The following is a 41,822-nucleotide window of genomic DNA, read 5'->3' as shown; positions in this document are numbered from 1 at the left end:
CACCGTCGTCGCCCGCGACAGCGCCGACCAGACCGGCCCCGCCAGCCCCGCCACCTCCGTACGCACCACCGGCGGCGGAGGCGAGGACGCTCCCCCGTCGGCCCCCGGCAAACCGACGGCAAGCGGCATCACCGACACCTCGGTCCGCCTCGCCTGGACCGCCGCCACCGACGACAAGGGCGTCAAGAACTACGACATCCTGCGCGACGGCACCAAGGTCGCCACGGTCGAAAAGCTCGCCTACACCGACTCCGGCCTCACCGCGGGGACGACCTACTCCTACACCGTCGTCGCCCGCGACAGCGCCGACCAGACCGGCCCCGCCAGCCCCGCCACCTCCGTACGCACCACCGGCGGCGACCCGGGCCCCGGCCCCGGCAGTCACGTGAAGCTGGGCTACTTCACCAACTGGGGTATCTACCAGCGCAATTACCACGTCAAGAACATCGTGACCTCCGGCTCGGCGTCGAAGATCACCCACATCAACTACGCCTTCGGCAACGTCCAGGGCGGCAGGTGCACCATCGGTGACGCCTACGCCGACTACGACAAGGCGGTCCCCGCCGACCAGTCCGTGGACGGCGTCGCCGACACCTGGGACCAGCCGCTGCGCGGCAACTTCAACCAGCTGCGCAAGCTCAAGAAGCAGTTCCCGCACATCAAGGTGCTGTGGTCCTTCGGCGGCTGGACCTGGTCCGGCGGCTTCACCGAGGCCATGAAGAACCCCACCGCCTTCGCCGAGTCCTGCTACAGCCTGGTCGAGGACCCGCGCTGGGCCGATGTCTTCGACGGCATCGACCTGGACTGGGAGTACCCCAACGCCTGCGGTCTGAGCTGCGACACCTCGGGCCCGGCCGTCTTCAAGAACATGATGCAGGCCTTCCGCGCCAAGTTCGGCACGAACAACCTCGTCACCGCCGCGATCACCGCCGACGCCTCCAGCGGCGGCAAGATCGACCTCGCGGACTACGGCGGCGGCGCCCAGTACGCCGACTGGTACAACGTGATGACGTACGACTTCTTCGGCGCCTGGGACGCCCAGGGGCCCACCGCCCCGCACTCCCCTCTCAACGCCTACAACGGCATCCCGCGCGAGGGCTTCAACTCCGACGCCGCGATCCAGAAGCTCAAGGCCAAGGGCGTGCCCGCCAAGAAACTGCTGCTGGGCATCGGTTTTTACGGCCGCGGCTGGACCGGCGTGACCCAGAAGGAGCCCGGCGGCACCGCGACCGGGCCCGCGCCCGGCAAGTACGAGCAGGGCATCGAGGACTACAAGGACCTGGTGGGCCGCTGCCCCTCCAACGGCACGGTCGGCGGCACCGCGTACGCCCACTGCGGCACCCAGTGGTGGAGCTACGACACCCCCGCCACGATCCTCGCCAAGATGGCCTATGTGAAACAGCAGGGCCTGGGCGGCGCGTTCTTCTGGGAGTTCAGCGGTGACACGGCCAACGGCCAACTCGTGTCCGCCATCGACAGCGGTCTGAAGTAGCACCCCGGGAACCCGGCCGGGGAGAGCGGTGTCGCCCCCGCTCTCCCCGGCCCTGTCACTGCTCCCGGCCCACCGCCGCCACATCGCGGCAGGTCCTCTCCCCGGGCAGCAGGGGCCGCAGCGCCACCCGGTAGGTGGCCGTGCCGTCGGTGAAGGAGTGCGGGGGCGAGGGCTCGGCCCTGACCGCCCGCTCCAGGCGGCGCAGTTGCTCGCCCCGGACCACGAGGCACTGCCCGATGCCGGTCCGCTCGCCCGCCGTGGCCAGGCTGCCCAGGGGCCAGCGCGGCGCTCGGGGCGAGCCGCCGCGGCCCGTCTGGTGGAACACCGCGGCCAGCGCCTCGAAGCGGTACGGGACCGACCGGCCCGACAGGTGGCGCAGCCGCTCGTCCAGGGCGCACAGCGCGCGGTGCTCCGCGCTGCCGCAGTCCCGCGCGGCCCGCCCGGGCGCCGTGGTGAGCTGCCTGCGCCCCCCGACGGCCAGCAGGTAGCTGCTGGTGGCCCCGTCCGGCGGCGGTGTGTACGCGGAGCCGCCCTTGTCCAGGCCCGCCTCCCGGGCCGCGCTCACCACCGCGGCGAGCTCGGCCCGGCTCAGCCGCACCTCGCGCGGCGCGGGCCAGCCCTGCGCCCCGTCCTCCTCCCCCAGCACGGCCCGCCCGTCGCCGTACAGCGAAAAGCGGGGCAGCAGGGCGGCGGGCGCCACCGGCACCAGACCGGCCGAGTCCCTGACGCGCAGCACCAGTTGGCCGCTGCCGGTCGGCACACTCGCCTCCTTCGCCCCCGAGGGGGACGGCCCGGCGCACGCCGTCCCGAGCAGCAGCAGGCCGAGCGCCAGCGCGGCGGCCGGGGTGCGCGCTCCCATCGTGTCGGTCACCTCCCTGTGACGCGCCGGTGCGCGATCGCGTTCCCGGCCGCCGCGCCCCTCTGGCAGCGGCGGCCGGGCCCGTCAGGCAGCGGCGTCCCGGTCCGTCAGGCGGTCCGGGCCAGGGTGTACGTCCCCGCGCCCGCGCGGTTGACCACGACCACCCCGTACACCCCGGTCCGCGGAGCGGTGAAGGTGATCTGCTCGGGCGCGCCGGGTCCGGCGCCGGTCGCCGAGGCCTCCGCCGCACCGCGGGCGCGCACCCAGCTGGAGGGGTCGTCGCTGTCGCCCATCAGGTACAGCTCGGGGTCCTGGCCGCCCGCCGAGGGCGTCACCGTGAGGGTGGTCTGCTTCCCGGCCTCCAGGACCGTGTCGCGGACCCGCACCACATCGCCCGCGCCCATCGCCAGCTGCTCGGAGCCGGTCAACAGGCCCGATCCCTGGGCGAGTTCGATGCGGTAGCCGTCCCCGCCCGCGAACCGGGAGACCTGCGGGAAGTAGTCGCCCAGCGGCCGCCGGTTGGAGTCGACCGCGACGAAGTCCACGCCGTTGCCGGTGGTGGCGCTCACCGCCAGCAGCTGGCTCTGCGCCCGGTCGTCGTACAGCCGCAGGTCCTGGTCGGAGCCGCCCTCGGGCCGCACCGCGACCACCGACCAGAACGGCGTGGTGGTGGTGTAGCCGTAGTTGTGCGGCCGTCCGGCCTGCGGCATGGGCCTGCTCAGCGGGGCGTAATTGCCCAGCGGGTTGCGGAAGTCGTAGTCGATGGTGTTCTGGTAGACGCTGGAACGCGCCCCGCCGTCGGCGGTGTTGAAGCCGTCCTGGCCCCGCTGGCGCCAGAACTCCTCGAAGGTCGCCGAGCGGTGGCCCAGGAACGTGGTCCACAGATTGCCCTGCGCCGACTCGCCGTAGAGGTCCCACGGCTGCTCGTTGCGCGGCCCGCTGTCGGAGATGTCGATCATCGCTCCGGCGATGCGCCCCTCGACCTGGTCGCCCTCGCCCCAGCCCGCGGTGCCCCAGGTCGGCGTCTCCAGATCCAGCTCGCTGCCGTCGGGCCAGCGGTAGAAGGGGTCGTTGTAGACGCTCGCCGGGTACCACTCGGCGAATCCCTCGGTCCAGGCGCAGCCCTGCGAGGTCGCGTTCTGGATGACGTGCGGGTTGCAGTTCTGGGTCTGCGGATAGTTGTCCTCGTACACGTCGTCCATCACGCCGTGGCCGACCTCGTGGACGACCGTGTGGTGCGCGTCGGGGTCGGCCGCCGCCAGATAGACCTCGTCCGCGCGCGGGCAGGCCGAGCCGCCGGACTCGGTGCAGTAGTACGTGCCCATCGTGGAGGTCGGCGTCCAGTTGATCCGGATCTGCCGGCAGTCGGCGTCCCGGGCGTCCCAGCAGTCGCCGGGCGTCCACGCCGAGGCGTCGTTGGCCGCGTCGTAGGCGTGCAGCGCCCGCATCTCGTTGGCCTGCGCGGGCTGGCGGCTGCCGAAGTCGGTGGTGGTGCCGTCGCCGATGTCGTCGCGGGTGTCGGTCCGGTAGGCGTACGGGTCCTCGTCACCGCGCTGGACGTTCCACTGGCCGTTCTCCGCGACGAAGCGTACGAACACGTCCTGGCCGCCGGGGTCGTCGTTCTGGAAGCACAGCCGGTAGTTGCCGTTGCCGTCGGTCAGGCCGGTGGCCAGCAGGTCGTCCCCGATGAAGTCCTCGTCCCAGGCCTGCACCTGGAAGTTGACCGAGGGCCGGGTGGCGCCGGTGTTGTCGACATAGTTCCAGGACCCGCGCACACAGCTCAGCGCCTGCGCCCCGGCCCTGCCCTCGCGCCCGGTGTCGTCGCTGTGCGGCCCGGCCAGGCCCTTGGTCCCCACGGACCGGTAGGGCGGGTGCCCGCTCGCCCGCCGCGGGGTGACCCCGGCCGGCACCGGCACCGTGCCGCCCATCTTCGGTGTCGCGATGGTCAGCGACGGCCGGGTGCCCCGGCCCCCGACCGTGAGAAAGGCGCTGCTGTCGCCCCCGGGGCCCTTGGCCGCCGGGTCCGCCGCCCGGACCCGGATCTGCGCGGGCCCCTCGGCGACCGCCTTGACCGTGCCCTCGTACACCGCGCGCTCGCCGTCGGCGAAGGCCCGGGTGAGCGCGGCCCGGTGCAGGCTGCCCCCGCTCTCCGGCGCCTTGGCCGCCTGCTCGCTCGGGGCGAATCCGGCCGGCGCCTTCACCCAGCGGAGGTTGGCGGGCAGATCCGCCAGGACCCGTACGGCCCGGTGCGCGCCCTGGCTGCGTACGGTGAAGGTCACCTTGGCCGTCTGGCCGACGCTCACCGCCTTGGAGATCTTGGTGTCGGTCTGGAAGCAGCTGCCCCACTCGCTGTGCGGCGAGGCCGCCGACGGCGTCAGGGTGCAGGTGTCCCGCGGTGCGGGCGGTCCGTTCCCGGCGGCCGCCGCGGCACTCGGCGTCAGCGCGGTCAGCGCCAGCACCGTGGCCGCGGCCAGCGCCCTGCCCGGCAGCCCTCTCGGTCTTCTGTTCCTGCCTGGTCGCACGCCCATCCCCCTTGCTCGTTCCTCGGACGGCCGGACGCCGGACGGCCCGCCGCGCACCGGAAGAACAGAGAAATGACGTGCCCATGACATATCGAGTCACGCCACGTCCGCCCCCGCCACCACAGTGAACCAGCCCGTACGCACAGCCACGACGAGCACACCCAACCGCATCACGCCGCACAGCATGAAGGCCGTTTCCCGCCAACCGCCCCTGTTTCAGGCCACGTTGACGCGCTGGCCGGGCGGCGCCGCCTCCAGCCAGGCCAGGAAGCCGGTGAGCGCGTCCTCGCTCATCGCCAGCTCCAGGTGCGTACCGCGGTGGCGGCAGGCCAGCACGATGGAGTCCGAGAGCAGCGCCAGCTCCTCCTCACCCTGGGGCGTACGCCGCTCGACCACCTCGATCGAGGCGCGCTCCAGGACACGGCGCGGGCGGGGCGCGTAGGAGAAGACCCGGAACCACTCGATCCGGTCACCGCTGTAGCGCGCGACCCCGTAGATCCAGCCTTTGCCGCTGGGCTCACCGGCCTCTTCGGGCACGTTCCAGCGCAGGCTGCAGTCGAACGTCCCGCCGGAGCGCTGGATGAGCCTGCGCCGCAGCCCGAAAACAAAGAGCCCCAGCAGCACCAGAAGCACCACCACGCCGCTCACCAGCAGAGCGAGGACCATCTCCACCGACCTCCTCGCCTCTATGGGTCCCCCCGCCGTTCAGGCGTAGGGGAGGGACACGCACCTGCATTGCCTCAGCCGCGGACCGCTCTGGAGAATTCCAGCGCAGCCCGCGGCTGAGGGTAAAGCTCTTCGGTGCCAGGCGCTCAGTGAGTGCCCGCCACCGCACGCAGCCGGACATCGGCGCGACGCTCGGCGGCCGCGTCGGCCTCCGACTTCGCCCGCTCCAAGGCCCGCTCCGCGCGCTGGACATCGATCTCGTCCGACAGCTCGGCGATCTCCGCGAGCAGAGACAGCTTGTTGTCGGCGAACGAGATGAAGCCGCCGTGCACCGCGGCGACGACCGTGCCGTCCCCGCTCTCACCCGTCGTGCGGATCGTCACCGGGCCGGACTGCAGCACGCCGAGCAGCGGCTGGTGTCCGGGCATGACGCCGATGTCGCCCGACGAGGTGCGCGCGACGACCAGGCTGGCCTCGCCGGACCAGACCTGACGGTCCGCGGCGACCAACTCGACGTGCAGCTCAGCCACGATGGCTCCTCGGGTCTCCACCTGCCTGGTTCGGCAGATGTTGGGTCAAATACTAGTGGGCGCAGCGACCGGGGGCGGCCAGGGCCGCCCCCGGGGCCGAAAGCCGGGGGTCAGGAGACGCCCAGCTCCTTGGCGTTGGCCTTGAGGTCCTCCAGGCCACCGCACATGAAGAACGCCTGCTCCGGGAAGTGGTCGAAGTCACCGTCGGCGATCGCGTTGAACGCGGCGATGGACTCGTCCAGCGGAACGTCCGAGCCGTCCACACCGGTGAACTGCTTGGCCGCGTGGGTGTTCTGCGACAGGAACCGCTCGATACGACGCGCGCGGTGGACGACCAGCTTGTCCTCCTCGCCGAGCTCGTCGATACCCAGAATCGCGATGATGTCCTGCAGGTCCTTGTACTTCTGCAGGATCGACTTCACGCGGGAAGCGGTGTCGTAGTGCTCCTGCGTGATGTAGCGCGGGTCCAGGATGCGGGACGTCGAGTCCAGCGGGTCCACCGCCGGGTAGATGCCCTTCTCCGAGATCGGACGCGACAGAACGGTCGTGGCGTCCAGGTGCGCGAAGGTGGTGGCCGGCGCGGGGTCGGTCAGGTCGTCCGCGGGGACGTAGATCGCCTGCATCGAGGTGATCGAGTGACCACGGGTCGAGGTGATGCGCTCCTGCAGGATGCCCATCTCGTCGGCCAGGTTCGGCTGGTAGCCCACCGCGGAGGGCATACGGCCGAGCAGGGTCGAGACCTCGGAACCGGCCTGGGTGAAGCGGAAGATGTTGTCGATGAAGAACAGCACGTCCTGCTTCTGCACATCGCGGAAGTACTCCGCCATGGTCAGACCGGCCAGGGCCACGCGCAGACGGGTGCCCGGGGGCTCGTCCATCTGGCCGAAGACCAGCGCGGTCTTGTCCAGAACGCCGGACTCGTCCATCTCCGCGATGAGGTCGTTGCCCTCACGGGTGCGCTCACCGACACCGGCGAACACGGAAACACCGTCGTGCAGCTTGGCCACACGCATGATCATTTCCTGGATCAGAACGGTCTTGCCGACACCGGCACCACCGAACAGACCGATCTTGCCGCCCTTGACGTACGGGGTCAGCAGGTCGACGACCTTCAGGCCGGTCTCGAACATCTCGGTCTTCGACTCAAGCTGGTCGAACGCCGGGGCCTTGCGGTGGATGGACCAGCGCTCGGTGACCTCGGACTCGGCCTCGGGCTCGTTGAGGATCTTGCCCAGGGTGTTGAACACCCGGCCCTTGGTGACGTCGCCGACCGGCACGGTGATGCCGTCGCCGGTGTCGGTGACCGGCGCCTGGCGGACCAGACCGTCGGTGGGCTCCATGGAGATCGCACGGACCCGGCCGTCACCCAGGTGCTGGGCGACCTCGAGGGTCAGCGTCTTCTTGCCGCCCTCGACCGCCGGGTCGTCGACCTCGACGTGCAGAGCGTTGTAGATGTCCGGCATCGCGTCGACGGGGAACTCCACGTCGACGACCGGGCCGATGACCCGCGCGACGCGGCCCGTCGCCGTGGCCGTCTCAACAGTGGTGGTCATAGTTGTCAGTCACTCCCCGCGGTCGCGTCGGCCAGGGCTGCCGAGCCGCCGACGATCTCGCTGATTTCCTGGGTGATTTCGGCCTGGCGGGCCGCGTTGGCAAGCCGCGACAGCGACTTGATGAGGTCTTCGGCGTTGTCGGTGGCCGACTTCATCGCCCGGCGGGTGGCCGCGTGCTTGGAGGCGGCGGCCTGGAGCAGGGCGTTGTAGATACGGCTCTCGACGTACCGGGGCAGCAGGGCGTCGAGGACGTCCTCCGCCGACGGCTCGAAGTCGTACAGGGGCAGCAGTTCGCCCTTGGACGCCTCCTGCGCCTCCTCCGTCACCTTGTCGGTGCTCAGCGGCAGCAGGCGGTCGTCCACCGGCGTCTGCGTCATCATCGAGACGAACTCGGTGAAGACGATGTGGAGCTCGTCCACGCCGCCCTCGGCCGTGTCCTTCTGTACGGCCTCGATCAGCGGCCCGGCGATCGCCTTGGCGTCCGCGTAGGTGGGGCTGTCGGTGAAGCCGGTCCAGGAGTCCGCGACCTTGCGCTCGCGGAAGCCGTAGTAGGACAGGCCCTTGCGGCCGACGATGAAGGTGTCGACCTCCTTGCCCTCGCCCTTGAGACGCTCGGTGAGCTTCTCCGCGGCCTTGATGGCGTTGGAGGAGTAGCCGCCGGCCAGACCGCGGTCGCTCGTGATGAGCAGCACCGCGGCCCGCGCCGGGCTGTCGACCTCGGTCGTCAGGGCGTGCTTGGTGTTCGAGCCGGTCGCCACCGCCGCCACCGCGCGGGTGAGCTCACTGGCGTAGGGGGTCGATGCCGCCACCTGGCGCTGCGCCTTGACGATGCGCGAGGCGGCGATCATCTCCATCGCCCTGGTGATCTTCTTGGTCGCGGTGACGGAGCGGATGCGACGCTTATAGACCCGGAGCTTGGCTCCCATGGATCAGGTCCCTTCCGTCATCACTTGGCGGCGCCGGCCGGGGCGTCCTCGCCCAGGAGCTTGCCGTCCGAGGTCTCGAACTGCTTCTTGAAGGCCGCGACGGCGTCGGTGAGCGCCTGGATCGTGTCGTCGGACATCTTGCCGCCCTCGCGGATGCCGGTGAGAAGTTCCTTCTTCTCGCGGCCCATCCAGTCCAGCAGCTCGCGCTCGAAGCGGCGGATGTCCTCCACCGGGACGTCGTCCATCTTGCCGGTGGTGCCGGCCCAGATGGAGACGACCTCTTCCTCGACCGGGTACGGCGCGTACTGACCCTGCTTGAGCAGCTCGGTCATGCGCTGACCACGGGCCAGCTGGGCCTTGGAGGCGGCGTCCAGGTCGGAACCGAAGGCGGCGAACGCCTCCAGCTCGCGGAACTGGGCCAGGTCCACACGCAGACGGCCGGAGACCTGCTTCATCGCCTTGTGCTGCGCGCTGCCACCGACTCGGGAGACGGAGATACCGACGTTCAGCGCGGGGCGCTGACCGGCGTTGAAGAGGTCCGACTCCAGGAAGCACTGGCCGTCGGTGATGGAGATGACGTTGGTCGGGATGAAGGCGGAGACGTCGTTCGCCTTGGTCTCGACGATCGGCAGACCGGTCATCGAGCCGGCGCCCATCTCGTCCGACAGCTTCGCGCAGCGCTCCAGGAGACGGGAGTGCAGGTAGAAGACGTCACCGGGGTAGGCCTCACGGCCCGGCGGACGGCGCAGCAGCAGCGAGACGGCGCGGTAGGCGTCGGCCTGCTTGGAGAGGTCGTCGAAGACGATCAGGACGTGCTTGCCCTGGTACATCCAGTGCTGGCCGATGGCGGAGCCGGTGTAGGGGGCCAGGTACTTGAAGCCCGCCGGGTCCGACGCCGGGGCGGCGACGATGGTGGTGTACTCCAGGGCGCCGGCCTCCTCCAGCGCACCGCGCACGGACGCGATGGTGGAGCCCTTCTGGCCGATGGCGACGTAGATGCAGCGGACCTGCTTGTTCGGGTCGCCGGAGCGCCAGTTGTCGCGCTGGTTGATGATCGTGTCGACGGCCAGGGCGGTCTTGCCGGTCTGACGGTCACCAATGATCAGCTGACGCTGGCCGCGGCCGATCGGCGTCATCGCGTCCACGCCCTTGTAGCCGGTGGCCATCGGCTCGTGGACGGACTTGCGCTGCATGACCGTGGGGGCCTGCAGTTCGAGGGCGCGGCGGCCCTCGGACTCGATCTCGCCGAGACCGTCGATCGGGTTGCCCAGCGGGTCGACGACGCGGCCGAGGTAGCCCTCGCCCACCGCGACCGAGAGAACCTCACCGGTGCGCTGCACCGGCTGGCCCTCCTCGATGCCGCTGAACTCACCGAGGACAACCGCACCGATCTCGCGCTCTTCGAGGTTCAGCGCAAGACCGAGGGTGCCGTCCTCGAACTTCAGCAGCTCGTTCGCCATCGCCGAGGGAAGTCCCTCGACCTTCGCGATGCCGTCACCGGCCTCGCTGACCGTGCCGACCTCCTCGCGCGAGGCCGCGTCCGGCTGGTACGACTGGACAAAGTTCTCCAGCGCGTTCCGGATCTCCTCCGGCCGGATCGTGAGCTCCGCCATCTGGGTTCCCTGCTCTCCTTGTTGGGCCCGAAGTGTTCTGCGGGGGTACGGGGGGTGGACCCCCGAGATGTCACTGCGTTACGGCCCAACCCGGGCCGTTGCTAATGCTGTTGAGTTGGTGGCTGCGTCAGCCGGCCATCCGCCGTGCGGCCTCTTCGAGGCGCTCGGAGACGGTCCCGTCGATGACCTCGTCGCCGATCCGCACCTGAACTCCGCCGAGGACCTCGGGGTCCACGTCCAGGTTCAGGTGGACCTGCCGGCCGTACAGCTTGGCCAGCGCGGCGCCCAGGCGCTGCTTCTGGCCGTCACTGAGCGGCACCGCGGAGGTGACCACCGCGACCATGCGGCCCCGGCGGTGCGCGGCCAGCTTGGACAGGGCGTCCAGCCCCGCTTCCAGGCTACGGCCCCGCGGCTGCTCGACAAGGCGGACCACCAGGCGCTCGGTGACCGGGTTGGCCCGGCCGCCCAGCAGCGAGCGGAGCAGCTCGGCCTTGGCCGTCCTGTCCGCCCGGCGGTCGGTCAGCGCCGAACGCAGGTCCTTGGCCGAGGCGACGATCCGGCCGAACCGGAACAGCTCGTCCTCGACGTCGTCGAGCGCGCCGGCCCGCTGCGCGGCGATGAGGTCGGCGGAGTTCGCCAGCTCCTCGGTCGCGTCGGCCAGGTCACGGGACTTGGACCAGCGGGAGCGGACCATGCCGGAGACCAGATCGACGCTCTCGCCGCCGACCTGGCTGCCCAGCAGGCGCCCGGCCAGCTCGGCCTTGGCCTCGCCGGCCTGCGCCGGGTCGGTCAGGACCCGACGCAAGGAGCCCTCGCGGTCGAGCAGAGCGGTGACGGCGGCCAGCTCCGCGGCGAGCTTCGCCGCGTCGACGGAGGTGTTGTCCGTCAGCGCGTCGAGACGCTCGCGTGCGGAGGCCAGCGCCTCGCGGCTCGCTCCGTTCATCGCCCGGCCTCAGCCTTCGTCGACTTGGACCCCGCCTCGACAGCCTTGTTTTCGAGTTCGTCGAGGAAGCGGTCGATGGTCCGGCTCTGCCGTGCGGAGTCCTCCAGGGACTCGCCGACGAGCTTGCCGGCCAGGTCGGTGGCGAGCTTGCCCACGTCCTGACGCAGCGACTGCGCGGCCTGCTTGCGGTCCGCCTCGATCTGGGCGTGGCCGGCGGCGATGATCTCCTCGCGCTGACGCTGGCCCTCGGCCCGCATCTCGGCGATGAGCGTCGCACCCTGCTCCTGCGCCTCCTGGCGCAGACGCGCGGCCTCGTGGCGGGCGTCGGCGAGCTGGGCCCGGTAGTCCTCGAGCACCTGCTGGGCCTCGGCCTGGGTGGCCTCGGCCTTCTCCATGCCGCCTTCGATCGCCGCCCGGCGCTCCTCCAGAACCCTGTTGATGTTCGGGAGGAGCTTCTTCGCGAGGAAAAGGAAGACGATGGCGAAGGCGATCAGGCCGATGACCAGCTCTGGGATCGGCGGGATGAGGGGATTCTGCTCCTCCTCGGCCGCCAGCTGTACCAGGGCGTTCACATCAGTGCCTTCCGTCTAATGAAGCGTGGTCGCGGCAGGTCGTCAGGACTTGAAGAGGAAGCCCATGACGATGCCGATCAGGGCGAGCGCCTCACAGAAGGCGAAGCCCATGATCTGGTTGGCGCGGATCAGGCCGGCGGCCTCGGGCTGACGGGCCAGGGCCTGGGTGCCGTTACCGAAGACGATGCCGACGCCGATGCCGGGGCCGATCGCGGCGAGGCCGTAGCCGATCGAACCGAGGTTGCCGGTGACGCCAGCGGCCAGGTTGACAGTCTCGAGAGCAGCGGACATGCCGTTACTTCCTTCTCTTTCACGGTTCCGGTGGGGGTTGGCCACCGGACGTCTGTTGGTGGTGACGGAGGCGGGGTTGCTCAGTGGTGCTCGGAGAGCGCGCCCTGGATGTAGTTGCAGGCCAGGAGGACGAAGACGTACGCCTGGACGGCCTGGATGAACAGCTCGAAAGCGGTCAGCAGGATGGTCATCACGAACGAGGCGCCCGCGTAGACGATGCCGAGACCGTTGAGCAGGTACCAGGTGCCGATGGTGAACATCAGGATCAGCAGGTGACCGGCGAACATGTTCGCAAAGAGCCGGACCGCGTGGGTGAAGGGCCGGATCAGCAGGTTCGAGAAGAAGTCGATGACCACGATCATCGGCCAGATCGGGCCGAGCGAGCGGTCGTAGCCGGTGAAGTTCTTCCAGGCGCCGACGAAGCCGTGCTTCTTGAACGTCAGATAGACCCAGAGCACGTAGACGATCGCGGCAAGGCCTGCGGGGAAGGCGATGATCGAGGTGACCGGGAACTGGGCGACCGGAATGATCGACCAGATGTTCATGATCCACACGAAGAAGAACATCGAGACCATGAGGGGGACGTACTTGTCGCCCTCCTTCTTGCCGAGGGCCTCGTAGACGATGTTCTTCCGGACGAAGTCGTAACCGGCTTCACCGATCATCTGCAGCTTGCCCGGCACCACCTTGGCCTTGCCGAAGGCGGCCCAGAAGAACCACACAATGGCGATGGTGCCGAGCAGCGCCAGCAACATCGGCTTGTTGAACTCGAAACCGCCGACCGTGAAGAGCGGCTTGAAGACAAACGAATGAAGGCCTGGGGCCGGGAAGCCGCACCCGGAGAAGATGTGGCAGTCGGTCTCGAAGGCGAGCATCGTTTCAGCACTCACCGCGAGCTCCTTCAGCGTGGCGCATGGGTACGGCAACCTCGTTGTGTCGGCGCGGCGTTGAGCCACGGAACGGCACTGGACTGGTCAAACGGATAAGGGGGCGGCTGTTCGGCGCGGGGCCGGGTCGGATCGTAGGCATCGGCCGCGAGAACTGCCCGTCCCGCCAGAGGGGACTTGAGAGCTCAACCGCCTGCGCCAACTGTGCCGCAACTGGCACCGGACGATAGCAGGCCCGGCCGCGGACGTTTATTCCGGCCCTACGTGTCACGTCGGCGACCCCGCGGTCGTCGTCTTCGCGGAGTCGGAGGCCGCCGGATCCACATAAAGGATCTTGGCCTTCATGTACCCGCGGGTCTGCGCGGTGATCCACACCAGCGTCGCGCCGATCAGCGTGAGGGCAAACGTCTTCGGGTCGAAGAGCGTGGTGTCCTGGAACACCACGAGGAAGACCACGGACAGCAGAAGCTGCACCACATAAAGCAGCGGACCCATCATCTGGAACAGATGAGGCAGCTTCCTGGCCGTCTGCTGAAGCGCGTAGAGCCCCGACCCCATCAGCAGGATCACCAGCAGCGCGCCGACGACAGCACCGACGGCCCCCTTGCCACCCGCGACCACACCGCTGATGACGGCGGCAACTGCGCCGGCGGCGAGCGTGGACACTACGGCTTGGAGGAGAAGTCGGGCGTCATTCGACTGCATGGCGGCGCTCCGGCAGGGGGTGGGGGTGTTGTCGTCAGGGACGAGCGTAGACCCGGGCTCAGGGCGTACCTGGGGCCGAAGGGCCGTCGCACTACGGCACTTCGACTCTGTCGCCGGGTTTCGTGAACGGTATCACAAACTATTTGATGAGGTCTTTACCTGCTTGGTGTGCTGCCTGTCACACGTGAGCAGTAATCCGCGCGTCGGAGCACTGACGCCCCGATTCTCGTCTGGTATGGGGGCAACTGCCCCGATTTTCGAACGGTTCGTACCGCGCGAAACCCGCCGCACACCCCGCCCCCGGCTCGACCCCCGCTCAGTGACGGCTGCCGGCCCGGCGCCGGTCCGCGAAGCGCGAGCGGTCGCCGATCGCGGTGGCCCCGTTGATGCCCGCCGGCACCGCCTGCCGCTCCTTGTCCGCCGCCCGCTCACCCTCGGGCTTGGGCTCGTGGATCCCGCCGCGCACCACCCGGCCCGCCGCCACCCTGCCCACCCGGCGGTAGCGCGGCGGAACCAGGCGCTCCGCCCAGCGCGGGGCGTGCGGGGTGAAGCGCGGCAGCAACAGCAGGACGAGGCCGACCGCACTGAGCAGCACGATGCCCAGCACGATCCACATGCTGGCGTTGTTGACCGAGTACGCCACCGCGCCGAATGCGATCAAAGCGGCCCAGAAGTACATGATCAGCACCGCGCGGCTGTGGGAGTGCCCGATCTCCAGCAGGCGGTGGTGCAGGTGGCCCCGGTCGGCGGTGAAGGGCGACTGGCCGTTCCACGTACGGCGCACGATGGCCAGAATCAGGTCGGCGACCGGCAGCGCGATCAGGGTCAGCGGCATCAGCAGCGGAATGTAGACCGGCACCATCGCGTGGGTGGCCTCGCGCAGGCTGCCCGCCTTGGAGTTCAGCACGTCCGGGTCGACCTGTCCGGTCACCGAGACCGCGCCGGCCGCCAGCACCAGGCCGATGAGCATCGAGCCCGAGTCGCCCATGAAGATCCGCGCGGGGTGCATGTTGTGCGGCAGAAAGCCCAGGCACATTCCCATCAGAACGACCGAAAACAGCGTGGCCGGAGCCGCCGCCTCGATGCCGTATCCGAACCACATGCGGTACGCGTACATGAAGAATGCCCCGGCGGCGATGCACACCATTCCCGAAGCCAACCCGTCCAGCCCATCCACGAAGTTGACGGCGTTGATGGTGATCACGACCAGGGCCACGGTGAGCAGCGTGCCCGTCACCGGGGTGAGCAGGACCGTGCCGAAGCCGGGGATCGGCAGCCACAGGATCGTCAGGCCCTGAAGGACCATCACGCCCGCGGCGATCATCTGGCCGCCGAGCTTGATGAGCGCGTCCACGCCCCACTTGTCGTCCAGGACGCCCAGCAGCCAGATCAGCGCGGCGCCCGAAAGCAGCGCCCGTGGCTCGTTCAGCTCGAAGACCGATTTGAGATTGGTCAGATGGGCGGCGACCAGAAGCCCCGCGCACAGCCCGCCGAACATCGCGATACCGCCCAGCCGTGGCGTCGGCTCACGGTGCACGTCGCGGGCCCGGATCTCCGGTACCGCGCCGGCCACGATGGCGAACTTCCTTACCGGCCCGGTCAGCAGGTAAGTGACCGCGGCCGTGACGCACAGCGTCAGCAGGTATTCACGCACGGGCTGCCCCATAGGTATCGCTGGCCATCACAGCCACACACCATATGCGTGTCCGCCCCCTATCCGTGAACGTAGCTGAAGACAACCCCCGTCCACATTCGGTTGCGTCCCTCAGGAACGATCCGGATATGGCGGAAAGCACCGGACAATTTCGGCGGTGTTCTCGCGGTCCGAAGCGGTGGGTTCGGACCGTACCGCGGCACCGATCAATGCACCGATTCGCGCCATTTCGACTTCTCCCATTCCCTGGGTGGAAACCGCGGCGGTGCCCAGCCGGAGCCCGGGCCTGCGCAGGGAGGGGTCCACCGCGCACGGCAGCGCGCAGGTGTCCAGCACGATCCCGGCGGCCGCCAGCCGGCCCTTGGCGGTGCGCGCGTCCACGCCCAGCGGTGCGGGATCGACGGTGATCAGATGGGTGTCCGTACCGCCCGTGGTGACCGTCATCCCCTCTCCCGCCAGGGCCTGGGCGAGGGTACGGGCGTTGGCCACGACCCGGTGGGCGTAGGCGGTGAAGGCGGGCGCGGCGGCCTCGCCGAACGCCACGGCCTTGGCCGCGACGGTGTGCATCTGCGCCCCGCCCTGGGTGAAGGGGAAGACCGCCCGGTCGATGCGTTCGGCCAGCTCCGCGCCGCACAGCAGCATCCCGCCGCGCGGCCCGCGCAGCACCTTGTGGGTGGTGGCGCACACCACGTCCGCGTACGGCACCGGATTGGGTGCCGCTCCCCCGGCGACCAACCCGATCGGGTGGGCCGCGTCGGCGATGAGGTACGCCCCCACCTCGTCGGCGATGTCGCGGAAGGCCGCGTAGTCGATGTGCCGCGGATAGGAGATGGAGCCGCAGACGATGGCCTTGGGGCGGTGCGCGCGGGCCAGTTCGCGCACCGCTTCGTGGTCGAGCAGCCCGGTGTGCGGGTCGACCCCGTAGCCCACGAAGTCGAACCAGCGGCCGGAGAAGTTGGCGGGAGAGCCGTGGGTGAGGTGGCCGCCGTGCGGGAGGCAGTGGGCCAGGACGGTGTCCCCGGGGCGCAGCAGGGCGGCGTAGGCGGCCAGGACGGCCGAAGACCCGGAGTGGGCCTGGACGTTGGCGTGCTCGGCGCCGAACAGGGCCCTGGCGCGCTCGATGGCGATGCGCTCGGCGAGGTCGACCAGCTCGCAGCCGCCGTGATGGCGGGCGCCGGGGTAGCCCTCGGCGTACTTGTTGGCGAGCGGGGAGCCCAGGGCCGCCAGGACCGCGGGCGAGGTGAAGTTCTCCGCGGCGATCAGCTGGAGTCCGCCGGCCTGGCGCCCGGCCTCCCCCAGCAGCAGCCCGGCGATCTCGGGGTCCTGGCGCCGCAGCGCCGCGAAGTCCGGTCCCCACACAGGGGGCCGCTCCACGGCGGCGTCGCTCGGGGGTGACGCTGTACTGGACACAGTACTGGCGGGCATGGCTGCTCCGGGCCTCGTACGGGGACGTAGGTCCCAATGTAGGCGCGCAGCGGCGTAAGGGCGCGGTGGCGGACGTGGTCCGGGCCGGCCCGCCCCGGCTTCCGGCCCCGCGCGGGCCGGCCCCAGGGCCTGTCGTCGAAGTCCCGCCTGCCTGGCGGGCGGACGACGGGACTTCGACGACAGGCCCTAGGCGCGGGCCGGAACCCCCGTCAGGGCCGTGACCACCGGGTCCAGGGCCTGGTTGATCTCGTCGCCGATGGAGCGGAAGAAGGTGATCGGCGCGCCGTAGGGGTCGTAGACCTCGTCGGCCTCGGCGCTGGGGGCCAGCAGCCAGCCGCGCAGCGCGGCGGCCGCGCCGACCAGGGCGCGGGCCCGCTCGACCAGGCCGCCGTCGGGCAGGTCCGGGTCGGGGTCGGGCAGCGTGGCGGGGTCTATGGCCCGTACGAGCCGGTTGAACTCCTTGAGCGTGAAGGTGCGCAGACCCGCGGAGTGGCCCATGGAGATGACCTGCGCGCGGTGGTCGCGGGTGGCGGTCAGCACCAGGTCGGCGCGGATGACGTGCTCGTCCAGCAGCTCACGGCCGATGAAGCCGGCCGCGTCGGCGCCGTAGTCGGACAGGACGGTGGCGGCGTGCGCCTCCATCGGGGCGCCTTCGTGGCCCCAGGTGCCCGCGCTCTCCACGACCAGTCCGCCGCCGCGGCTCTCGCCCAGGCGCAGATCGAGGGCATGGCGGTGCAGCCGCTCGGTGATCGGTGAGCGGCAGACGTTGCCGGTGCTGACGTGGAGGATGCGGAAGACGCGGCGATCCCCCGCGTCGTCGGGGTCGCCCGGTCCCGCTATGCCACGCCCCAGGGGCGTCATCAACTGGCCACCTCGAGCTCGGGTACCACCTTGCGCAGTTCCTCGGCGCTGATCGCGCCCTCGCGCAGCAGCACCGGCACCTTGCCGGTGACGTCCACGATCGAGGACGGCACGGCGGCGGGCGTCGGTCCGCCGTCCAGGTAGACGGAGATGGAGTCGCCCAGCATGTCCTGGGCGGCGTCGCAGTCCTGCGGCGAGGGGTGCCCGGTGAGGTTGGCGCTGGAGACGGCCATCGGGCCGAACTCGGTGAGCAGCTCGATGGCGACGGGGTGCAGCGGCATGCGGATGGCGACCGTGCCGCGGGTCTCCCCCAGGTCCCAGGTCAGGGACGGCTGGTGGGTGGCGACCAGGGTCAGCGCGCCGGGCCAGAAGGCGTCCACCAGCTCCCAGGCCTGCTCGGAGAAGTCCGTGACCAGGCCGTGCAGGGTGTTGGGCGAGCCGACCAGGACCGGGGAGGGCATGCCGCGGCCGCGGCCCTTGGCCTCCAGCAGGTCGCCGACGGCCTCGGCGCTGAACGCGTCCGCGCCGACGCCGTAGACGGTGTCGGTCGGCAGCACGACCAGCTCGCCGCGGCGGACGGCGGCCGCGGCCTCGCGCAGACCGGTCGCGCGGTCGGTCGCGTCGCTGCAGTCGTAACGCCGTGCCATTTACGGGACCTCCTCGTGCGGAACGGATGCTGTGCTGATCCGGGGCAGCACCCCGGTACCCCCGGTGCGGTACACGGCCGGCGTCATGGCGTCGCCCGCCGGGCCGTGGCGAAACGGGGCCGGTTGTTCAGGTCGGGGTGATCGGCCGCGTCGGCCCAGCCCCGCTCCTCGGTGAAGATCCACGGGACCTGACCGCCCTGCGTGTCGGCGTGCTCGATGACGACGACGCCACCGGGCCGCAGCAGGCGGTGCGCGGTGCGCTCGATGCCGCGGATGGTCTCCAGCCCGTCCTCGCCGGAGAACAGCGCGAGCTCGGGGTCGTGGTCGCGCGCCTCGGGGGCGACGTACTCCCACTCGGTCAGCGGGATGTACGGGGGGTTGGAGATGACCAGGTCGACCTGGCCGTCCAGCTCGGGAAGCGCACTGAGCGCATCGCCGTGGTGGAGAACGACGCGGGACCCCTCGACGTTCTTGCGGGCCCATCCCAGGGCCTGCTCGGACAGCTCCACGGCGTGCACCCGCGAGCGCGGGACCTCCTGCGCCAGGGCCAGCGCGATGGCGCCCGAGCCCGTGCACAGGTCGACGATCAAGGGCTCGACCACGTCCATGGCGCGCACGGCGTCTATCGCCCAGCCGACCACCGACTCCGTCTCGGGGCGGGGCACGAACACCCCTGGCCCGACGTGGAGTTCGAGGTAGCGGAAGAAGGCGCGCCCCGTGATGTGCTGGAGCGGTTCGCGCGCCTCGCGGCGGGCGACGGCCTCCCAGTAGCGTGCGTCGAAGTCCGCGTCGGCGACCTGGTGCAGCTCGCCCCGCTTGACGCCGTGCACGTGTGCGGCGAGCTCCTCCGCGTCGAAGCGCGGTGAGGGCACGCCGGCGTCGGCCAGCCGCTGGGTGGCCTGAGCCACCTCGGCGAGCAGCAGATTCACGGGGCTTCCTCCAGCCGGTACGTACTGCGTCTTGCGGGTCTTACGGGGTCCTGCGGAGTCCTACGGGTGGTGCAGGACGTGCGGGTGTTACTGGGCGGCGGCGAGCTTCGCGGCCGAGTCGGCATCCACGCACGCCTGGATCACCGGGTCCAGCTCACCGTCGAGCACCTGGTCCAAGTTGTACGCCTTGAAACCGACGCGGTGGTCCGAAATGCGGTTTTCCGGGAAGTTGTACGTCCGGATGCGCTCGGAGCGGTCGACGGTGCGCACCTGGCTGCGCCGGGCGTCCGACGCCTCCTTCTCGGCCTCCTCCTGGGCCGCGGCAAGCAGCCGCGAGCGCAGGATGCGCAGGGCCTGCTCCTTGTTCTGGAGCTGGCTCTTCTCGTTCTGGCAGGAGACCACGATGCCGGTGGGCAGGTGCGTGATGCGCACCGCGGAGTCGGTGGTGTTGACCGACTGGCCGCCGGGGCCGGAGGAGCGGTAGACGTCGATGCGCAGGTCGTTGGGGCCGATCTCGACCTCGACCTCCTCGGCCTCGGGCGTGACGAGCACACCGGCGGCGGAGGTGTGGATACGGCCCTGGGACTCGGTGGCGGGCACGCGCTGGACGCGGTGCACCCCGCCCTCGTACTTCAGACGGGCCCACACGCCCTGGCCGGGCTCGGTGGCGCCGTTGCCGCCCTTGGTCTTCACGGCGACCTGGACGTCCTTGTAGCCGCCGAGGTCGGACTCGTTGGCCTCCAGGATCTCCGTCTTCCAGCCGACGCGCTCGGCGTAGCGCAGGTACATGCGCAGCAGGTCGCCCGCGAACAGGGCCGACTCCTCGCCGCCCTCGCCGGCCTTGACCTCAAGGATGACGTCCTTGTCGTCGCTGGGGTCGCGGGGCACCAGCAGCAGCCGCAGCTTCTCGGTGAGCTCCTCGCGGCGCGCCTCCAGCTCCTTGACCTCGTCGGCGAAGTCGGGGTCGTCCTGGGCCAGCTCGCGGGCCGTGTCGATGTCGTCCCCGGTCTGCTTCCAGTCGCGGTACGTGGAGATGATCGGGGTCAGCTCGGAGTAACGCTTGTTGAGCCGCTTCGCCTCGCGCTGGTCCGCGTGGACAGCGGGGTCGGCGAGCCGCTTCTCGAGGTCGGCGTGCTCGCCGGTCAGTTCCTCGACCGCCTCGAACATCTTCGGGCTCCTGGTGTGCGTCTGGGGGTGCTTGCGTGGCTGCTGGACGACAAAACGCCGGTCCGGCCGCCCCCGGTGAGGGGCGGCCGAGAACCGGCGCCTGGCGGGTCGCTACTTCGCGGCGGACCCGGCGTTCTTGCCGAAGCGGGCCTCGAAGCGGGCCACGCGGCCACCGGTGTCGAGGATCTTCTGCTTGCCCGTGTAGAACGGGTGGCACTCGGAGCAGACGTCGGCACGGATGGCGCCGCCGGCAACGGTGCTACGGGTGGTGAAGGACGCGCCACAGGTGCAGGACACCTGGGTCTCGACGTACTCCGGGTGGATGTCGCGCTTCAAGGGATTCTCCTAGGTTTCGGGAGGGCTCCGGGTCGTTCCGCGGGTTGCGGGCACGTGAACCGGGGCCGACGGTCCAGTCTGCCAGGACTGTCCGCATCTCCCAAAACCGGGGTCGGTCCGCAACTATTCCCCGGGCCCGGCGGGCACCGGAACCGTCACTTGACGTAGCGGTCCGTGCCGCCCATGTCACCTGCGGTGTCCTTGACGGCGGACTTGGGGATCTCCTTGTCGGTCCGCAGCGCCTCCCAGACCTGGCGGCTCTGCTCCTTGAGCGGCACCACACGGCCCTTCTGGACCGCGTCGTAGGTCACCGGGAGCGTGACCATGTCGATGTTCTTGGCGTCGATGGAGCCCAGGCTCTTGGCCAGGCCCATCAGCTTGGTCACGGAGTTCAGCTCGGTGTCGGTGGTCACGGCCTTGGTGGCGGAGTCGGCGATGTCGTACAGCCGGGTGGGGTCGCCGAGCACGCCGATGCTCTTGACCTGCTTCATCAGCGCCTTGATGAAGGTCTGCTGGAGCTGGATACGGCCCAGGTCGCTGCCGTCGCCGCCGGGGACGCCGTGCCGGGTCCGTACGAGCCCGAGGGACTGCTCACCGTTGAGGGTGTGCTTGCCCGGCTCCAGGTTCAGGTGGCTGTCCTTGTCGTGGATGGCCTGGGTGGTGGTGATGTCCACCCCGCCCAGCGCGTCGATGAGCTTCTTGAAGCCGGTGAAGTCGACCTCGACGAAGTGGTCCATGCGGATGCCGCTCATCGACTCCACGGTCTTGACGGCGCAGGCCGGCCCGCCGACCTCGTAGGCGGTGTTGAACATGGCGCGCTGCTCGCCGCGTACCGTCCTGCCGTCCTTGACGCAGTCGGGCCGGGTGATCAGGGTGTCGCGGGGGATGCTGACCACGCTGGCGCGCTTGTGGTCCTCGAAGACGTGCACGATCATCGCGGTGTCGGACCGGGCGCCGCCCTCGTCCTTGCCGTAGTCGCCGTTCTTGCCCGCCCGGGAGTCCGAGCCCAGGACGAGGAAGTCCATCGAGCCGTTGGGGATGTCCTCGGGGCGGTCCTTGCCCAGGGCGGCGTTGATGTCGACGCCCTTGAGGTTGCCGTTGAGCTGGAAGTAGACGTACCCGAGCCCGGCGCCGCCCAGCAGCACGCAGCTCACCAGCGAGCACGCCGTGATCGTCAGTGCCCTGCGGCGCCTGCTGCGCGCCTTGCGCCGGCGGCCGGTGGCACGTATGCCGCGAGAACGGCTCCCGGCCGGCTCCGCGGCCCTGCTGCTGTCCGCCATCTGCTCCTCAGTCCTCGCTGTCTCCGCTACCCCTCGCCGCCACTGTTCAGCCACGGTTTGTCGCGACTTGTCAGACGGAAGGCCGACCGGAAGGGTTGCACAGCGCCTCTGAGGGCCGTTCTTAGAAATGTGCGCGTCCGCGGTCCGAAGGCGCGGGACTTTTGTCCCCCTCACCTGGTATTTCGACCTGTTTCGTGAGGGCACCGCGGCCCGGTGGGGGCCCATTTCGCTGTGCCGAAGGTCTCAGCGCCGCCCGATTCATGGCGAAGTGCTGTCAAAGAACCGTCACGCAACCATCACAAAAAACCCTCCCCGCCACATATGCGGCGGGGAGGGTTTGGCTTGCGGGCCCTGAAGCCCGGCTACGCCTTCGGCACGGAGCCTCAGTCGTTGCCGTTGCCCGCGGTGGGCGTCGTCTTCTGGATCTGCAGCAGGAACTCCGCGTTGGACTTGGTCTGCTTCATCTTGTCCAGCAGCAGTTCGATGGCCTGCTGCTGGTCCAGCGCGTGCAGCACCCGGCGCAGCTTCCACACGATCGCCAGCTCGTCGCTGCCGAGCAGGATCTCTTCCTTACGGGTACCGGACGCGTCCACGTCCACCGCCGGGAAGATGCGCTTGTCGGCGAGCTTGCGGTCGAGCTTGAGCTCCAGGTTGCCGGTGCCCTTGAACTCCTCGAAGATCACCTCGTCCATGCGCGAGCCGGTGTCGACCAGCGCGGTGGCCAGGATGGTCAGCGAGCCGCCGTCCTCGATGTTGCGCGCGGCGCCGAAGAAGCGCTTGGGCGGGTAGAGGGCGGTGGAGTCCACACCACCGGACAGGATGCGGCCCGACGCCGGGGCGGCGAGGTTGTACGCACGGCCCAGACGCGTGATGGAGTCCAGCAGGACGACCACGTCGTGGCCCAGCTCCACCAGACGCTTGGCGCGCTCGATGGCGAGCTCGGCGACGGTGGTGTGGTCCTCGGCCGGGCGGTCGAAGGTCGAGGAGATGACCTCGCCCTTGACCGACCGCTGCATGTCGGTGACCTCTTCGGGGCGCTCGTCGACCAGGACGACCATCAGGTGGCACTCGGGGTTGTTGCGGGTGATCGCGTTGGCGACCGCCTGCATGATCATGGTCTTGCCGGTCTTCGGCGGGGCCACGATCAGACCGCGCTGGCCCTTGCCGATCGGCGCGACCAGGTCGATGATCCGGGTCGTCAGACCGCCCGACTCGCCCTCCAGGCGCAGCCGCTCCTGCGGGTAAAGGGGCGTCAGCTTGCCGAACTCCGGCCGCCCGCGGCCCTGTTCGGGGGCGACGGAGTTGACGGTGTCCAGGCGGACCAGCGCGTTGAACTTCTCGCGGCGCTCGCCCTCGCGCGGCTGACGGACCGCGCCGGTGACGTGGTCACCCTTGCGCAGACCGTTCTTGCGCACCTGGGCGAGGGAGACGTACACGTCGTTGGGACCGGGCAGGTAGCCGGAGGTCCGGATGAACGCGTAGTTGTCGAGGATGTCGAGGATGCCCGCGACCGGGATCAGGACGTCGTCCTCGGCCACCTGCGGCTCGTTGCCACCGAAGTCGTCGCGGCCACGGCGGCCACGGCGGTCACGGTAACGGCCGCGACGGCCACGGCGGCCGCCCGCCTCGTCGTCGAAGCCGTCGTCCTGACGGTTGTCGCGGTTGTCACGGTTGTCGCGCTGGCGGCCGCCACCCTGCTGGTTGCCGCCCTCGCCGCCGTCGCTGTTCTTGCCACGGCGGTCGCGGTCGCGCTGGCCGCGCTCGCGGCGGTCGCCCTTCTGCCCGCGGTCCTGACGGTCGCCGCGGTCCTGACGGTCCTGGCCCTTGCCCTGGCGGCCCTCGGCGCTGTCCACCGCGGCCTCGGCCTTGGCGTCGGTCTTCACCTCGGCCTTGACGTCGGTCTTGACGTCGGTGCGGGTGTCACCGGAGGTCTCGGGGCTGCCCGCGGCGGCGGTGGCGCGACGACGACGGCGCTCACCGGCCGGCTGCTCGTCGCTGACCGGCTGGCCCGGGATCTCGATCTGCTGCTGGCTCGCGGCCTTGTCGGCCTTGTCAGCGGACTTGCCCGCCTTCTCGGCGGTCTTGTCCGCGCTGTCGGCGGCCTCGCCCGTACGGGCCTTGGAGGTGGCGCGGCGCTTCGGCTTGGTCTCTGCCGGTGCCTCGGCGGTCTTGGCCGCAGTGCCGGAGCCGCCGGCCTGCTTCTCCTTGATGACCTCGATCAGCTGGCTCTTACGCATCCGCGCGGTGCCCTTGATACCGAGGCTGGAGGCAACCTGCTGCAGCTCGGCCAGGACCATGCCCTCAAGGCCGGTGCCGGAACGGCGTCGCCGGGGCGCGGCGGGAGCGGCCGTGGCGGGCGCGTCGGCAGCGGCGCCGTCGGCGGTTACGCCCATCAGATCGGTGGTGTCGCTCACGAAGGGTCCTTCCCTGGAGCGGGCGTCGGCCTGTCTGGCTCGGCGACCGGTTGTGCTGTCCGGCTGCGGTCCTTGGCTCTTGCGCGGACCGGGCCGGGGCGGTGGTCCCGCCTGAATACGGCGGAAAGATCAGTTCATGGTGCCGACGCGAGGAGATGCAGTGCGATTCATGTCCGTCGCGTCGATTCCGGAGCGTGCTCGCTTCTGCTCAGGCCAATGCCCCAAGCAGTTTGGGAGGCTCCCGGAAGAAAGGTGGTCCCGATGGGGGACACGAAGTACCGCGCCAATGAGACGTCGGGTACTGACTTGAGGTTAACACTACCGGATCCAACAAACATTCCCCCTCTCCAAGACCGGCAATCGTCGATCACCCGGCGAGCGGCAGGACGCTCGCGCCCGCCGCGTCGAGGGTCAGCCGGTTGGCCGCCCACCCCTCGCCTGCCAGTCGCGCGACCTTGTCGGCCGCACTGTCCTCGACCAGCGCGAGCACCGTGGGGCCCGCGCCGGAGATGACCGCGGGGACACCGTCCGCCCGCAGTCGGTTCACCAGGGCAACGCTCTCCGGCATCGCGGGGGCACGGTACTCCTGGTGAAGTCGGTCCTCGGTCGCGGCCAGCAGCAGCTCGGGGCGCCTGGTCAGGGCCTCGACGAGCAGTGCGGCGCGGCCGGCGTTCGCCGCTGCGTCCACATGCGGGACACTGCGCGGCAGCAGTCCTCGGGCGGTCTCGGTCAGCACCGGCTTACCGGGCACAAAGACCACCGGAACGATGGAATCGGCGGGATCCATCCTGATCGCCCGTGCGGAACCGGTATCCGTCCAGGCCAGGGTGAAGCCGCCGAGCAGGCAGGCGGCGACGTTGTCGGGGTGGCCCTCGATCTCGGTGGCCAGCTCCAGCAGGGCGGCGTCGTCCAGCTTCTGCTCGCCGCCTATCGTCACGGCGCGGGCGGCCACGATGCCCGCGCAGATGGCGGCGGAGGAGGAGCCCAGGCCCCGGCCGTGCGGGATGCGGTTGGCGCAGACGATTTCCAGTCCGCGCGGCTGGCCGCCGAGCAGGTCGAAGGCGGTGCGCAGGGAGCGTACGAGCAGATGGCTCTCGTCGCGCGGGAGCGTCTCGGCGCCCTCACCTGCGATGTCGATGTGCAGGCCGGAGTCTGCCACCCGCACCACGACATCGTCGTACAGCCCCAGGGACAGGCCGAGGGCGTCGAAGCCGGGACCGAGATTGGCGCTGGTGGCGGGGGTGCGCACCCGGACGGCGGCGGCGCGGAACGCTGGACCGGCCATCGCTCGATGACTCTCCTTGATTGATGCTGCGGTACTGCCCCAGAACTTGGCGGCACCAGGGTGCCCGGCCTGCTCATGGGGTCCGTTCTGACCTGCCCTGCACACCACGGCTGTATGCCGTGGGGAGGGGAGTTGGCTGCCAGCCTATCGAAGGAAGGTTCTGTGGCGACATAGGGCGCACGGGAGGCGCGCGATGCGTGTCGCACGCCACCCGGTGCCCTGTCACTGACTTTGCAGCCTTTGCAGGGTTTGCTCCGGGCGCTCCCTGCGGGTGGAGACCGGGCCTGTTACGCCAGACCCAGACGCTCGGCGGCGGCGTCGGCGTCGATGGGGACCGTCACCGGCTGCGGCGCTCCGGCCACCGCCCAGTCCGGGTCCTTGAGGCCGTTGCCGGTCACCGTACAGACGATTCTCTGGCCCGGGTCGACCTTGCCCTGCTCGGCGGCCTTGAGCAGACCGGCCACCGAAGCGGCCGAGGCGGGCTCGACGAAGACGCCCTCCTGGGAGGCCAGCAGGCGGTAGGCGGACAGGATCTGACGGTCGGTCACCTCGTCGATGAGGCCGCCGGACTCGTCCCGCGCCTGCTCGGCGAACTGCCAGGAGGCGGGGTTGCCGATGCGGATGGCGGTGGCGATGGTGTGCGGGTCCTTGACCGGCTCACCGCGCACGATCGGGGCGCTGCCGGATGCCTGGAACCCCCACATGCGGGGCGCACGGGTGCAGAGGGCGTCGCGCGCGTACTCCTGGTAGCCCTTCCAGTAGGCGGTGATGTTGCCGGCGTTGCCGACGGGCAGCACGTGGATGTCCGGGGCGTCGCCGAGCATGTCCACGATCTCGAAGGCCGCGGTCTTCTGGCCCTCGATACGCACCGGGTTAACGGAGTTCACAAGTGCGACCGGATACCGCTCCGACAGGCCACGGGCCAAGGTCAGACAGTCGTCGAAATTGCCCTCGACCTGGAGGATCTTTGCCCCGTGGACCAGCGCCTGGCCCATCTTGCCGAGCGCGATCTTGCCCTGCGGGACCAGAACGGCGCTCACCATTCCGGCGCGTACGGCATAGGCGGCGGCCGAGGCGGAGGTGTTGCCGGTGGAGGCGCAGATGACGGCCTTGGCGCCCTCCTCCTTGGCCCGGGTGATGGCCATGGTCATGCCACGGTCCTTGAAGGACCCGGTGGGGTTGGCGCCCTCGACCTTGAGGTGCACCTCACAGCCCGTGCGCTCGGAGAGCACCTGGGCGGGGACCAGCGGCGTGCCGCCCTCGCGGAGGGTGACGACCTCGGTGGTGTCGCCGACCGGCAGCCGGTCGCGGTACTCCTCGATGATGCCGCGCCACTGGCGGCTGGTGGAGGTGGTGTTGGCGTTGGCAGACATGGGTTCCTTTACTCCCCTTCGACCCGCATGATGCTGGCCACGCCGCGTACGGTGTCCAGCTTGCGCAGAGCCTCGACGGTCGACGACAGAGCGGCGTCGGGCGCTCGGTGGGTGACGACGACGAGGGAGGCCTCGCCGTCCTTACCCTGCTGACGGACCGTATCGATCGATACGCCGTGCTCGGCGAAGACCGTGGCGACCTGTGCCAGGACGCCGGACTTGTCGGCCACGTCGAGACTGATGTGATAGCGCGTGACGACATCGCCCATGGGGCTGACGGGCAGGCGCGCGTAAGCGGACTCACCGGGTCCGGTGGCCGAGTTGAGCTTGTTGCGGCAGACGGCGACGAGGTCGCCGAGGACCGCGGAGGCGGTCGGTGAACCGCCCGCGCCCGGGCCGTAGAACATCAGCTGCCCTGCCGCGTCGGCCTCCACGAAGACCGCGTTGTAGGCCTCGCGCACGGAGGCCAGCGGGTGGCTGAGCGGGATCATCGCCGGGTGCACGCGGGCGGTGACCGAACCGCCGTCCACGGCCCGCTCGCAGATCGCCAGGAGCTTGACCGTGCAGCCCATGCGCTTGGCGGAGGCGATGTCGGCGGCGGAGACCTCGGTGATGCCCTCGCGGTGCACATCGTCGATGGTCACGCGGGTGTGGAAGGCGATGCCGGCCAGGATCGCGGCCTTGGCGGCGGCGTCGAAGCCCTCGACGTCGGCGGTCGGGTCGGCCTCGGCGTACCCGAGCGCGGTGGCCTCGTCCAGCGCCTCGGAATACCCCGCTCCGGATGTGTCCATCTTGTCGAGGATGAAGTTGGTGGTGCCGTTGACGATGCCCAGGACGCGGTTGACCTTGTCGCCCGCCAGGGATTCGCGCAGCGGCCGCACCAGCGGGATGGCGCCCGCGACGGCGGCCTCGTAGTAGAGGTCCGCGCCGTTGGCCTCGGCCGCGGCGTGCAGCGCCGCGCCGTCGGCGGCCACCAGCGCCTTGTTGGCCGAGACCACGCTCGCGCCGTGCTCGAAGGCGGTGGTGATCAGGCCACGGGCCGGCTCGATACCGCCGATGACCTCGATGACCACGTCGATGTCACCGCGCTTGACCAGCGCGGTGGCGTCCGTGGTGACCAGCTCGGCGGGGACGCCGGCGCGCACCTTGTCGGGGCGGCGCACGGCGATCCCCGCGAGCTCCACGGGTGCGCCGATGCGGGCTGTGAGGTCGTCGGCGTGCGTCGTCATGATGCGCGCCACCTCTGAGCCGACCACTCCACAGCCCAGCAGCGCCACCTTCAGCGGACGCGTACGCATCATTCGACCTCGTTTCGTTTCCATGCTCGGTAATGCACCAGTCTCACCCACTGGACGGGACTTTCCGTCCGTCGTCCAGATTCCGAGATGTCTATTTCACCTAACCGACATCGAGACGCAGGAGATCTTCCTCCGTCTCGCGCCGGACGATCACTCGTGCCGCGCCGCCCTTGACCGCCACGACGGGCGGGCGCAGGGCGTGGTTGTAGTTGCTCGCCATCGAGCGGCAGTAGGCACCGGTCGCGGGCACGGCGAGCAGGTCGCCGGGCGCCACGTCGGCGGGCAGGAAGGCGTCCCGTACGACGATGTCGCCGCTCTCGCAGTGCTTGCCGACCACACGGCTCAGCATGGGCTCGGCGTCCGAGATGCGCGAGGCCAGCGCGACGGAGTACTCGGCGTCGTACAGGGCGGTGCGGATGTTGTCCGACATGCCGCCGTCCACGCTGACGTACGTGCGCAGGCCCTCCAGCGGCTTGACCGTACCGACCTCGTACAGGGTGAAGGCGGTCGGGCCGACGATGGCGCGGCCCGGCTCGACCGACAGCCGCGGCACGGCGAGCCCGGCGGCCTCGCACTCGCGGGTGACGATCTCGCCCAGCGCCTTGGCGATCTCCTGCGGCTCGCGCGGGTCGTCCTCGGGGGTGTACGCGATGCCCAGGCCGCCGCCGAGGTCGATCTCGGGCAGCTCGACGCCGTGCTCGTCGCGGACGTCGGCCAGCAGGGAGACGACGCGGCGGGCGGCGACCTCGAAGCCGGCCATGTCGAAGATCTGCGACCCGATGTGGGAGTGGATGCCGACGAGCTCCAGGCCGTCCAGCTTGAGGGCGCGGCGCACCGCCTCGGCGGCCTGCCCGCCCGCCAGCGCCAGCCCGAACTTCTGGTCCTCGTGCGCGGTGGCGATGAACTCGTGGGTGTGCGCCTCGACGCCGACCGTCACCCGGATCTGCACGCGCTGGCGCTTGCCGAGCCGGTCGGCGATGTGCGCCACCCGCACGATCTCCTGGAAGGAGTCCAGCACGATGCGGCCGACACCCGCCTCGACGGCGCGGGTGATCTCTTCGGTGCTCTTGTTGTTGCCGTGCAGCGCGATGCGCTCGGCGGGCATGCCGGCCGCGAGCGCGGTGGCCAGCTCGCCGCCGGAGCACACGTCCAGGTTCAGGCCCTCCTCGTGCAGCCACTTGACCACCGCGCGGGAGAGGAAGGCCTTGCCGGCGTAGAAGACGTCCGCGCCCTCGCCGAAGGCCTCGCGCCAGGCGCGGCAGCGGGCCCGGAAGTCCTCCTCGTCCAGGAAGTACGCGGGCGTGCCGAACTCCTCGGCGAGGGAGGTGACGCTGCGGCCGCCGACCGTGATGACGCCGTCGGCGTCGCGCCGGACGGTGCGCGACCACACGCGCGCGTCGAGGGAGTTCAGGTCGGCGGGCGGCGCTGCGTAGTGCCCCTCGGGCAGCACGTCTGCGTGCCGGGGTCCTGCGGGGTGGGCGGAACGGCTCATGGCTTTGGGAAATCCCCTCGGAGGTCTTCTGATGGTCCCGGGTCCTGCCGGACGGCTCGGTGTGCCGGCTGCGGCGACTGCGTCAGGCGGTGCCCCGGTGGTGTCAGAGGCGGTCGGGCGTGGAGATGCCGAGCAGGCGCAGGCCGTTGGCGAGCACCGTCCCGGTGGCCTCGGCGAGGGCCAGTCGGGCGCGGTGAACGGCCAAGGGTTTCTGCTCCCCGACGGGCAGCGGCGGACAGGTGTCGTGAGCGCGGAAGAAGGCGTCCGCCGTGCTCTCCAGATGCCGGGCGATCCGGTCCGGCGCCCGGTGCCGCGCGGCGGCCTCCACGGCGGCGGGGTAGGCGGCGAGCGCGGCCTGCAGGTCGGCGCAGGGCTCCGGGCGGGAGGCGGTGGCGGGCAGGCCGTCGGCGGGTGCGGCCGTGGGGTCCCCGGGCTCCGGTGCGAAGCCGAGGTCGTGGGCGTTGCGCAGCAGGGCGCGGGTGCGCGCGTGGGCGTACTGCACCCGGAAGCGGGGGTTGCTCTCGTGCTGTACGGGCCGCTCGGGCAGCCGTACCCGGTCGTGCGCGGCGGGCCTGAGCAGCGCCCAGCGCATCTCGTCGGCGCCCAGCCGCGCGAGCAGTTCGGCGCCGCTCCCGGAGACCGGGAGGGGGCGTACGTCCTCGCCGCCCGGCGCCGTCCCCAGCCCGGCGGCCTCCAGCACCCGCTCCAGCGCCTCGGCGACCACGGCGGCCCGCACGCCGGGGGCGGGGCGCAGGGCGACGGGCGCGGCCGTACCCGCCCGCTCCCCGCGTCCGTAGGCCGCGCCCTGTTCCAGGACGGTCCGCAAGAGTCCGCTCTGCGCGCTGCCCGCGAGGGTGAAGTTCAGGAAGCCGGGGCCGGCGATCTCGACACGGGCGATGCCGTCCTGGCCCGTGAGCCGCCTGCGCAGGATCTCGGCCACCTCGCGCGGGGGGCGGCCGGCGTCCTTCGCGAGCTGGAGGGCGACGTTGGAGGCGTAGTCACCGCAGCCGGGGCGCGGCGGCGGCTGCACGACAATGCGCGCAGGGACGGTCACACACAGCTCCCGCTCCTCCACAGCACCACGCACGGAGCGCAGAACGGTGCGGGAGAGCTCGGCGGGGGTCACGGGACAAGCGTATGGGAGAAGGGGGGTGGGTATGCGAGCAGGTTTCGCAGTGCGGACACCGGCCGCCCGGCACCGCCCGCGCCCCGGCCCTATCCCGCGGGCCGGGCGACGGGTTCGGTATCCCCTTCGGCGTCGGCCAGCCCCTCTGCCGCACCGCCGTCGAGCCCCATCAGCCGGCGCACGGTGCGTACGAGCTCCATCGGCTCGAACGGCTTCGCCAGGAAGGCGTCCACCCCCACCGCCTGCCCGCTGTCCACCTCGACCTGGGTGCAGGCGCTGACGATGGCGATGGGCAGATCGCGCGTACGGGGATCGGCGCGCAGCCGCGCGGCGGTGTGCAGCCCGTTGAGCCGGGGCATGACGACGTCGAGCGTCACGACATCCGGACTGACCTCGTGCACGATGTCCAGGCACTCGGCACCATCAGCCGCGGTCACGACCTCGAAGCCCTCCAGCTCGAGATTGACCCTGATCAACTGCCGGATGACCTTGTTGTCATCGACAACAAGGACCCGGCCGGACAAGCCAGGCACACCTTGAGACTAGGCGCGTACCTCAGGCCGCGTCCGGGTTTTGCCCACTTCCGCCCCGTGCGGGGGAGCTTTCCGCAACCACCCGGGACAGACGTGCCCCATGCGCTAGGACGTACGCCCGGCCCGGGCCCCTCGATCCCGTTCCTGAACACCCCATCGGAGCTGGTAGTGTTCTACCCGTCGCCGCGCAAAACGGCGGCAACGCCCCCGTAGCTCAGGGGATAGAGCAACGGCCTCCGGAGCCGTGTGCGCAGGTTCGAATCCTGCCGGGGGCACTTCGCAGAAGTGCCTGAACAGACCCCGCAGTCAGTGGTTTCGCTGATTGCGGGGTTTTTCTGTTTCCGCGGCCGCCGGTGCGGCGGGGGCTTCAGTGGCCGGGGAGGGTGAGGGTCGCCAGGGCGCCGCCGGCCGGGGGGTTGGTGAAGGTGAGGGTGGCGTTCAGGGTGCGGGACTGGCCGAGGGCGATGGTCAGGCCCAGCCCGTGACCGGTGCGGCCGGCCCGGGTGGTTTCCGTACGGAAGCGCTGGGGGCCGTGGTCCAGGAGGTAGCCGGGGAAGCCGGGGCCGTGGTCGCGGACGGACAGGGTGGGGCCGTCGACGGTGAGCCGGACCGGGGCCGCGCCGTGTTTGTGGGCGTTGGCGATCAGATTGCCCAGGATGCGTTCGAGGCGGCGGTGGTCGGTGCGGAGCCGGGTGTCGCGCACGATACGGACCTCGGTCTCCAACCCCGAGGCGAGGGCGGCGCGTTGGGCCAGCGGGCCCAGCCGGTGGGCGTCCAGGTCGGCGCTCTCGGCGCGGGCGTCCAGGCGGGAGATCTCCAGGAGGTCCTCGGTGAGGCGGCGCAGGGCCTGGACGCGGTCCTGGACGAGCTGGGTGGGGCGGGAGGGCGGCAGGAGTTCGGCGGCGGCGTGCAGCCCGGTCAGCGGGGTGCGCAGTTCGTGGGCGACGTCCGCGGTGAAGCGCTGTTCGTTGTGCAGACGGCGGGCCTATCGCTTCACCAGGTCGGCGTAGAAGATGATGTTGGCCGAGCGGTGGCCGTCCACGATGTCGCCGCCGCAGGTCAGCAGGCGCAGCTCGGGGCGGTCGGTGGGGCCGTAGACCTTGTCGGTGGGGAAGGCGTCCTTCTTGACCTGCTCGCGCTCGCGGATCGTGAAGGTGGCGGTGGAGCCGTCCTCCCTGAGGATCTTGATCTTGTCGCCGACCTTGATGTTCTTCACGTTGCGCATCAGGGCCGGGCCGTTCTTGGTGTCGTAGTGCGCCACCACGACCGAGGCGCCCCTCTCGCCCGGGGTGGGGCTCTGGGTCCACCAGCCGGGCTGTTCGGCCTTGTCCACCGGCGGTACGCCCAGCTCGCCCGAGCCGTCCACCTCCAGCGGTACGAACGGGCCCGCGTTCACGCCCGCGGAGGGGATCTCAAGCCGCTTGGGCTTGGAGGGCGCCATCGGCTCGGCGGCCTGCTTCGCGGGGGCGATCGCGGCGTTCTTGATGTTGACGTCGGGGCCGGGGGTGTCACCGGCGCCGCAGGCCGTCAGTCCGCCGGCGAGGGCGAGCGCGAGCGCGCTGGCGGCCGCGATCCGGCCCAGACGGCCGGAGCCGGTGCCGGTACCGGAGCGCAGTGGGGTGGACGTGGTCACGGGGACTCCAGTTGCGTACGGGGGACAGGCAGGAAGGAGTGGGGCGCTCGGCGACGGGGCGGTCCGCTCCGGTGAGGGAGAAGCGGTGCGGCCCCGCCGCCGGGCGCGCGCCGGACCGGTCCAGGGGGCGGACCGGTGCCCGCGCCTCAGGAGTTGCTGCCGGCCTTGCGGCGGCGCAGCAGCGTGAAGCCCAGGCCCGCGGCGGCCGCGGCGGCGCCGCCACCGGCGAGCAGCATGGTGTCGTCGCCCGACCGCACGCCCTCGGCGCCGGCCTTGACGCCGCCCTTGGGGACGACCTTGTGCTGGCCCGCGCCCGGCGCCTCGCGGCTCTGCTGCGCGCGGTCCTGCTTCGTGCCGTCGTCCTTCTTCTTGCCGCCCTCGACCCAGGACTTCATGGTGCCGTCGGGCCGCAGGACGAAGTGCGCGCCGTTGTGCTGGCCGTAGGCGGGCTTGCCACCCTTGGTCTCCAGCGTGTCGTACTTGGTGAGCTTGCCGGTGTCGGGGGCCTTGGCGTACAGGTCGGCCTGGAAGTGGTCCTGCCCGAGCTTGTAGACCTTGGCGGTGAAGCCGCCGGCGAGGCCCTGGGTGCGGACGAGCTTGCGCTCGACCTTCTTGTCCTGGTCCTTGTCCTTGTCCTTGCTCTTGTCGCCCTGGTCCTTCGAGCCGGTGTCCTTCGCGCCGTTGTCCTTGGAGCCGTTGTCCTTGGCTCCGTTGTCCTTCGCGCCGGTGTCCGGCTTCTTGTCCTGCTCACCGGTCCGGCCGACCGGGTCGGTCGGGGCCGGGCTGTCGGCGAAGGCGGCGGCGGCCGGGAGCAGCAGCGCGGAGCCGGCCACGGCGGCTATCGCGGAGGTACGGACGAGGCTGCGGCGGCTGGCGATGCGGCGGGTGGAAGCCATCGGGAAGTTCCTTTGCGGGATCCGGTGTTCGTTACGCCGTCCGCTCTGTTCGGCGGCGACACCAACGAAGCTATTCAGCCCACATCACGGCGATTCTTCCGCTTTGTAACAGCCAGCCGGAGAAGAGCGCACAGTGACGCAACCGCGACGGCGGGTAGGCCTTTGGTCCCCCGCCGGCCCTGCGTCACCTCGGCCGAAAGACGGAAATGCTCGGACCGGGCACCCGGCCGTTCGGCCAAGTACCCGGTCCGGGTTTCCGGTTGGGGCGCCCGCGCGCTCCGGTCAGACGTCGAGGTGTACCGGCAGGTTCTCGATTCCGTACACGATCGACAGCTTTCGGAATGCCAGCTCCTCCGGTTCGACGGCCAGGCGCATATTGGGGAATCGCCGTACGAGTGCGGGATAGGCGGCGCGCAGTTCCATACGGGCCAGTTCGGCGCCGACGCAGCGGTGGATTCCGTAGCCGAAGGCGAGGTGGGAGGGGACGTTGCGCGAGGGGTCGAAGCGCTCCATGTCGCTGCCCGTACGGGCGTCGCGGTCGGCGCCGCTCAGGGAGCACAGGACCACGTCGCCGGTGGCGATCTGCACCCCGCCGATCTCCAGGTCCTCCTTGGCGAACCGGGGGAAGGCGACCTGGACGACGGTGAGATAGCGCAGCAGCTCCTCGACGTAGCGCTCGGTCGCCTCCTCGTCGTCCTTGATGGCCGCGAAGTGGGCCGGGTCCTGGAGGAGGACGAGTGCGCCCAGCGCCAGCATGCTCGCGGTCGTCTCGAATCCTCCGGTGAGCACGCCGTCGGCCAGGCCCGCCAGTTCCTCGTCGCTGACCGAGTCGCCGTGCTCCTTGATGATCATGCCGAGCAGACCGTCACCCGGCTCCTGCCGCTGCTTCTTGACGACCTGGCGGAAATACGTGAGCGATTCCGATATGGCGCCGAGGGAGGCGTTGGCTCCGCTGAAGAGGTCGAAGCGGGCCGCGCTCAGCCGCTCGAACTCCTCGCGGTCCTCGTAGGGGACGCCGAGGAGTTCACAGATAACCAGCGACGGGATGGGCAGGGCGAAGGATTCGACTATGTCCACGGGCCCGCCGGAGCGGCCCGCCTTTTCCATGGCGTCCAGCCGCTCTTCGACGATCTCGTGGATCCGCGGGGTGAGCCTGCCGAGCCGGCGCATGGTGAATTCGGGGGTCAGCAGGCGGCGCAGCCGGGTGTGCACGGGCGGGTCGGAGAATCCGAGTCCGCCCGGGTTCTGCTCGTCGCTGGCGCCCGCCTTGCCGATCAGATTGGTGAAGTCGGAACTGAATGCGTTCGCCTTCCCCAGAACCGCCTTGACCTCGTCATAGCCGGTGACCAGCCAGACATTGGTCGCGATGGGCACCGGAAGCCTGCTGATGGGCTCTTTCTCCCGAATTGCCGCCAAGTCTCCCACCGGGTCGAGCCCTTCGCGGCGCAGCGGCATCAGCGTGGACTCGGGCAAGAAAGACATTCGAGACAGATCGAAGCCTTTCTTTCGTGTTCTCGCCAGATACATGCGGCCTACCCAGGCGATGATCCGGGAACGGAGAGTCGTCATGACGCCAATACTGCCTTTCGTCGAGAGGGACGGTCATCCGCCCTCGACGACGCGAGGGGGCTGGTGGTGGTTGACGGCGACCGGGAGAGCGAGGCCCGCCCCCGCACGTATCGGCCACCCGAGGCCCAAGGCTAATTCGTCGGCGAATGCGTTGGCGAAATCCCCGTCCCCGTACCCGCTGGACACCGGCCACGCCACCCCCGGACCCCCCTCCCCCCGCTCGACCGCCCCAACCCTTGGCGCACCTCGGCCCGATCCGAGGTCCAGGCCGGGGTGCGGCGCGTGGCGGATGCACTCCTCGATGCCCGGGCCCGCTCACGGAATGTGTCCGGACAGCGGCTACAGAGAACGAGAATTCGGGAAATCACCCGAATTCTTCGCCTCAAGAATGCAACGCAGAGTGATGAGTTGCGGACGCTCCGACGCACCTCTGGCGTGATGCGAGCGAGGCAGGCATACCGCATCGAACTCCGCGCCGGCACCTGCCCGGCAACGGCAAGTGCGCCTGATCCTCGGCGCGCCGCATCTCCCAATCCGGCAAGGCTCCCGCGCGGTGCCGACCTGAGCGCCCGCGGCCGAGTCCGCGCACCCCGTACGCCCCGGCCCGCCCCCGCAGTCCGGGGCGTACCGGCAGGTGACGGAGCGTCAGCGATCCACCTCGCCGCATGCCGCACAAGAATTTCGACATAACAGACATATCGCCCACCGCTTGCTACGTTGCCTGACATGACGGCAACAACGGCGGACGCTCCCCCGCCGGGCCTGCGACTGCCCAAGCGCCGGGGCGTCGAACTGGCCCTGATCGTCGGCGCCGTGCTCATCAGCGTCTACGGCTACATCGATGTGGGCCTGGCCAAGAGCGGCGCCGTCCCGGGCGGCGCGGCCGGCTACGGAGCGGGCCTGGGCGTCCTGGCGCTGCTCGCCCATCTCGCCGTCCGCTTCCGCGCCCCCTACGCCGATCCCCTGCTGCTGCCCATCGCCGTCCTCCTCAACGGCCTCGGGCTGGTCCTGATCTTCCGGCTGGACCTGGAGACCCCCAAGGACCAGGCGGCGCCCACCCAGCTGATCTGGTCCACGCTCGGCGTCGCGCTGTTCATCGGCGTGGTCCTGCTGCTGCGCGACCACCGGGTCCTGCAGCGCTACGCCTACGTCTGCGCGGCCGTCGCGCTCGCCCTGATGATCGTGCCGATCTTCTTCCCGGCCATCAACGGGGCGAAGATCTGGATCAGGGTCGCGGGCTTCTCCTTCCAGCCCGGCGAGTTCGCCAAGATCCTGATCACCGTCTTCTTCGCGGCCTATCTCGCCGCCAACCGCAACGCGCTGGCCTATACGGGCCGCCGCATCTGGAAGCTGCAGTTCCCCACCGGCCGGGTGCTCGGCCCGATCCTGGCGATCTGGGTGCTCAGCGTCGGCGTCCTGGTCCTGGAGCGCGACCTGGGCACCTCGCTGCTGTTCTTCGGTGTCTTCGTGGTCCTGCTGTACGTGGCGACCGGGCGCACCGGCTGGATCGCGGTCGGCCTGCTGCTGGCCGCCGTCGGCGCGGCCGCGGTGGGCGCTCTGGAGCCCCATGTGCACAGCCGCGTCCAGGACTGGCTGCACCCCTTCGCCAGCATCGAGGCGGGCCGAGGCGCGAGCCAGCTCGCCCAGTCCCTGTTCGCCTTCGCGGCGGGCGGGCTGCTGGGCACGGGTCTGGGCGAGGGCCACTCCTACCTCATCGGCTTCGCCATGAAGTCCGACTTCATCCTGGCGACGTTCGGCGAGGAGCTGGGGCTGGCCGGGCTGACCGTGCTGTTCCTGCTGTACGCGCTGCTGGTGGCGCGCGGCTACCGGGCGGGCCTGGCGCTGCGCGACCCCTTCGGGCGGCTGCTGGCCGTGGGGCTCGCCTCGCTGCTGGCCATCCAGGTCTTCGTGATCGCGGGCGGGGTGATGGGGCTGATCCCGCTGACGGGGATGGCGATGCCCTTCCTCGCGCAGGGCGGCTCGTCCGTCGTGACCAACTGGATCATCGTCGCGCTGCTCGTCCGTATCAGCGACAGCGCCCGTACGCCCCGGCCCACGGCCGCCGAGACCGGGGTCATCGCCGCCGTCCGCCCCGGCGACCTCACCCAGGACCTCGACCTGCGCGGCAAAAGCAGCGGCGAGAGCACCAGCGAGGACGGCGGCCAGGACGCCGGTACCGGCCGCACCGACCGGGAGGCCGACCAGTGATCCGCTACATCCGCCGCGCCTCGGCCTTCTGCCTCGTCCTGCTGGTCGCGCTGCTGCTCAACGCCTCCCGCGTCCAGGTCTTCGAGGCCGAGGACTACGACACCAACCCCGCCAACCGCCGTGCGGTGATGGCCCGTTACAACCAGCCGCGGGGCAACATCCTGGTCGGCGGCAAGAGCGTGACCGGGTCGAAGGACAGCGGCGGACGGCTGCGCTACGAGCGCACGTACACCCAGGGCCCGCGCTACGCGCCCGTCACCGGCTACGCCTCCCAGATCTACGGCACCACGCTCATCGAGCACGCCGAGGACACGATCCTGTCCGGCACCGACAGCCGCCTGGCCACCGTCCCCCTCTGGTACGACATCTCCCGCCGGCAGCAGCCCGGCGGCAATGTCGCCACCACCATCGACCCGGCGGCGCAGCAGGCCGCGTTCGAGGGGCTGGGCGGCAAGCGGGGCGCGGTGGCCGCCGTGGAGCCGGCGACCGGGAAGATCCTCGCGCTGGCCAGCACGCCGTCGTACGACCCCGGGCAGCTCTCGGGTACGGACACGTCCGTGAGCGAGACCTGGAAGCGGCTGAACCGGTCCTCGGCCCAGCCGATGCTCAACCGGGCCATCCGGCAGACCTATCCGCCCGGCTCGACGTTCAAGGTCGTCACCGCGGCCGCCGCGCTGGACAGCGGCGCGGTCACCGACATCGACGCCGCCACCGCCGTCCCCAGCCCCTATACGCTGCCCGGCACCAGCACCCGGCTGACCAACGAGGCCAGCGGCTGCGCGAACGCCACGCTCAAGTACGCCTTCGAGGTCTCCTGCAACACCGTCTTCGCGAGCCTGGGCGCCCGGGTGGGCCTGAACGGCATGGTCAAGGCCGCGGAGAAGTTCGGCTTCAACGACACGGGGCTGAAGATCCCCTCCCCGGTCGCCAAGAGCAACTTCGACACCGAGATGAACGCCTCGCAGGTGGCGCTCTCCTCCATCGGGCAGTTCGACACCACCGCCACCCCGCTCCAGATGGCCATGGTCGCGGCCGCGGTCGCCAACGGCGGGGAGCTCAAGTCCCCCTATCTGGTGGACAGGTTGACCGACTCCAAGGGGGAGACGGTCGCCACCACGCCGCACAAGACGCTGCGCCAGGCGATGAGCCCGGCCACCGCCCAGCAGCTCCAGTCGATGATGACCGACGTCGTCACCACCGGCACCGGCCGCAACGCCGCCATCGACGGCGCCACGGTGGGCGGCAAGACCGGCACCGCGCAGCACGGCATCAACAACGAGGGCACGCCGTACGCCTGGTTCATCTCCTGGGCCAGGGCCGACGGGGCGAGCGACGCGGCGGTCGCGGTGGCGGTGGTCGTGGAGGACGCGGCGGCCAACCGCGCCGACATCAGCGGCGGCGGGAGCGCGGCGCCGATCGCCCGGGCTGTGATGCGGGCGGCTCTGCGCTGAGCGCACAGCCGGATGCTCCGCTGCCAGGGCTGTTGTGACACCGCGGGTCGGTGGGGGTTGGGCGCGCCCACGCGGCGGAGCCGCGTATCGACGCGGTCCCGCACCCCTGAAGCCGCGCCCCTGGACCCGTGCCCCTGATGGGGCGCGATGCACCATGAGGGCATGAACGAGAACTTTTCGGCGGGTGGGCTGCTGTCGCTCTCCGAGGTGGAAGCGCTGGCGCGGCGGGTGCATGCGGGGCAGACGGACAAGGCGGGGCGGCCGTATGCCGAGCATCTGGCGGCGGTGGCGGAGGGGGTGCGGGTGCGCGGCGGGGACCGGGAGCAGATCGCCGCTGCCTGGCTACACGATGCGATCGAGGACGAGGCGCTGAGCGTGGAGTGGCTGGACAAGGCGGCGCTCGGTGCGCGGACCAAGGCGATGGTGCTGGCGGTGACCAAGCGGCCCGGTGAGGCGGCCGAGGAGTACGCGACGCGCATCCTGGCCACGCCGGGCGCGCTGCTGGTCAAGGAGGCGGATCTGGCGCACAACGCCGATCCGGCGCGGCTGGCGGTGCTGGACGGGGCCACCCGCGACCGGCTGACGGCCAAGTACGCCCGGATGCGGGACCTGTTGGGGCTGTCCGGCCGGTCCCCGGCCGACGCCGGGTCCGCCGTGTCCGCCCACCGGACGCCCCCGCGCAAAGGTGGCCTGTGCAGCTAACCTGCCGCGCATGACCACCACGGGCACCCCGGACACCACCGCGCCGCCGGCCGCCGCAGGCGTCATCGCCGCTCTCACGGGCGTCGGTGTCCGCCGGCTCACCACCGGCCAGGTCATCCTCGACGGCATCGACTTCAGCGTGCGCTCCGGCGAACACTGGGCGCTGCTGGGCGCGAACGGCGCGGGCAAGACGACGGTGCTGCGGCTGGTCGGCGCGACGATGTTCCCCACCACCGGGTCCGTCGAGGTGCTCGGGCACCGGCTGGGCCGGGTCGACGTACGCGAACTGCGCGCCGCCATCGGCCTGGTGTCCGGCGCGCAGAAGGTCCCGCAGGACGCCACGGGGCACACGGTGGTCCTCACCGGCGCGACCGGCACCGTCCAGCCGCTGTGGGGCAAGTACGACGCCGCGACGCGCGAGCGGGCCCACGAGGTCCTGGCCGAGCTGGACTGCAAGGAGCTGGCGGACCGCCCGTACGGGGTCTGCTCGGGCGGCCAGCGGGCCCGCCTCCTGATCGCCCGCGCCCTGATGGCCGACCCCTCGCTGCTGCTGCTCGACGAGCCGTTCAACGCGCTCGACCTGCCCTCCCGCGAGGACCTGATCGACACCATGCACCAACTGGCGCTCGCCCGGCCGGGGTTGGCGACGGTGACGGTCACCCACCACCTGGAGGAACTCTCCCCCGCCATCGGCCACGCCCTCCTGCTGCGCGAGGGCCGGGTGCAGGCGCGCGGCCCGGTGGAGCGGGTGCTGACCGACGAGCGGATGACCGCCTGTTTCGGCAGGCCCATCGAGGTCACCCGGCACGGGGGCCGCTGGCTGGCCCGCTCCGCTGGAGGCGCGGCCGTCTGACCGCGCCCCTGCAAGGGCGCCGGTGCGTCAGGAAGCCGCCGTACAGGCGCGGCCGGGGCTCACTCCCCTTCCGCGCCCAGCGCCACCGCCTCGGCGACCTCGGCGGTGCGCGCCGCCTCCTCGGCGGCGAAGCGCTCGGCGTCCAGCTTCTCGGCCAGCTCCTCGTCCTGGGCCATGAGCAGATCCAGGCTGGTGTCGCCCATCTCCAGGACGCCGAGGTCCACATAGGCGCGTTGCAGGCGCTCGCCCCACAGGCCGATGTCCTTCACGCACGGCACGATGCGGCTGAAGAGCAGCTTGCGGAACAGGTGCAGGAAGGAGGACTGCTCGGTGATCTCGGCGGCCTCCTTGCGCGGGATGCCGAAGTTCTCCAGCACCTCCAGGCCGCGCAGCCGGTCGCGCATCAAGTAGCAGCCCTCGATGACGAATTCCTCGCGCTCGCGCAGCTCGGCGTCGCTCAGCTGCCGGTAGTAGTCGCGCAGCGCCATCCGCCCGAAGGCCACGTGCCGGGCCTCGTCCTGCATGATGTAGGCCAGGATCTGCTTCGGCAGCGGCTTGTGGGTGGTGTCGCGGATCATGCCGAAGGCGGCCAGCGCCAGGCCCTCGATAAGCACCTGCATGCCAAGGTAGGGCATGTCCCAGCGGGAGTCCTTGAGGGTGTCGCCCAGCAGGGCCTGGAGGTTGTCGTTGATCGGGTAGAGCATCCCGATCTTTTCCTTCAGGAAGCGGCTGTAGATCTCGGCGTGCCGCGCCTCGTCCATGGTCTGGGTCGCGGAGTAGAACTTCGCGTCCATGTCGGGCACGGACTCCACGATCCGTGCCGCGCACACCATCGCGCCCTGCTCGCCGTGCAGGAACTGGCTGAACTGCCAGGCGCTGTAGTGCTGTCGCATCTCTCCGCGCTGCCCGGCGGTGAACTTGTCCCAGTATTTCGTGCCGTACAGGGCCATCGACTCGTCCGGGGTGCCGAGCGGGTCGAACGGGTCGACCTCCAGGTCCCAGTCGATGCGCGTATGGGCGTCCCACTGCTTGTCCTTGCCTCTTTGGTACAGGGCCAGCAGCCGCTCGCGCCCGTCGTCGTACTCCCAGTTGAAGCGGGCGGCGCCGCTCGCGGGCACCTCCCAGCGGGGC

At 70.6% G+C, this 41,822-nt stretch carries 36 protein-coding genes, 1 tRNA gene and 1 pseudogene (1 of these 38 running past the window's edge); 6 read left to right on the top strand and 32 right to left on the bottom strand.

Going from position 1 to position 41,822, the window contains the following annotated elements; genetic code table 11:
- The coding region (locus tag AC4IJH_RS08420) for a glycoside hydrolase family 18 protein (protein ID WP_490850925.1) at positions 1-1,492 on the top strand (1,492 nt) is incomplete at its 5' end.
- 55 nt (positions 1,493-1,547) lie between these two features.
- Here AC4IJH_RS08420 and AC4IJH_RS08415 read toward each other — a convergent pair.
- The 27 genes from AC4IJH_RS08415 to AC4IJH_RS08285 all read right to left on the bottom strand — a co-directional run bounded on the left by AC4IJH_RS08415 (position 1,548) and on the right by AC4IJH_RS08285 (position 31,379).
- Positions 1,548-2,363 (bottom strand): hypothetical protein, encoded by an 816-nt coding sequence (locus tag AC4IJH_RS08415; RefSeq protein ID WP_490850924.1) that lies wholly within the window; start codon positions 2,361-2,363, stop codon positions 1,548-1,550.
- A 95-nt stretch (positions 2,364-2,458) separates the two neighbouring features.
- Positions 2,459-4,873, bottom strand: coding sequence for a transthyretin-like family protein (locus AC4IJH_RS08410; RefSeq protein WP_490850923.1), 2,415 nt, complete (start codon positions 4,871-4,873; stop codon positions 2,459-2,461).
- A gap of 216 nt (positions 4,874-5,089) precedes the next feature.
- Positions 5,090-5,539, bottom strand: a complete 450-nt coding sequence (locus tag AC4IJH_RS08405; protein WP_490850922.1) for a DUF2550 domain-containing protein — start codon at positions 5,537-5,539, stop codon at positions 5,090-5,092.
- A 146-nt stretch (positions 5,540-5,685) separates the two neighbouring features.
- Positions 5,686-6,069 carry a F0F1 ATP synthase subunit epsilon gene (locus AC4IJH_RS08400; protein ID WP_490850921.1) on the bottom strand — a complete coding sequence of 128 codons (384 nt, stop codon included), beginning with the start codon at positions 6,067-6,069 and terminating at the stop codon, positions 5,686-5,688.
- Positions 6,070-6,179: 110 nt separating this feature from the next.
- On the bottom strand, positions 6,180-7,622 hold the full coding sequence (gene atpD, locus AC4IJH_RS08395; RefSeq protein ID WP_490850920.1) for a F0F1 ATP synthase subunit beta: 1,443 nt from the start codon (positions 7,620-7,622) through the stop codon (positions 6,180-6,182).
- Between the two features lie 5 nt (positions 7,623-7,627).
- Positions 7,628-8,548: a F0F1 ATP synthase subunit gamma gene (locus tag AC4IJH_RS08390; protein WP_490850919.1), complete on the bottom strand. Its 921-nt coding sequence runs from the start codon at positions 8,546-8,548 to the stop codon at positions 7,628-7,630.
- A gap of 20 nt (positions 8,549-8,568) precedes the next feature.
- Positions 8,569-10,161, bottom strand: a complete 1,593-nt coding sequence (gene atpA, locus AC4IJH_RS08385; RefSeq protein WP_490850918.1) for a F0F1 ATP synthase subunit alpha — start codon at positions 10,159-10,161, stop codon at positions 8,569-8,571.
- A gap of 127 nt (positions 10,162-10,288) precedes the next feature.
- Positions 10,289-11,104, bottom strand: a complete 816-nt coding sequence (locus tag AC4IJH_RS08380; protein ID WP_490850917.1) for a F0F1 ATP synthase subunit delta — start codon at positions 11,102-11,104, stop codon at positions 10,289-10,291.
- A complete protein-coding gene (locus AC4IJH_RS08375; RefSeq protein WP_490850916.1) occupies positions 11,101-11,676 on the bottom strand; it encodes a F0F1 ATP synthase subunit B in 576 nt (191 codons plus the stop codon). Before AC4IJH_RS08375 ends, AC4IJH_RS08380 begins: the two co-directional genes overlap by 4 nt.
- A gap of 42 nt (positions 11,677-11,718) precedes the next feature.
- Entirely contained in the window at positions 11,719-11,967 is a 249-nt protein-coding gene (atpE, locus tag AC4IJH_RS08370; protein ID WP_490850915.1) for an ATP synthase F0 subunit C, read from the bottom strand.
- A gap of 80 nt (positions 11,968-12,047) precedes the next feature.
- Positions 12,048-12,842 carry a F0F1 ATP synthase subunit A gene (gene atpB, locus AC4IJH_RS08365; RefSeq protein ID WP_490850932.1) on the bottom strand — a complete coding sequence of 265 codons (795 nt, stop codon included), beginning with the start codon at positions 12,840-12,842 and terminating at the stop codon, positions 12,048-12,050.
- A 279-nt stretch (positions 12,843-13,121) separates the two neighbouring features.
- On the bottom strand, positions 13,122-13,559 hold the full coding sequence (locus AC4IJH_RS08360) for a Cg1360 family ATP-synthase-associated protein (RefSeq protein ID WP_490850914.1): 438 nt from the start codon (positions 13,557-13,559) through the stop codon (positions 13,122-13,124).
- Between the two features lie 316 nt (positions 13,560-13,875).
- A complete protein-coding gene (locus AC4IJH_RS08355; protein ID WP_490850913.1) occupies positions 13,876-15,225 on the bottom strand; it encodes an MraY family glycosyltransferase in 1,350 nt (449 codons plus the stop codon).
- 99 nt (positions 15,226-15,324) lie between these two features.
- The gene (gene glyA, locus AC4IJH_RS08350) at positions 15,325-16,638 is read right to left on the bottom strand and encodes a serine hydroxymethyltransferase (RefSeq protein ID WP_490850912.1); all 1,314 of its coding nucleotides are present in this window, start codon (positions 16,636-16,638) and stop codon (positions 15,325-15,327) included.
- Between the two features lie 186 nt (positions 16,639-16,824).
- Positions 16,825-17,502 carry an arsenate reductase/protein-tyrosine-phosphatase family protein gene (locus tag AC4IJH_RS08345; RefSeq protein ID WP_490850911.1) on the bottom strand — a complete coding sequence of 226 codons (678 nt, stop codon included), beginning with the start codon at positions 17,500-17,502 and terminating at the stop codon, positions 16,825-16,827.
- Positions 17,499-18,146 (bottom strand): L-threonylcarbamoyladenylate synthase, encoded by a 648-nt coding sequence (locus tag AC4IJH_RS08340; protein WP_490850910.1) that lies wholly within the window; start codon positions 18,144-18,146, stop codon positions 17,499-17,501. The genes AC4IJH_RS08345 and AC4IJH_RS08340 overlap by 4 nt, the downstream gene beginning before the upstream one ends.
- 83 nt (positions 18,147-18,229) lie before the next feature.
- Positions 18,230-19,075 carry a peptide chain release factor N(5)-glutamine methyltransferase gene (gene prmC, locus AC4IJH_RS08335; RefSeq protein ID WP_490850909.1) on the bottom strand — a complete coding sequence of 282 codons (846 nt, stop codon included), beginning with the start codon at positions 19,073-19,075 and terminating at the stop codon, positions 18,230-18,232.
- An 87-nt stretch (positions 19,076-19,162) separates the two neighbouring features.
- On the bottom strand, positions 19,163-20,242 hold the full coding sequence (prfA, locus tag AC4IJH_RS08330) for a peptide chain release factor 1 (RefSeq protein ID WP_490850908.1): 1,080 nt from the start codon (positions 20,240-20,242) through the stop codon (positions 19,163-19,165).
- A 111-nt stretch (positions 20,243-20,353) separates the two neighbouring features.
- The gene (rpmE, locus tag AC4IJH_RS08325; protein WP_490850907.1) at positions 20,354-20,578 is read right to left on the bottom strand and encodes a 50S ribosomal protein L31; all 225 of its coding nucleotides are present in this window, start codon (positions 20,576-20,578) and stop codon (positions 20,354-20,356) included.
- Between the two features lie 155 nt (positions 20,579-20,733).
- On the bottom strand, positions 20,734-21,858 hold the full coding sequence (locus AC4IJH_RS08320) for an LCP family protein (protein ID WP_490850906.1): 1,125 nt from the start codon (positions 21,856-21,858) through the stop codon (positions 20,734-20,736).
- Between the two features lie 383 nt (positions 21,859-22,241).
- The gene (rho, locus tag AC4IJH_RS08315) at positions 22,242-24,272 is read right to left on the bottom strand and encodes a transcription termination factor Rho (protein ID WP_490850905.1); all 2,031 of its coding nucleotides are present in this window, start codon (positions 24,270-24,272) and stop codon (positions 22,242-22,244) included.
- Positions 24,273-24,639: 367 nt separating this feature from the next.
- Positions 24,640-25,557, bottom strand: coding sequence for a homoserine kinase (thrB, locus tag AC4IJH_RS08310; RefSeq protein ID WP_490850904.1), 918 nt, complete (start codon positions 25,555-25,557; stop codon positions 24,640-24,642).
- 287 nt (positions 25,558-25,844) lie between these two features.
- Positions 25,845-26,930, bottom strand: a complete 1,086-nt coding sequence (gene thrC, locus AC4IJH_RS08305) for a threonine synthase (RefSeq protein WP_490850903.1) — start codon at positions 26,928-26,930, stop codon at positions 25,845-25,847.
- 8 nt (positions 26,931-26,938) lie between these two features.
- Positions 26,939-28,231 carry a homoserine dehydrogenase gene (locus tag AC4IJH_RS08300; protein ID WP_490850902.1) on the bottom strand — a complete coding sequence of 431 codons (1,293 nt, stop codon included), beginning with the start codon at positions 28,229-28,231 and terminating at the stop codon, positions 26,939-26,941.
- A gap of 97 nt (positions 28,232-28,328) precedes the next feature.
- Positions 28,329-29,720, bottom strand: a complete 1,392-nt coding sequence (gene lysA, locus AC4IJH_RS08295) for a diaminopimelate decarboxylase (protein ID WP_490850901.1) — start codon at positions 29,718-29,720, stop codon at positions 28,329-28,331.
- Positions 29,721-29,823: 103 nt separating this feature from the next.
- Positions 29,824-30,846 carry an ArgS-related anticodon-binding protein NrtL gene (gene nrtL, locus AC4IJH_RS08290; RefSeq protein WP_490850900.1) on the bottom strand — a complete coding sequence of 341 codons (1,023 nt, stop codon included), beginning with the start codon at positions 30,844-30,846 and terminating at the stop codon, positions 29,824-29,826.
- An 89-nt stretch (positions 30,847-30,935) separates the two neighbouring features.
- On the bottom strand, positions 30,936-31,379 hold the full coding sequence (locus AC4IJH_RS08285) for a response regulator (protein WP_490850899.1): 444 nt from the start codon (positions 31,377-31,379) through the stop codon (positions 30,936-30,938).
- Positions 31,380-31,582: 203 nt separating this feature from the next.
- Here AC4IJH_RS08285 and AC4IJH_RS08280 point away from each other — a divergent pair.
- A tRNA-Arg gene (locus tag AC4IJH_RS08280) sits at positions 31,583-31,654 on the top strand.
- A 92-nt stretch (positions 31,655-31,746) separates the two neighbouring features.
- Here the strand turns inward: AC4IJH_RS08280 and AC4IJH_RS08275 are convergent.
- The 4 genes and pseudogenes from AC4IJH_RS08275 to AC4IJH_RS08260 all read right to left on the bottom strand — a co-directional run.
- Positions 31,747-32,358: pseudogene (locus AC4IJH_RS08275) on the bottom strand (sensor histidine kinase); the annotation flags it as partial.
- 6 nt (positions 32,359-32,364) lie between these two features.
- Positions 32,365-33,012 (bottom strand): class F sortase, encoded by a 648-nt coding sequence (locus AC4IJH_RS08270; protein ID WP_490850898.1) that lies wholly within the window; start codon positions 33,010-33,012, stop codon positions 32,365-32,367.
- A 146-nt stretch (positions 33,013-33,158) separates the two neighbouring features.
- Positions 33,159-33,908 carry a hypothetical protein gene (locus AC4IJH_RS08265; protein WP_490850897.1) on the bottom strand — a complete coding sequence of 250 codons (750 nt, stop codon included), beginning with the start codon at positions 33,906-33,908 and terminating at the stop codon, positions 33,159-33,161.
- 282 nt (positions 33,909-34,190) lie between these two features.
- Positions 34,191-35,477 carry a cytochrome P450 gene (locus AC4IJH_RS08260; RefSeq protein ID WP_490850896.1) on the bottom strand — a complete coding sequence of 429 codons (1,287 nt, stop codon included), beginning with the start codon at positions 35,475-35,477 and terminating at the stop codon, positions 34,191-34,193.
- A 726-nt stretch (positions 35,478-36,203) separates the two neighbouring features.
- Here AC4IJH_RS08260 and AC4IJH_RS08255 point away from each other — a divergent pair.
- The 4 genes from AC4IJH_RS08255 to AC4IJH_RS08240 all read left to right on the top strand — a co-directional run bounded on the left by AC4IJH_RS08255 (position 36,204) and on the right by AC4IJH_RS08240 (position 40,691).
- Positions 36,204-37,685 carry an FtsW/RodA/SpoVE family cell cycle protein gene (locus AC4IJH_RS08255; protein ID WP_490850895.1) on the top strand — a complete coding sequence of 494 codons (1,482 nt, stop codon included), beginning with the start codon at positions 36,204-36,206 and terminating at the stop codon, positions 37,683-37,685.
- The gene (locus AC4IJH_RS08250; protein ID WP_490850894.1) at positions 37,682-39,136 is read left to right on the top strand and encodes a penicillin-binding transpeptidase domain-containing protein; all 1,455 of its coding nucleotides are present in this window, start codon (positions 37,682-37,684) and stop codon (positions 39,134-39,136) included. The genes AC4IJH_RS08255 and AC4IJH_RS08250 overlap by 4 nt, the downstream gene beginning before the upstream one ends.
- A 162-nt stretch (positions 39,137-39,298) precedes the next feature.
- Positions 39,299-39,838, top strand: a complete 540-nt coding sequence (locus AC4IJH_RS08245) for an HD domain-containing protein (protein ID WP_490850893.1) — start codon at positions 39,299-39,301, stop codon at positions 39,836-39,838.
- Positions 39,839-39,848: 10 nt separating this feature from the next.
- Complete coding sequence (locus AC4IJH_RS08240; RefSeq protein ID WP_490850892.1) at positions 39,849-40,691, top strand: ABC transporter ATP-binding protein; 843 nt, start codon at positions 39,849-39,851, stop codon at positions 40,689-40,691.
- Positions 40,692-40,750: 59 nt separating this feature from the next.
- Here the strand turns inward: AC4IJH_RS08240 and AC4IJH_RS08235 are convergent, their stop codons facing one another.
- A protein-coding gene (locus AC4IJH_RS08235) for a ferritin-like domain-containing protein (RefSeq protein WP_490850891.1) crosses the window boundary here: on the bottom strand, positions 40,751-41,822 show its 3' portion. Its footprint extends 38 nt past the window's final position; the window shows 1,072 of its 1,110 coding nt (coding positions 39-1,110); its start codon lies off the right edge, out of view; it ends in the stop codon at positions 40,751-40,753.

This window comes from Streptomyces sp. UF-297 (assembly GCF_058245575.1).
This window is presented reverse-complemented; position numbering and strand designations above follow the sequence as displayed.

Coding starts and splice junctions, on each gene's coding strand:
- AC4IJH_RS08340 (WP_490850910.1), bottom strand. CDS start 18,146: ATGGCACGGCGTTACGACTGCAGCGACGCGACCGACCGCGCGACCGGT.
- atpA (WP_490850918.1), bottom strand. CDS start 10,161: ATGGCGGAGCTCACGATCCGGCCGGAGGAGATCCGGAACGCGCTGGAG.
- AC4IJH_RS08360 (WP_490850914.1), bottom strand. CDS start 13,559: ATGCAGTCGAATGACGCCCGACTTCTCCTCCAAGCCGTAGTGTCCACG.
- AC4IJH_RS08300 (WP_490850902.1), bottom strand. CDS start 28,231: ATGATGCGTACGCGTCCGCTGAAGGTGGCGCTGCTGGGCTGTGGAGTG.
- atpB (WP_490850932.1), bottom strand. CDS start 12,842: ATGCTCGCCTTCGAGACCGACTGCCACATCTTCTCCGGGTGCGGCTTC.
- lysA (WP_490850901.1), bottom strand. CDS start 29,720: ATGAGCCGTTCCGCCCACCCCGCAGGACCCCGGCACGCAGACGTGCTG.
- AC4IJH_RS08265 (WP_490850897.1), bottom strand. CDS start 33,908: ATGGCTTCCACCCGCCGCATCGCCAGCCGCCGCAGCCTCGTCCGTACC.
- AC4IJH_RS08390 (WP_490850919.1), bottom strand. CDS start 8,548: ATGGGAGCCAAGCTCCGGGTCTATAAGCGTCGCATCCGCTCCGTCACC.
- thrC (WP_490850903.1), bottom strand. CDS start 26,930: ATGTCTGCCAACGCCAACACCACCTCCACCAGCCGCCAGTGGCGCGGC.
- AC4IJH_RS08405 (WP_490850922.1), bottom strand. CDS start 5,539: ATGGTCCTCGCTCTGCTGGTGAGCGGCGTGGTGGTGCTTCTGGTGCTG.
- thrB (WP_490850904.1), bottom strand. CDS start 25,557: ATGGCCGGTCCAGCGTTCCGCGCCGCCGCCGTCCGGGTGCGCACCCCC.
- prfA (WP_490850908.1), bottom strand. CDS start 20,242: ATGTTCGAGGCGGTCGAGGAACTGACCGGCGAGCACGCCGACCTCGAG.
- glyA (WP_490850912.1), bottom strand. CDS start 16,638: ATGCCCGCCAGTACTGTGTCCAGTACAGCGTCACCCCCGAGCGACGCC.
- AC4IJH_RS08240 (WP_490850892.1), top strand. CDS start 39,849: ATGACCACCACGGGCACCCCGGACACCACCGCGCCGCCGGCCGCCGCA.
- AC4IJH_RS08380 (WP_490850917.1), bottom strand. CDS start 11,104: ATGAACGGAGCGAGCCGCGAGGCGCTGGCCTCCGCACGCGAGCGTCTC.
- atpE (WP_490850915.1), bottom strand. CDS start 11,967: ATGTCCGCTGCTCTCGAGACTGTCAACCTGGCCGCTGGCGTCACCGGC.
- AC4IJH_RS08320 (WP_490850906.1), bottom strand. CDS start 21,858: ATGGCGGACAGCAGCAGGGCCGCGGAGCCGGCCGGGAGCCGTTCTCGC.
- AC4IJH_RS08255 (WP_490850895.1), top strand. CDS start 36,204: ATGACGGCAACAACGGCGGACGCTCCCCCGCCGGGCCTGCGACTGCCC.
- AC4IJH_RS08245 (WP_490850893.1), top strand. CDS start 39,299: ATGAACGAGAACTTTTCGGCGGGTGGGCTGCTGTCGCTCTCCGAGGTG.
- AC4IJH_RS08355 (WP_490850913.1), bottom strand. CDS start 15,225: ATGGGGCAGCCCGTGCGTGAATACCTGCTGACGCTGTGCGTCACGGCC.
- atpD (WP_490850920.1), bottom strand. CDS start 7,622: ATGACCACCACTGTTGAGACGGCCACGGCGACGGGCCGCGTCGCGCGG.
- AC4IJH_RS08260 (WP_490850896.1), bottom strand. CDS start 35,477: ATGACGACTCTCCGTTCCCGGATCATCGCCTGGGTAGGCCGCATGTAT.